General features: G+C 72.4%; 53 protein-coding genes and 2 pseudogenes (2 of these 55 cut by a window edge). 26 read left to right on the plus strand and 29 right to left on the minus strand.

The genetic code is table 11. The annotated features are described in order from the left end of the window. Positions 1–358, plus strand: partial view of a maleylpyruvate isomerase mycothiol-dependent enzyme family protein gene (locus AC067N_RS33805; protein ID WP_478682800.1) — the 3' portion only. 233 nt of this gene lie to the left of the window's left edge; only the last 358 of its 591 coding nucleotides appear in the window; the start codon falls outside the window, past its left edge; it ends in the stop codon at positions 356–358. A gap of 74 nt (positions 359–432) precedes the next feature. Here AC067N_RS33805 and AC067N_RS33810 read toward each other — a convergent pair whose 3' ends face one another. Further along, entirely contained in the window at positions 433–1,146 is a 714-nt protein-coding gene (locus tag AC067N_RS33810) for a TetR/AcrR family transcriptional regulator (protein ID WP_478682747.1), read from the minus strand. 177 nt (positions 1,147–1,323) lie between these two features. Here AC067N_RS33810 and AC067N_RS33815 point away from each other — a divergent pair, with 177 nt between their 5' ends. Next, complete coding sequence (locus AC067N_RS33815; RefSeq protein ID WP_478682748.1) at positions 1,324–1,773, plus strand: nitroreductase family deazaflavin-dependent oxidoreductase; 450 nt, start codon at positions 1,324–1,326, stop codon at positions 1,771–1,773. Between the two features lie 93 nt (positions 1,774–1,866). Here the strand turns inward: AC067N_RS33815 and AC067N_RS33820 are convergent, their stop codons facing one another. Continuing rightward, positions 1,867–3,072 (minus strand): geranylgeranyl reductase family protein, encoded by a 1,206-nt coding sequence (locus AC067N_RS33820; protein ID WP_478682749.1) that lies wholly within the window; start codon positions 3,070–3,072, stop codon positions 1,867–1,869. A gap of 182 nt (positions 3,073–3,254) precedes the next feature. Here AC067N_RS33820 and AC067N_RS33825 point away from each other — a divergent pair, with 182 nt between their 5' ends. Continuing rightward, positions 3,255–4,610, plus strand: coding sequence for a M20/M25/M40 family metallo-hydrolase (locus AC067N_RS33825; protein ID WP_478682750.1), 1,356 nt, complete (start codon positions 3,255–3,257; stop codon positions 4,608–4,610). A 248-nt stretch (positions 4,611–4,858) separates the two neighbouring features. Here AC067N_RS33825 and AC067N_RS33830 read toward each other — a convergent pair whose 3' ends face one another. The 3 genes from AC067N_RS33830 to AC067N_RS33840 all read right to left on the minus strand — a co-directional run bounded on the left by AC067N_RS33830 (position 4,859) and on the right by AC067N_RS33840 (position 7,454). Next, positions 4,859–5,896, minus strand: coding sequence for an NUDIX hydrolase (locus AC067N_RS33830; protein ID WP_478682751.1), 1,038 nt, complete (start codon positions 5,894–5,896; stop codon positions 4,859–4,861). Positions 5,897–6,063: 167 nt separating this feature from the next. Then, on the minus strand, positions 6,064–6,309 hold the full coding sequence (locus AC067N_RS33835; RefSeq protein ID WP_478682752.1) for a hypothetical protein: 246 nt from the start codon (positions 6,307–6,309) through the stop codon (positions 6,064–6,066). Positions 6,310–6,521: 212 nt separating this feature from the next. After that, positions 6,522–7,454: an ROK family protein gene (locus AC067N_RS33840; RefSeq protein ID WP_478682753.1), complete on the minus strand. Its 933-nt coding sequence runs from the start codon at positions 7,452–7,454 to the stop codon at positions 6,522–6,524. A 464-nt stretch (positions 7,455–7,918) separates the two neighbouring features. Here AC067N_RS33840 and AC067N_RS33845 point away from each other — a divergent pair, with 464 nt between their 5' ends. Together AC067N_RS33845 and AC067N_RS33850 are read left to right on the plus strand one after the other, a co-directional pair. Then, positions 7,919–8,968 carry a LacI family DNA-binding transcriptional regulator gene (locus AC067N_RS33845; protein ID WP_478682754.1) on the plus strand — a complete coding sequence of 350 codons (1,050 nt, stop codon included), beginning with the start codon at positions 7,919–7,921 and terminating at the stop codon, positions 8,966–8,968. Between the two features lie 3 nt (positions 8,969–8,971). Then, complete coding sequence (locus tag AC067N_RS33850; protein WP_478682755.1) at positions 8,972–9,808, plus strand: hypothetical protein; 837 nt, start codon at positions 8,972–8,974, stop codon at positions 9,806–9,808. Here AC067N_RS33850 and AC067N_RS33855 read toward each other — a convergent pair. From AC067N_RS33855 to AC067N_RS33865, 3 genes are all read right to left on the minus strand, one after another. Further along, a complete protein-coding gene (locus AC067N_RS33855) occupies positions 9,754–10,317 on the minus strand; it encodes a hypothetical protein (protein ID WP_478682756.1) in 564 nt (187 codons plus the stop codon). The two genes, AC067N_RS33850 and AC067N_RS33855, sit on opposite strands and share 55 nt — an antisense overlap. Further along, a complete protein-coding gene (locus AC067N_RS33860) occupies positions 10,244–10,402 on the minus strand; it encodes a hypothetical protein (RefSeq protein WP_478682757.1) in 159 nt (52 codons plus the stop codon). The genes AC067N_RS33855 and AC067N_RS33860 overlap by 74 nt, the downstream gene beginning before the upstream one ends. Before the next feature lie 110 nt (positions 10,403–10,512). Continuing rightward, complete coding sequence (locus AC067N_RS33865) at positions 10,513–11,817, minus strand: DUF6986 family protein (RefSeq protein ID WP_478682801.1); 1,305 nt, start codon at positions 11,815–11,817, stop codon at positions 10,513–10,515. A 188-nt stretch (positions 11,818–12,005) separates the two neighbouring features. Between AC067N_RS33865 and AC067N_RS33870 the strand changes: the two genes are divergently transcribed. Then, positions 12,006–12,911: an endonuclease/exonuclease/phosphatase family protein gene (locus tag AC067N_RS33870; RefSeq protein WP_478682758.1), complete on the plus strand. Its 906-nt coding sequence runs from the start codon at positions 12,006–12,008 to the stop codon at positions 12,909–12,911. Between the two features lie 56 nt (positions 12,912–12,967). Here AC067N_RS33870 and AC067N_RS33875 read toward each other — a convergent pair whose 3' ends face one another. The 4 genes from AC067N_RS33875 to AC067N_RS33890 all read right to left on the minus strand — a co-directional run bounded on the left by AC067N_RS33875 (position 12,968) and on the right by AC067N_RS33890 (position 16,181). Next, on the minus strand, positions 12,968–13,930 hold the full coding sequence (locus AC067N_RS33875; RefSeq protein WP_478682759.1) for an electron transfer flavoprotein subunit alpha/FixB family protein: 963 nt from the start codon (positions 13,928–13,930) through the stop codon (positions 12,968–12,970). Positions 13,931–14,026: 96 nt separating this feature from the next. After that, the gene (locus AC067N_RS33880; RefSeq protein WP_478682760.1) at positions 14,027–14,812 is read right to left on the minus strand and encodes an electron transfer flavoprotein subunit beta/FixA family protein; all 786 of its coding nucleotides are present in this window, start codon (positions 14,810–14,812) and stop codon (positions 14,027–14,029) included. A 242-nt stretch (positions 14,813–15,054) separates the two neighbouring features. Next, entirely contained in the window at positions 15,055–15,564 is a 510-nt protein-coding gene (locus AC067N_RS33885; protein ID WP_478682761.1) for a flavin reductase family protein, read from the minus strand. A gap of 203 nt (positions 15,565–15,767) precedes the next feature. Continuing rightward, positions 15,768–16,181 (minus strand): TlpA family protein disulfide reductase, encoded by a 414-nt coding sequence (locus AC067N_RS33890; protein ID WP_478682762.1) that lies wholly within the window; start codon positions 16,179–16,181, stop codon positions 15,768–15,770. A 75-nt stretch (positions 16,182–16,256) separates the two neighbouring features. On the opposite strand from AC067N_RS33890, the gene AC067N_RS33895 reads away from it, so the two are divergent. Both AC067N_RS33895 and AC067N_RS33900 read left to right on the plus strand, forming a co-directional pair. Next, on the plus strand, positions 16,257–16,673 hold the full coding sequence (locus AC067N_RS33895; protein ID WP_478682763.1) for a DUF4395 domain-containing protein: 417 nt from the start codon (positions 16,257–16,259) through the stop codon (positions 16,671–16,673). Between the two features lie 187 nt (positions 16,674–16,860). After that, on the plus strand, positions 16,861–17,589 hold the full coding sequence (locus tag AC067N_RS33900) for a lysophospholipid acyltransferase family protein (protein WP_478682764.1): 729 nt from the start codon (positions 16,861–16,863) through the stop codon (positions 17,587–17,589). 6 nt (positions 17,590–17,595) lie between these two features. Here AC067N_RS33900 and AC067N_RS33905 read toward each other — a convergent pair whose 3' ends face one another. From AC067N_RS33905 to AC067N_RS33920, 4 genes are all read right to left on the minus strand, one after another. Beyond that, entirely contained in the window at positions 17,596–18,189 is a 594-nt protein-coding gene (locus tag AC067N_RS33905; protein WP_478682765.1) for a transglutaminase-like domain-containing protein, read from the minus strand. Positions 18,190–18,285: 96 nt separating this feature from the next. Beyond that, a complete protein-coding gene (locus tag AC067N_RS33910; protein ID WP_478682766.1) occupies positions 18,286–19,356 on the minus strand; it encodes a threonine aldolase family protein in 1,071 nt (356 codons plus the stop codon). Then, positions 19,353–20,105 (minus strand): SDR family NAD(P)-dependent oxidoreductase, encoded by a 753-nt coding sequence (locus tag AC067N_RS33915; RefSeq protein ID WP_478682767.1) that lies wholly within the window; start codon positions 20,103–20,105, stop codon positions 19,353–19,355. The genes AC067N_RS33910 and AC067N_RS33915 overlap by 4 nt, the downstream gene beginning before the upstream one ends. Positions 20,106–20,152: 47 nt before the next feature. After that, positions 20,153–21,550 (minus strand): DUF6421 family protein, encoded by a 1,398-nt coding sequence (locus AC067N_RS33920; RefSeq protein WP_478682768.1) that lies wholly within the window; start codon positions 21,548–21,550, stop codon positions 20,153–20,155. 409 nt (positions 21,551–21,959) lie between these two features. On the opposite strand from AC067N_RS33920, the gene AC067N_RS33925 reads away from it, so the two are divergent. Next, complete coding sequence (locus AC067N_RS33925) at positions 21,960–22,643, plus strand: glycerophosphodiester phosphodiesterase (RefSeq protein WP_478682769.1); 684 nt, start codon at positions 21,960–21,962, stop codon at positions 22,641–22,643. Here AC067N_RS33925 and AC067N_RS33930 read toward each other — a convergent pair. Continuing rightward, entirely contained in the window at positions 22,633–23,184 is a 552-nt protein-coding gene (locus tag AC067N_RS33930) for a GNAT family N-acetyltransferase (RefSeq protein ID WP_478682770.1), read from the minus strand. The two genes, AC067N_RS33925 and AC067N_RS33930, sit on opposite strands and share 11 nt — an antisense overlap. A 74-nt stretch (positions 23,185–23,258) precedes the next feature. On the opposite strand from AC067N_RS33930, the gene AC067N_RS33935 reads away from it, so the two are divergent. Then, on the plus strand, positions 23,259–23,651 hold the full coding sequence (locus AC067N_RS33935; RefSeq protein WP_478682771.1) for a VOC family protein: 393 nt from the start codon (positions 23,259–23,261) through the stop codon (positions 23,649–23,651). Positions 23,652–23,762: 111 nt separating this feature from the next. Beyond that, on the plus strand, positions 23,763–24,527 hold the full coding sequence (locus AC067N_RS33940) for a VOC family protein (protein ID WP_478682772.1): 765 nt from the start codon (positions 23,763–23,765) through the stop codon (positions 24,525–24,527). A 41-nt stretch (positions 24,528–24,568) separates the two neighbouring features. On the opposite strand, the gene AC067N_RS33945 is transcribed toward AC067N_RS33940, so the two are convergent. Further along, the gene (locus AC067N_RS33945; protein WP_478682773.1) at positions 24,569–25,117 is read right to left on the minus strand and encodes a MarR family winged helix-turn-helix transcriptional regulator; all 549 of its coding nucleotides are present in this window, start codon (positions 25,115–25,117) and stop codon (positions 24,569–24,571) included. 270 nt (positions 25,118–25,387) lie between these two features. Here AC067N_RS33945 and AC067N_RS33950 point away from each other — a divergent pair, with 270 nt between their 5' ends. From AC067N_RS33950 to AC067N_RS33970, 5 genes are all read left to right on the plus strand, one after another. Further along, positions 25,388–25,936 carry a DUF5134 domain-containing protein gene (locus tag AC067N_RS33950; RefSeq protein ID WP_478682774.1) on the plus strand — a complete coding sequence of 183 codons (549 nt, stop codon included), beginning with the start codon at positions 25,388–25,390 and terminating at the stop codon, positions 25,934–25,936. A gap of 75 nt (positions 25,937–26,011) precedes the next feature. After that, positions 26,012–26,947, plus strand: coding sequence for a M56 family metallopeptidase (locus AC067N_RS33955; protein WP_478682775.1), 936 nt, complete (start codon positions 26,012–26,014; stop codon positions 26,945–26,947). Between the two features lie 140 nt (positions 26,948–27,087). Further along, positions 27,088–27,771 carry a phosphatase PAP2 family protein gene (locus AC067N_RS33960; protein ID WP_478682776.1) on the plus strand — a complete coding sequence of 228 codons (684 nt, stop codon included), beginning with the start codon at positions 27,088–27,090 and terminating at the stop codon, positions 27,769–27,771. Positions 27,772–27,802: 31 nt separating this feature from the next. Further along, positions 27,803–28,501, plus strand: coding sequence for an HAD family hydrolase (locus AC067N_RS33965; RefSeq protein WP_478682777.1), 699 nt, complete (start codon positions 27,803–27,805; stop codon positions 28,499–28,501). 191 nt (positions 28,502–28,692) lie between these two features. Then, positions 28,693–29,343 carry a TetR/AcrR family transcriptional regulator gene (locus AC067N_RS33970; RefSeq protein ID WP_478682778.1) on the plus strand — a complete coding sequence of 217 codons (651 nt, stop codon included), beginning with the start codon at positions 28,693–28,695 and terminating at the stop codon, positions 29,341–29,343. Between the two features lie 18 nt (positions 29,344–29,361). Here the strand turns inward: AC067N_RS33970 and AC067N_RS33975 are convergent, their stop codons facing one another. Further along, positions 29,362–30,873, minus strand: a complete 1,512-nt coding sequence (locus AC067N_RS33975; RefSeq protein WP_478682779.1) for an LVIVD repeat-containing protein — start codon at positions 30,871–30,873, stop codon at positions 29,362–29,364. Between the two features lie 193 nt (positions 30,874–31,066). Here AC067N_RS33975 and AC067N_RS33980 point away from each other — a divergent pair, with 193 nt between their 5' ends. Continuing rightward, positions 31,067–31,732 (plus strand): DUF305 domain-containing protein, encoded by a 666-nt coding sequence (locus tag AC067N_RS33980; protein WP_478682780.1) that lies wholly within the window; start codon positions 31,067–31,069, stop codon positions 31,730–31,732. An 81-nt stretch (positions 31,733–31,813) separates the two neighbouring features. Here the strand turns inward: AC067N_RS33980 and AC067N_RS33985 are convergent. Continuing rightward, positions 31,814–32,334, minus strand: a pseudogene (locus tag AC067N_RS33985) (DUF6214 family protein). Between the two features lie 123 nt (positions 32,335–32,457). On the opposite strand from AC067N_RS33985, the gene AC067N_RS33990 reads away from it, so the two are divergent. After that, a complete protein-coding gene (locus AC067N_RS33990) occupies positions 32,458–33,804 on the plus strand; it encodes an FAD-dependent oxidoreductase (protein ID WP_478682781.1) in 1,347 nt (448 codons plus the stop codon). Positions 33,805–33,860: 56 nt separating this feature from the next. On the opposite strand, the gene AC067N_RS33995 is transcribed toward AC067N_RS33990, so the two are convergent. Continuing rightward, positions 33,861–34,223, minus strand: a complete 363-nt coding sequence (locus AC067N_RS33995) for an ArsR/SmtB family transcription factor (RefSeq protein ID WP_478682782.1) — start codon at positions 34,221–34,223, stop codon at positions 33,861–33,863. 146 nt (positions 34,224–34,369) lie between these two features. On the opposite strand from AC067N_RS33995, the gene AC067N_RS34000 reads away from it, so the two are divergent. Then, complete coding sequence (locus AC067N_RS34000) at positions 34,370–35,449, plus strand: NADH:flavin oxidoreductase/NADH oxidase (RefSeq protein WP_478682783.1); 1,080 nt, start codon at positions 34,370–34,372, stop codon at positions 35,447–35,449. Positions 35,450–35,542: 93 nt separating this feature from the next. On the opposite strand, the gene AC067N_RS34005 is transcribed toward AC067N_RS34000, so the two are convergent. From AC067N_RS34005 to AC067N_RS34015, 3 genes and pseudogenes are all read right to left on the minus strand, one after another. Continuing rightward, positions 35,543–40,111: an HAD-IC family P-type ATPase gene (locus AC067N_RS34005; RefSeq protein ID WP_478682784.1), complete on the minus strand. Its 4,569-nt coding sequence runs from the start codon at positions 40,109–40,111 to the stop codon at positions 35,543–35,545. A 181-nt stretch (positions 40,112–40,292) separates the two neighbouring features. Continuing rightward, positions 40,293–41,633, minus strand: a complete 1,341-nt coding sequence (locus tag AC067N_RS34010) for an SGNH/GDSL hydrolase family protein (RefSeq protein WP_478682785.1) — start codon at positions 41,631–41,633, stop codon at positions 40,293–40,295. Between the two features lie 150 nt (positions 41,634–41,783). Beyond that, positions 41,784–43,045 (minus strand): annotated as a pseudogene (locus AC067N_RS34015) (extracellular catalytic domain type 1 short-chain-length polyhydroxyalkanoate depolymerase). Positions 43,046–43,462: 417 nt separating this feature from the next. Here AC067N_RS34015 and AC067N_RS34020 point away from each other — a divergent pair. Beyond that, complete coding sequence (locus AC067N_RS34020; protein WP_478682786.1) at positions 43,463–44,440, plus strand: pectate lyase family protein; 978 nt, start codon at positions 43,463–43,465, stop codon at positions 44,438–44,440. A gap of 36 nt (positions 44,441–44,476) precedes the next feature. Next, positions 44,477–45,259, plus strand: coding sequence for a pectate lyase (locus AC067N_RS34025; RefSeq protein ID WP_478682787.1), 783 nt, complete (start codon positions 44,477–44,479; stop codon positions 45,257–45,259). 119 nt (positions 45,260–45,378) lie between these two features. On the opposite strand, the gene AC067N_RS34030 is transcribed toward AC067N_RS34025, so the two are convergent. After that, positions 45,379–45,960 carry an Rv1733c family protein gene (locus AC067N_RS34030; protein ID WP_478682788.1) on the minus strand — a complete coding sequence of 194 codons (582 nt, stop codon included), beginning with the start codon at positions 45,958–45,960 and terminating at the stop codon, positions 45,379–45,381. A gap of 236 nt (positions 45,961–46,196) precedes the next feature. Here AC067N_RS34030 and AC067N_RS34035 point away from each other — a divergent pair, with 236 nt between their 5' ends. The 4 genes from AC067N_RS34035 to AC067N_RS34050 all read left to right on the plus strand — a co-directional run bounded on the left by AC067N_RS34035 (position 46,197) and on the right by AC067N_RS34050 (position 50,287). Continuing rightward, positions 46,197–47,282 carry a WD40/YVTN/BNR-like repeat-containing protein gene (locus tag AC067N_RS34035; RefSeq protein WP_478682789.1) on the plus strand — a complete coding sequence of 362 codons (1,086 nt, stop codon included), beginning with the start codon at positions 46,197–46,199 and terminating at the stop codon, positions 47,280–47,282. Positions 47,283–47,465: 183 nt separating this feature from the next. Then, positions 47,466–48,143, plus strand: a complete 678-nt coding sequence (locus AC067N_RS34040; RefSeq protein WP_478682790.1) for a uracil-DNA glycosylase — start codon at positions 47,466–47,468, stop codon at positions 48,141–48,143. Beyond that, positions 48,140–49,171 carry an N-acetylglucosamine kinase gene (locus AC067N_RS34045; protein ID WP_478682791.1) on the plus strand — a complete coding sequence of 344 codons (1,032 nt, stop codon included), beginning with the start codon at positions 48,140–48,142 and terminating at the stop codon, positions 49,169–49,171. The genes AC067N_RS34040 and AC067N_RS34045 overlap by 4 nt, the downstream gene beginning before the upstream one ends. Positions 49,172–49,363: 192 nt before the next feature. After that, positions 49,364–50,287, plus strand: coding sequence for a sirohydrochlorin chelatase (locus AC067N_RS34050; RefSeq protein WP_478682792.1), 924 nt, complete (start codon positions 49,364–49,366; stop codon positions 50,285–50,287). 111 nt (positions 50,288–50,398) lie between these two features. Here AC067N_RS34050 and AC067N_RS34055 read toward each other — a convergent pair whose 3' ends face one another. Together AC067N_RS34055 and AC067N_RS34060 are read right to left on the minus strand one after the other, a co-directional pair. Next, complete coding sequence (locus AC067N_RS34055; RefSeq protein WP_478682793.1) at positions 50,399–51,478, minus strand: lactonase family protein; 1,080 nt, start codon at positions 51,476–51,478, stop codon at positions 50,399–50,401. A 108-nt stretch (positions 51,479–51,586) separates the two neighbouring features. Beyond that, positions 51,587–53,092, minus strand: coding sequence for an FUSC family protein (locus tag AC067N_RS34060; RefSeq protein ID WP_478682794.1), 1,506 nt, complete (start codon positions 53,090–53,092; stop codon positions 51,587–51,589). 415 nt (positions 53,093–53,507) lie between these two features. Here AC067N_RS34060 and AC067N_RS34065 point away from each other — a divergent pair, with 415 nt between their 5' ends. Beyond that, positions 53,508–53,984 carry an Lrp/AsnC family transcriptional regulator gene (locus AC067N_RS34065; RefSeq protein ID WP_478682802.1) on the plus strand — a complete coding sequence of 159 codons (477 nt, stop codon included), beginning with the start codon at positions 53,508–53,510 and terminating at the stop codon, positions 53,982–53,984. Positions 53,985–54,049: 65 nt separating this feature from the next. On the opposite strand, the gene paaE is transcribed toward AC067N_RS34065, so the two are convergent. Both paaE and paaD read right to left on the minus strand, forming a co-directional pair. Next, positions 54,050–55,306: a 1,2-phenylacetyl-CoA epoxidase subunit PaaE gene (gene paaE, locus AC067N_RS34070; protein WP_478682795.1), complete on the minus strand. Its 1,257-nt coding sequence runs from the start codon at positions 55,304–55,306 to the stop codon at positions 54,050–54,052. A 102-nt stretch (positions 55,307–55,408) separates the two neighbouring features. Continuing rightward, positions 55,409–55,628: the final stretch of a 1,2-phenylacetyl-CoA epoxidase subunit PaaD gene (paaD, locus tag AC067N_RS34075; RefSeq protein ID WP_478682796.1), read on the minus strand. 287 nt of this gene lie beyond the right edge of the window; only the last 220 of its 507 coding nucleotides appear in the window; its start codon lies off the right edge, out of view; it ends in the stop codon at positions 55,409–55,411.

Consider the following 55,628-nt stretch of genomic DNA (forward strand, 5'->3'; position numbering starts at 1 on the left):
CGACGGGATCGACGAACTGCTGCTCGCCTTCCACGCCCGCGCCAAGAGCCGGGTGCGCACCGAGAAGCCCCGCGTCCTGCGCGTCCGGGCGACGGACAGGGACGTCCTCTGGACCGTGCGCCTGGCCCGGGAACCGCCCGTCACCACCCGCACCGAGACGTCCACCGCCGCGGACACGAACGCGGACACAGACCCGCACACGGAAGCGGACACAGGCCCGGACGCGGACTGCGAGATCGCGGACCCGGCGTCACAGCTGTACCTCTCCCTCTGGAACCGGCTGCCGTTCCCGTCCGTCACGGGCGATCCCTCACTCGCCGCACTGTGGCAGGAGAAGTCGGGCATCGTCATGGGCTGACGCCCCGACCGTGCCACCCACGGCGGCACGACATCAGTGCCGCCACCTCGGGTGGGCCCTGATCCTGGGGCGCCTCAGCGCTCCGTCGCGCCGGACTGCGGATACACGAGGCCCACGTGATGGGCAAGCTGGCCAGCCGCGTGGCGGAAGAACGTCCCCCGGTCGTCGACCACGCGATTGAACTGCCCGAACACCTCGAAGTTGACCAGTCCGAACAACTGCGCCCACGCCCCGATCAGGACCACGACCACCTCCGGCGGCAGATCGGGGGCGAGGTCCCGGGCCATGCGCCGCGCCTCGGGCTGCAGCTCGTCCGGCAGCTTCCACTGGGCGACACCCCTGTCCTGGTAGGCGTCACGCACGATCCCGATCAGCAGCAGCCCGACCCGCGCAGCGGCCGGCACCGTCGTGGCGGGAGCGGTGTAGCCGGGCACCGGCGAGCCGTAGATCAACGCGTATTCGTGCGGCCGCGCCAGCGCCCACTCCCGCACGCCCTCGCACACCGCGACCCACTGTCGCGCCGGGCTCTCGCCCCGCACCCTGGCGTACGCCGCCTCGGCGGCCTCACCGAGGGAGTCGTAGGCGTCGATGATCAACGCGGTCAGCAGTTCGTCACGGCTGGGGAAGTAGCGGTAGAGCGCCGAGGAGACCATGCCCAGTTCACGGGCGACGGCGCGGAGCGACAGCCTGGCCGCGCCCTCGGCGGCGAGCTGTCTGCGCGCCTCGTCCTTGATCGCGGCGGTGACTTCGGTCCGGGCTCGGGCGCGGGCTCCTTGTGTGGCGCTCATGCGCAGCAGTGTGCCACAACGCCAGAGCACCGCCCACAATCGAGAGCACTGCTCTTGCTTCGGAGCACGCATCTCGTGCACACTGCTCTAAAGCGAGAGCACCGCTCTCCGAATCGTTCTCCCATCGCCTGCCGCACGCCGACCCGGGCACCAGCCCGAATCCTCAGGAGGGGACCCATGTCATCGCCCCACTACATCAAGGTCAGCCCCGTCGACCGCGCCGTGAACAACGTCATCGGCTGGCTGGCCCGCCGGGGCGTCAGCCTCCTCGGGACGGCTGAACTCTCCGTGCGCGGCCGCAAGAGCGGCGAGTGGCGTCGACTGCCCGTCAACCCGCTGCCCTACGAGGGCGGGCCCTACCTCGTCTCGGCACGCGGCCACTCCGAGTGGGTCCGCAACATGCGTGCTGCGGGCGGGGGCCGACTCCAGGTGGGGCGCCGTGTGCGGGAGTTCACGGCGGTCGAGCTGCCCGACGAGGAGAAGCCGCCGATCCTGCGGACCTATCTCAAGAAGTGGGGCTGGGAGGTGGGCCGCTTCTTCGGAGATGTCACCGCCGACTCCACGGACGAGGAACTGCTCGCCGCCGCGCCGAAGCACCCCGTCTTCCGGATCACCGTCCGGAAGTGACCGACCGGGGTGCCGCGACCAGCACTCACCGAGCCGGCCCCTCCACGCCCGAGCCGGCCCCTCCACGCCCGCAGCACCAGCGGCGTCCGGCGTCTAACGGTCGAAGGCCGTCAGCGCGCGCTGGGCGATCGGGTGGGTGCGCACGATCTCACCCAGCGACGTCGAGCCGCGGGTGATGTCGACGAAGGCACGCCAGGCGGGCCGGAAGCCGGTGATTGCCGCGTGGAACAGGCCGGGCCTCCGCTCGAAGGCGATCAACAGCCGCTTGCCGACACTCATCTCGACACCGAGGCCGGCCTTCACGGCGAACGCGTAGTTCAGGGCCTGGCGGCGGGTGTCCACCGCGTCGTGCGCCTCGGCGATGCGGACCGCCCACTCCCCCGCGAGCCGCCCGGAACGCAGCGCGAACGAGATGCCCTCGCGGGTCCACGGCTCCAGCAGCCCCGCCGCGTCCCCGCACACCAGCACCCGCCCTCGGGACAGCGGCGAGTCGTCGGCGCGGCAGCGCGTCAAGTGCCCGGAGGAGATGCTGGGTTCGAAGCCGGCGAGGCCGAGCCGCCCGATGAAGTCCTCCAAGTACCGCTTGGTGGCGGCGCCTTCACCGCGCGCGGAGATGACGCCCACCGTCAGCGTGTCACCCTTGGGGAAGACCCATCCGTAACTGCCGGGCATGGGGCCCCAGTCGATGAGGACGCGTCCCTTCCAGTCCTCGGCGACGGTCTCCGGGACGGGGATCTCCGCCTCCAGGCCGAGGTCGACCTGGTCAAGCTTCACACCGACATGCGCCCCTATGCGGCTGGCGCTGCCGTCCGCGCCGACCACGGCCCGCGCCAGCAGTGTCTCGCCGCCCTGGAGGACGACGGCGACCGTACGGCGGTCCGGCACGGCCGAGCCGTGCTGCTCGACACGGGTGACCGTGACGCCCGTACGCAGTTCGGCACCGGCCTTCTGCGCGTGCTCGACGAGCTGCTGGTCGAACTCGGGCCGGTTGATCAGCCCGAAGAGCATCTGCTTGGACTTGCGCGTACGGGAGTAGCGGCCGTCGAGGGAGAAGGTGACCGCGTGCACGCGGTCCCTGAAGGGCAGTTCGAAGCCGGGCGGCAGCGCGTCGCGCGAGGGGCCGATGATCCCGCCGCCACAGGTCTTGTAGCGGGGCAGTTCGGCCTTCTCCAGCAACAGGACGCTGCGTCCCGCGACCGCCGCCGCGTAGGCGGCCGAAGCCCCCGCGGGGCCCGCGCCCACCACGACCACGTCCCACACCCGCTGCACGTCGTCCGCCGAAGAGTTCTCGCTGCTCACGATGGTCTACTGCTCCCGATCCAGCCGCCTGCCGCACCTGTCCCACGCATCCTACGGCGGTCGTCACCCAGGGTCGCTGTGGGAGGATCGGCAGCGCGTGCGCCCTACACCGATACACCGGGTCCGCGCGTACGCACGCACACCCACAGAAGCACAACGTCGCACCCACGAGGAGCGTGCCCATGTCGTCGAACCCGGTCGCCGAGACCGTCGCCTCGCTGATGCCCAGGGCGAAGGAGGAGCTCACCGAGTTGGTGGCCTTCAAGTCGGTGGCGGACTTCGACCAGTTCCCGAGGAGCGAGAGCGAGGGCGCCGCGAACTGGGTCGCGGACGCGCTGCGCGCCGAGGGCTTCCAGGACGTGGCCCTGCTCGACACCCCCGACGGCACCCAGTCCGTGTACGGCTGCCTGCCGGGGCCGGAGGGCGCGAAGACCGTCCTGCTCTACGCGCACTACGACGTGCAGCCGCCGCTGGACGAGGCCGCCTGGGTATCCCCGCCGTTCAAACTGACCGAGCGGGACGGGCGCTGGTACGGGCGCGGTGCCGCCGACTGCAAGGGCGGCGTGATCATGCATCTGCTGGCGCTGCGCGCGCTCAAGGCGAACGGCGGCGTCCCCGTCACCGTCAAGCTGATCGCCGAGGGCTCGGAGGAGATGGGCACCGGCGGTCTCCAGCAGTACGCGGAACAGCACCCCGAGCTGCTCGCGGCGGACACCGTGGTCATCGGCGACGCCGGCAACTTCCGTGCCGGGCTGCCGACGGTCACCGCGTCGCTGCGCGGCATGATCCTCATGCGGGTGCGGATCGACGCCCTGGAGGGCAACCTGCACTCCGGTCAGTTCGGCGGCGCGGCGCCCGACGCGCTGGCGGCGCTGATCCGCGTCCTGGACTCGCTGCGCGCCGCCGACGGCACCACGACCGTCGACGGGCTCGCGGGCGACGGCACCTGGGACGGTCTGCAGTACGACGACGAGCGGTTCCGTGAGGACGCCAAGGTGCTCGACGGTGTGGAGCTGGTCGGCTCCGGCACGGTCGCCGACCGGATCTGGGCGCGCCCCGCCGCCACGGTGCTCGGCATCGACGCCCCGCCGGTGGTCGGGGCGACCCCGTCGATCCAGGCGAGCGCCCGTGCGCTGGTCGGGCTGCGCGTCCCGCCGGGCGTGGACGTCCAGGAGGCGATGAAGCTGCTGGAGGCCCATCTCGTGGCGCACACCCCCTGGGGCGCCCGGGTGAGCTGCGAGCCGATCGGCCACGGCCAGGCGTTCCGCGCCGACACGTCCAGCCCCGCCTACGCTGCGATGGCCGCGGCCATGGCCGTCGCGTACCCGGGCCAGGAAATGCAGTACGCGGGCCACGGCGGCTCGATCCCGCTGTGCAACACCCTCGCCGCCCTCTACCCGCGGGCCGAGATCCTCCTCATCGGCCTCAGCGAGCCCGAGGCGCGGATCCACGCGGTCAACGAGAGCGTGTCCCCGGACGAGCTGGAGCGCATGGCGGTGACGGAGGCGCTGTTCCTCCGGAACTACGCGGCGGGCTGAGCGACCGGAGCGCCCCCGGTGCGGTAGGGCGCCCACCGGGGCCTTACCGCACCGGGACGGCGCCGCCGGGGGCGCGGCATCGTGGCGGCCCCCTCAAGGGCGGCTGGCCGCGGCAGCCACGTCAGGGACGCGGGAGTTGTCGGCCGCCGCTCCCCCGCAGCGAGGTCAGCCACCGCTCCGCCGTGCGGGCGTGACCGGCCCGTCCCGTCCCGAGGCGCTCCGCCGTCCCCGGGACGCGGCGGACGGCGTCAGACGGGCGCCCCCGCCTCCAGGTACAGCGCGGCGCCCCGCTCCCGGGCCCGCAGGGCCCAGCGCAGGCGTTCGTAGCGGACCGGCGGCAGCAGGTCCGCGGCCTCCTCCTCCGTGACGAAGCGCCAGTCGCGCAGCTCGGGGCCGGGCAGTACGGGCCGCTGGGACCCTGCCGCGTCGAGGCGGCCGCCGTCGAAGAGGAGGCGCAGTCCGCCGTATCCGGGGGGTGAGGGTGACTCCCAGTCGACGACGAGCAGCCGGGGTACGTCGTCGAGGCGTATGCCGGTCTCCTCGACGACCTCGCGCATGCCCGCGCGGGCCGGTGCCTCGCCGGGCTCCACGACACCGCCGGGGAACTCCCAGCCGGGCTTGTAGGTCGGGTCGACGAGCAGGACCCGGTCGTCGTCGTCGAACATCAGGACCCCCGCGGCCACGGTCTCCGCGGTCGGCTCCGGGGTCTGCACGATGTCGCACACGGGTACGTTCCCGTCGCGTACGGCGTCGGCGATGCGCCGTGCGGTCTCGTACGGGGTGAGGGCGCTCGTGTCGACGGGGTGGGCGTCGGCGGTGAGCCAGCCGCCGAGGGCGGCGCGGTAGGGCGCGATGTGGTCGTACGCCCATTGACGCATACGCATCTCGCCGTCGGGGAGGTCCGGCGGTATGTCCCGCCCTGCTATTCGCTCCCGCAGTATCGTTTCGGCCGGTGCCAGGAGCAGATGCCGCACGGGGATGCGGCGGGCGGCGAGGCCGCCGAAGATCTCGTCGCGGTACTCCTGGCGGAGCAGGGTCATGGGGACCACGAGGGTGCCGCCCAGCTCGGCGAGCAGCGCGGCCGCGGTGTCGACCACCAGCCGTCGCCAGCTCGGCAGGTCCTGGAAGTCGCCGACCTCGGCGAGGCGCTTGGCCGGCAACATGTGCGTCAGTGCGCCGCCGATGACCTCGGGGTCGAAGAGCGTGCTGTTCGGGATCAGGTCGATCAGTTCCCGTGCGGTGGTGGTCTTCCCCGCACCGAACGCACCGTTGATCCAGACGATCACGGTTCCCCCTCTTCTGTTGACCCCCTGAGGCTTGCCCTCCACTACGCCACGGAAACCAGCCGCTGATGAGGAGGCGAAATACATGGTGGCGGGTTCCCGGCGAAGGGGAACCCGCCACCATGCCGTATGAGGCGGAGGGGAGCAGCCGCCGATGTCGACGGCGGGCGTCAGCGTGTCTCGCCGGCCCCGCCCTGCGGGCCCGGGGTGCCGCCCAGGGCGTCCGCGCCGACCGCCGGGCCTTCGTCGGTGACCGTCCGGCCGACCGAGTCGAGAGTTCCCTCGACGTCCAGTTTACTCAGCCCGTCGGCCTTGCCGAGGGTGTCCGCGGCGTCGAGACCGTGCGACGGCGTGATGGCCGCGACGACGAAACCGGTGGCGAGGGAGGCGATGGCAAGCATGCTGCGCTTCTTCATGCCCCCCTCAACGGGGGAAGCCGGTGCCGGGTCACGGCCCGTTCGCGTTTCGCCTCACCGGACGCACGACCCGCCCTGGCACCCGCCGGATACTTCACCCCGGCCGTCGCCGTCGCCCGGCCGAACCCGGTGTGTCAAGGTACCGGCTCCCGTGCCGACGCCACCCCGGCCACCGGCGCCCCGGCCGGTCGCCGGCACCGCGGGGCCCCGCGTCACCGCCCCAGCGTCAGCGCCGCCGCGGCCGCTCCCACCAGGCCCGCGTCCGTACCCGTCTCGGCCGGTGCGACGGTCAGGTGCTGGACGAACGACAGGGTCGCGTAGTCCTTGAGGGCGGCGCGGAGAGGGGCGAACAGGACGTCGCCGGCGCCCGCGACGCCGCCGCCGATGACGGCGATGTCGATCTCGACGAGGGTGGCGGTGGCGGCGATACCGGCCGCGAGGGCCTGTGCGGCGCGGTCGAAGGAGGCCACGGCGACGGGGTCGCCCAGGCGGGCCGCGGCAGCGACCGCGGCGGCGGAGACGTCACCGTCGGGCCCCGGCCGCCAGCCGTTCTCCAGGGCTCGGCGCGCGATGTTGGGGCCGCTCGCCATCCGCTCGACACAGCCGCGGGCACCGCACGGGCAGGGGTCGCCGTCGAGATCCACGCTGATGTGCCCGATGTGACCGGCGTTGCCGGTGGGACCGGCGTGCAGTCGGCCGCCGAGGACGAGGCCGCCGCCGACCCCCGTCGACACCACCATGCACAGCGCGTTGTCATGGCCGCGTGCGGCGCCCTGCCAGTGCTCGGCGGCGGTGATGGCCACCCCGTCGCCGATCAGCTCCACGGGAAGCCCTCCGGTCGCCGTCCGCACCCGGTCGACCAGCGGGAACCCCCGCCAACCGGGGACGTTGACGGGGCTCACCGTGCCGGCGGAGGCGTCCACCGGGCCCGCGCTGCCGATCCCCACGACCGTGGCGGCGCCCCACTGCGGGGCTGCGCTCAGCTCACCGAGGACCTCCTCGACGGCCCGCATCACGGTGTCACCGTCCTCCTGCGCGGGCGTCGGGCGCTGCGCGCGCACCAGGATCCGGCCGTGGCCGTCCACCAGCGCCCCGGCGATCTTGGTGCCGCCTATGTCGAGCGCGGCCACGAGGTCGGTCTGCATCAGTGTCAGTTCTCCCGCTCCGAGTCTCCTCCCGGGCACCCGGATCCAGCTGCGCCCGGATCTCCGGCCGGAAATACGGGCGGTACGACGCTCGCCTGGTGGGGGGCGCCGGCCAGAGAATGCGATAGACAGTCTCCCCCGGCCGTGACAACGTTGTCCAGGCTCTATGCTCGACGCCACATCCTCAACAGCCGCACACAGCAGAGACGCACCGCCCATGACACCGCGGGCCCGACTCGGGTGAGCACCGACGAAAGCCGGGGACCGCGGGCTTGTGACCACCGACACCACCTCAGGACAGCACAGCCGGTGACCGACGCCGGGGCCGCGAGACGGGTGCCCACCGACCGGTGAGGACTCGCCCGGACCCGGGTACCACGGCACCCGTGGCCATGACGGCACGTGGACCACGGGACACGGCACCACCGGCCGCGCACGGGGACGACAGGACAGGACAGCGCAGAGTGCCCGAGACCGCCCGCAGCATCGCCCGTCGGCCGGAGAACCGCTACGGGAACCGCCCGACGATGAAGGACGTCGCCGCCCGGGCCGGGGTGGGTCTGAAGACCGTCTCCCGGGTGGTGAACGGCGAGCCGGGCGTCACCCCGGACACCGAGCGCCGGGTGCAGGAGGCGATCGACGCGCTCGGCTTCCGGCGCAACGACAGCGCGCGGGTGCTGCGCAAGGGCCGTACGGCGAGCATCGGCCTGGTCCTGGAGGACCTGGCCGACCCGTTCTACGGCCCGCTCAGCCGGGCGGTGGAGGAGGTCTCCCGCGCCCACGGCTCACTGCTCATCAACGGATCCAGCGCCGAGGACCCGGACCGGGAGCAGGAGCTGGCGCTGGCGCTGTGCGCGCGCCGTGTCGACGGGCTGGTGATCATCCCGGCCGGTGACGACCACCGCTATCTGGAGCCCGAGATCAGGGCGGGTGTCGCCACGGTGTTCGTGGACCGTCCGGCCGGGCGGATCGACGCCGACGTCGTGCTGGCGGACAGTTTCGGCGGCGCCCGTGACGGTGTCGCCCACCTCATCGCGCACGGGCACCGCCGGATCGGGTTCATCGGCGACATGCCCCGCATCCACACGGCCGCCGAGCGGCTGCGCGGTTACCGGGCGGCCATGGAGGACGCGGGCATACCGGTCGAGGACGGCTGGATGTCCCTGGGCGTCACCGACCCCGAACGGGTGCGCAGCGCGACCGAGGGGATGCTGTCCGGACCTGCCCCGGTGACGGCGCTCTTCGCGGGCAACAACCGGGTCACGGTGACGGTCGTACGGGTCCTCGCCCAGCACTCCCGGCGGGTCGCCCTCGTCGGGTTCGACGACTTCGAACTGGCCGATCTGCTCCAGCCGGGAATCACGGTGATCGCCCAGGACCCCGCCCGGATGGGCCGGACCGCCGCCGAACGGCTCTTCCAGCAGCTGGACGGCTCCCTCGTCGCCCCGGAGCGCATCGAGCTCCCGACCCGGTTGATCGCCCGCGGCTCGGGCGAACTGCCCCCCGCGGACTGAGCCGTGGCTTCCACCGACCCCCGCACCCTGGAGGCGCTCGGCCTCGACGTGGCGCCCCGCGAGGACCCGTTGAGCTATCCGGGCGCCTGGCCCGGGGAGTCCGCGCTCCTGGACGGCAACCGCTTGATCCCCCTGGACACGTTGCGCTTCGAGGACCGTGTCCCCGTGCTCTCGGTCGGCTCCAACGCCTCTCCCGCCCAACTGGTGCACAAGATGGCGGAGCACGGTGTGGAGTGCCGTGTGCCCATGGTCAAGGCCAGGGTGACGGGCATCGGGATCGGTGTCTCCGCCCATGTCAGCCTGCTCGGCTACCTGTCCGCGTCGCCGTTCCGCTCGCCCGGCTCCACCTGCGACCTGTTCGTCATCTGGCTCGACGAGGCACAACTCGCCGTGATCGACACCAGTGAGGGCGCCGACTCACCGACGGGGAACTTCCGCCGGGCCGCCCTGCCCGCCGCCGACTTCCGCGTCGAACTGGAGTCGGGCGAGTCCCTGGACACCGCGTGGATCTACGTCAACCGGTGGGGCGTCCTGCGGAACGGCGGTCCCGGACCGCGCCCCCATCCCGGCCGGCAGCGCCCGCTCATCACCGAACTCCTGCAGGCATCGGTCGAGTTGCGCGAGCTGTTCGGCACGACTCCCGACGAGTTCTGCGCGCGGGCGCGCGGCGACCGCGCCCTGTGCGCCCGGGGGCGGCAGGTGTTCGACGAGATGAGGTGGACGACGGTCTCCGGTCTGGAGCGGTACGTGCGGCCGCGTACCGGGGCGCGGTCGTGGCCGGAGTCTCAGCAGAGCGGGAGGCCGGGCACCGGGGCGTCGTTGTCGCCGCCCTTGATGTAGACGACGCTGACGAACACGTCGGTGTTGCCGCTGTCGTCGTCGGTCTTGGCCCACCAGACGTTGGTCCACCGGCCGGAGGTCTCGCGGCGGCCGAGGTCGCGCTGGCAGTAGAAGTAGTTGGTGCCCGCGTTGAGGACGCCGACCTCGGCGCCGGCGGCGGTGTGGGACTTGGCGGTGGCCCAGACGGTGCAGTTGTACCTGCCGCCGCCGATCGGGTGGCAGACCGGGTCCTCGGTCGCGTCGCCGCCGGTGGAACCACCCGCGGTGTCCGAGCTGTCCGTCGTACCGCCGCCGTTCTTCGACGGGGAGTCGGACGGCTCGCTCTCCTTGTCGTTTCCCGCCTCGGGTTTCTCGCTCGGATCCGCGGCCTTCTCGTCGTCCTTCTCCTTGCCCTCGGGGTCGTCGGAGAGGTCGACCGCGCCCCGGCCGGGGCTCTCAGCGCAGTTCCTTGAGGGCGACCTCGCGGTGGAGCACCTCGTCCACGGCCCGCCAGACGACGCCCATCCCACCGCGTCCGAGCTGCCGCACGATCCGGTACCGCCCGGCGAGCAGCCGTCCGGCACCGTCCCCCTGTTCGTTCGCCCCCGAAGACACCTGTGCCCCGTTCCTGTGAACGTGTCAATGGGCGTACAGCCTACGGTGCTTCGGCCCCGGCTCGGGCCTGCGGCGAAGGCTGTCGCAGGACCGTTGCGCCACCGGCCGGGTCAGTGGCCGGAAGTGGCGAGGTCCGCTCGGCGGGGCGCGGCGAAACCCTCCAGTTCGGCGCGGGTCAGCCCGGTCGCCCCGGACACCTCGTCGATGTCGAGGGCACCGCAGTCGAGACCGCGCAGCAGGTAACCGCTGAGGGCCTTGGCGGTGGCGGGTTCGTCCATGACGTCGCCGCCCACGCGGTGGGCGTAGCGGGACAGACGGGCGGCGGCCTGTTCGTACCCCTCGCGGTAGAAGGCGAAGACGGCCGCGTAGCGGGTCGGGATGTGGCCGGGGTGCATGTCCCAGCCCTGGTAGTAGGCGCGGGCCAGCGCGCGGCGGGTGAGGCCGTAGTGGAGGCGCCAGGCGTCGTGGACCTTCTCCGTCGTCCCGACCGGAAGGACGTTGGTGGAGCCGTCGCAGACGCGTACGCCGGTGCCGGCCGCGGCGACCTGCATGATCGCTTTGGCGTGGTCGGCCGCGGGGTGGTCGCTCGCCTGGTGGGCGGCGGAGACGCCGAGGCAGGCGCTGTAGTCGAAGGTGCCGTAGTGCAGTCCGGTGGCGCGGCCCTGGGCGGCGCCGATCATTCGGGCGACGGTGGCGGTGCCGTCGGCGGCGAGGATGGCCTGGCTGGTCTCGATCTGGATCTCGAACCCGATGCGGCCGGGCGGGAGGCCGCGCGCCTCCTCGAAGGCCTCCAGCAGGCGGACCATGGCGGTGACCTGCTCGGCGTACGTCACCTTGGGCAGGGTCAGGACCAGACCGTCGGGCAGGCCGCCGGCCTCCAGCAGGCCGGTGAGGAAGATGTCGAGGGTGCGGATGCCCCGGTCGCGCACCGGCGCCTCCATGCATTTCATGCGGATGCCCATGTACGGGGCGGCCGTGCCCTTCGCGCAGGCGTCCGCGACGAGCCGGGCGGCGCGGGCGGCGGCCTCGTCCTCCTCGGCGTCGGGGCGTGGTCCGTAGCCGTCCTCGAAGTCGACGCGGAGGTCCTCGATCGGCTCGCGCTCCAGCTTGGTGCGGACGCGGTCGTACACGGGCCCGGCGAGGTGGCCGGGCAGGCCGAGGACGGCGGCGAAGGAGGCGGCGTCCGGGGCGTGCTCGTCGAGGGCGGCGAGGGCCCGGTCGCCCCAGGTGCGGATGGTGTCGGCCGCGAACACGTCACCGGGGACGTAGACGGTGTGCACCGGCTGGCGGGTGCCGGGGTCGCCGGGGTAGCGGCGCTCCAGTTCCGCGTCGACGGGGGCGAGGAAGGCGCCGACCTCCTCGCTGACGGCGCCGCCGAGACTCGTCGCCGCGTCCTCCTGCCGGCCCTTCCCCATTCCGACCTCCACTTTCCGCTCCACGGAATCAGCAGTCCGCATGACGAACCTAACGATGGATCTTCGCCCCGGTCAACACCGTCCCGGAGTGGGATTCCCCATGCTTCTCCCTGGTCACCGTCATCCCACCGCCTTCTTCCGTATTCATCAGGCAAGCTTCATCCTGACTCCCAAGGGGAGGAGATCGCGTGCCGAACGAGGCCGGAGTGACACGCCGCCAGGGACTCAAGTCCGCGGCGGCGGCCGCCATCGCCGCACCTTTGCTCACCACGGCGGGCTCCACACAGCCCGCCTCCGCCGGCGAGTACGCGGGCGCGTTGAACGTCATGACGTTCAACGTGCGCTTCGCGACCGTAGTCGACCGGACGCCCCGCTGGTCGGTCCGCCGCCCGGTGATGCGTGAGCTGCTGCGCCGTGAGCGGCCCCACCTCATCGGCACCCAGGAGGGCCTCTACCAGCAGCTGCGCATGATCGAGAAGGATCTCGGCGGGCACTACGACTGGATAGGCACCGGTCGCGGGGGCGGCAGCAAGGACGAGTTCATGGCGATCTTCTATGACACCCGCCGACTCGAACCGATCGAGTTCGACCACTTCTGGCTGTCGGACACCCCCTACACCATCGCGTCCAACACCTGGGGCGCGGACTGGCTGCGCATGGTGACCTGGGTCCGCTTCGCCGATCTCGCCGACGGGGGGCGGGAGTTCTACGCCCTCAACACCCATCTGGACAGCGTCAGCCAGTACGCCCGCGAGCGGTCGGTCGGGCTCATCGGCAAGACGATCGCCGGGTGGGACCGGTCGTCGCCGGTCATCGTCACCGGCGACTTCAACGCGGCCGCCCACGACAACCGGGTGTACGACCGGATGCTGGACATCGGGCTCGTGGACGCCTGGGACGCGGCGGCCTCGCGCAGCGAGGCGTATGCCACCTACCACGGCTACCGGGGCCTCAGACCGGACGGCCGGCGGATCGACTGGATCCTCACCTCGCCCGGCGTGACCACCAACTGGGCCGCGATGAACACCTTCTCGGTGGACGGGCTGTACCCGAGCGACCATCTGCCGGTGCAGGCCTCGCTGACCCTGGGATGAGCAGAGGCCCCCGCGACCGTTCGCGCGGTCGCGGGGGCCTGTCAGCGCCGGGAGACTCAGCCCTTGCGGACCTTGATCTCCTCGGTGAGCTGCGGGACGACGTCGAAGAGGTCGCCGACCACGCCGTAGTCGACGAGGTCGAAGATCGGGGCCTCGGCGTCCTTGTTGATCGCGACGATGGTCTTCGAGGTCTGCATGCCGGCACGGTGCTGGATCGCGCCGGAGATGCCGGAGGCGATGTACAGCTGCGGCGAGACGGACTTGCCGGTCTGGCCGACCTGGTTGGTGTGCGGGTACCAGCCGGCGTCCACGGCGGCGCGCGAGGCGCCGACGGCCGCACCGAGGGAGTCGGCGAGGGCCTCGATCAGCGCGAAGTTCTCCGCGCCGTTGACGCCACGGCCACCGGAGACCACGATCGCGGCCTCGGTCAGCTCCGGACGGCCGGTCGACTCACGCGGGGTGCGGCCGGTGACCTTGGTGCCGGTGGCCTGCGCGGAGAAGGTGACGTCCAACGCCTCGACCGCACCGGCGGCCGGGGCGGCCTCCACCGCGGCCGAGTTCGGCTTGACGGTGATGACCGGCGTGCCCTTGGAGACACGGGACTTGGTGGTGAAGGACGCGGCGAACACCGACTGCGTCGCGACCGGGCCCTCGTCGCCGGCCTCCAGGTCGACGGCGTCGGTGATGATGCCGGAGCCGATGCGCAGCGCGAGGCGGGCGGCGATCTCCTTGCCCTCCGCGGAGGACGGCACCAGCACGGCGGCCGGGGAGACGGCGGCGACGGCGGCCTGGAGGGCGTCGACCTTCGGTACGACCAGGTAGTCGGCGTACTCGGCGGCGTCGTGCGTGAGGACCTTGACCGCGCCGTGCTCGGCGAGCGCGGCGGCGGTGTCGGCGGCACCGGCACCCAGGGCGACGGCGACGGGCTCGCCGATGCGGCGGGCCAGGGTCAGCAGCTCCAGGGTGGGCTTGCGGACGGCACCGTCCACGTGGTCGACGTAGACGAGAACTTCAGCCATGGGAATGGTTCTCCTAGCGGAATTACGAAGTCTGAGGGGGCGTAAGGGAGTTGGGCCTCGGCCGGGTCAACGGGCCCGGGCGGGGCCACGGGGGCCTTAGATGAACTTCTGGCCCGCGAGGAACTCAGCGAGCTGCTTGCCGCCCTCGCCCTCGTCCTTCACGATCGTGCCGGCGGTACGCGCGGGACGCTCGGCCGCGGAGTCGACGGCCGTCCAGGCGCCCTCCAGACCGACCTGCTCGGCCTCCAGGTCGAGGTCGGAGAGGTCCCAGGACTCCACCGGCTTCTTCTTGGCCGCCATGATGCCCTTGAACGACGGGTAACGCGCCTCGCCCGACTGGTCGGTCACGGAGACCACGGCCGGCAGGGACGCCTCCAGCTGCTCCGAGGCGGCGTCGCCGTCACGGCGGCCCTTGACCACGCCGTCCTCGACGGACACCTCGGACAGCAGGGTCACCTGCGGCACGCCCAGACGCTCGGCCAGCAGGGCCGGGACGACGCCCATGGTGCCGTCGGTGGAGGCCATACCGGAGATCACCAGGTCGTAGCCGGCCTTCTCGATCGCCTTGGCCAGCACCAGGGAGGTGCCGATGGCGTCGGTGCCGTGCAGGTCGTCGTCCTCGACGTGGATCGCCTTGTCCGCGCCCATCGACAGCGCCTTGCGCAGCGCGTCCTTGGCGTCCTCCGGGCCCACGGTCAGCACGGTGATCTCGGCGTCGTCGGCGTCCTCGGCGATCTGCAGCGCCTGCTCGACGGCGTACTCGTCCAGCTCGGAGAGCAGACCGTCCACGTCGTCACGGTCGACGGTCAGGTCATCGGCGAAGTGCCGGTCGCCAGTGGCGTCGGGCACGTACTTCACAGTGACAACGATCCTCAAGCTCACGCCGGCTCTCCTACTGCATCGTCATTTCTGGGCTGCCTGCTATGGAGGCAGCATAGGCGCCTGAAGCGGCCGATCCCGATCGGGGCGACCTGCGCTCCGGTCGGAATATTACTCGCCAGTACGACACCTACCGTCCCGCATCTCATCCCCGCTAAGCAAGCGCTTTGAACTGTGAGGTAGGCAACCCTGTGTAATCGGCCGGGAAGCGGGGCGCATCACGCGCCCCGGTTCGCTCGCGCGGATCAGTCGCGGAGGCCGCTGAAGCGTCCCTGGTGGTAGAGCAGCGGCCGCCCCGCCCCGGACGGGTCACCGAGGGCGACCTCGGCGAGGACGATCCGGTGGTCGCCCGCCGGGACGCGGCCCACCACCCGGCACACCAGCCAGGCGAGCACGTCGTCGAGGACGGGAACCCCCTCCGGGCCGCTACGCCATCCGGTGGGCGCCCCGAACCGGTCGGCGCCGCTGCGGGCGAAGGTGGCGGCCAGCTCCTGCTGGTGCTCGCCGAGTATGTGCACGCCCACGTACTCCGCCTCGGCGATCGCCGGCCAGCTGGAGGCGCCGGTGCCGATACCGAAGGAGAGCAGTGGAGGCTCGGCGGAGACCGAGGTGAGGGAGGTGGCGGTGAAACCGACGGGGCCCGTGACGCCCTGGGCGGTGATCACGGCGACACCCGCGGCGTGCCGCCGGAAGACGGAGCGCAGGAGGTCGGGAGAGGCGAGCTGGGGAAGACCGAGGCCGGAGGTGGCCGTCATGGGAGGTGTCCTTCGGATCGAGTCGACGAGCGGGTCCGTGGCTGCTCAGCAACCTGGACAGCGCGAACTCGCCGTGCGGACCAGGTCCACATGGACACGCTCGAAGAGAAGGAGTTCCCGGGGCATGCCGCCAGACTGGCGATATGTGACGCGTACAGTCAAGTGCGTCCCGTCATCCGGGAGGTGCGTCACAGGGACTCACCTCACACGGCTTCGCCGAGCGCGGCGATCACGTCCGCCTTGCGCGGCTGCCCCGCGGCCCGCCGCACGATCCGGCCGTCCGCGTCCAGGACGAGCACGGTCGGGGTCCTGAGGATGTCCAGTCGGCGCACCAGGTCGAGGTGTTGCTCGGCGTCGATCTCCACATGGGCGACGCCCGGGACCATCGCGGCGACCTCGGCCAGCACCGTGCGGGTGGCCCGGCAGGGGGCGCAGAAGGCGCTGGAGAACTGGACGAGCGTGGCCCGTTCACCGAGCCCCTCCCCCAACTCGGCGGCGTCGAGCCGCTTCCCGCCGTCCCGTACGCGCACGCCCACTCTCCCGCTCCGCCGCCGTTGCAGCACTCCGTAGGCGCTCGCCGCGGCAAGCACCAGTACGCACACCACCAGTCCGGTCACAGGGTGCTTCAGCGTTCATGAGACCGCAAAGATTCCCGGCTCCCCGAAGAGATTGGCTTGCGGAATGCTTGACCTATGGACATCGATGTGAGGGGCCCGCGCTTCGGCGCGGCCGTGACGGCGGCCGTACTGGCCGTCGTGCTGATCAGTGGCAGCGCCTGGCTGCTGGCCTGGCAGACGTTCGCCTTCGCGCTGGGCGCGGCGGGCGGGGTCGGCCGTTCGCCGTACGGCTGGGTCTTCCGCCGCCTCGTCCGGCCGCGGATCGGGCCGCCGGCCGACTTCGAGTCTCCGGAGCCCCCGCGCTTCGCGCAGACCGTCGGGCTGGTCTTCGCACTGGTGGGGCTGGCCGGTTTCACGCTGGGTCCCGAGTGGCTCGGGCTCGCGGCCACCGGCGCGGCGCTCGCGGCGGCCTTCCTCAACGCGGCGTTCGGGTACTGCCTGGGCTGCGAGATGTACCTGCTCGTCCGGCGGGTGACGGTGCGCGCCGGGTGAGGGCGCGATGAGCCCCCGGGAGTGGACCGCCCGGCCGACGTGACGAGAATCTCGCACTTCACCGGCATCAGGACTGGCTACTCGTGCGTTCTTGGGGCACGATCTGCCACATGCCGTAAACCTACGGCTGCGTAACTTTTCCGCCGGGAGCCCCTTTCCCAGGCAGAGAGAAGGGTCCACTCCGTCCATGGCAGAGCTTGTCTACCGTCCCGCGATCGGTCTCGCCCTCACCCTGTTCAAGGCATGGGACCTGAAGATCGACTGCAAGGGGTCGGAAAACATCCCGCGCTCGGGCGGCGCCGTGCTGGTGAGCAATCACATCAGCTACCTGGACTTCATCTTCGACGGACTGGCGGCCCTGCCGCAGAAGCGGCTGGTGCGCTTCATGGCCAAGGAGTCGGTGTTCCGGCACCGGATCTCCGGCCCGCTGATGCGCAACATGCGGCACATCCCGGTGGACCGCGCGCAGGGCGAGGCGGCCTACGCGCACGCGCTGGACTCGCTGCGCTCCGGGGAGATCGTGGGCGTCTTCCCCGAGGCCACGATCTCGCAGTCGTTCACCCTGAAGAGCTTCAAGTCGGGCGCCGCCCGGCTGGCCCAGGAGGCCGGCGTCCCGCTGATCCCGATGGCCGTGTGGGGCACGCAGCGACTGTGGACCAAGGGCCACCCGCGCAACTTCAGGCGCAGCCACATCCCGATCACCATCCGGGTCGGCGAGGCGATCGAGGCATCCAAGGACAAGTACGCCGGTGCGATCACCCGGCAACTGCGCGAGCGGGTCCAGGAGTTGCTGGAAGCCGCGCAGCGCGCCTACCCCGTGCGCCCCAAGGGCCCGGACGACACCTGGTGGATGCCCGCCCACCTCGGCGGTACGGCACCCACTCCGGAGCAGGTCCGCGAGGCCGAGGCCCGCTGACCCGGCCTACAGCGCCGCGGGGAGCGTCTCCCAGAGCCGCGTCCGGTCGGGCGCGGCTCTGAGGGCTGCGATGACGTCGGGGTGCGGCGCAGCATGGAGGACTGGGTAGTCGCACTCCCCTGCCGCCGGGTCGGGGACCCACGCCAGTCGCTCCCCGGCGAGGGAGAACCGGGCGTCGACGCCCGGTTTGTTGCCGCGGGGGTCCTGCCGGTGCCAGTTCCCGTTGAAGCGCACGGCGACCAGGCCGTGCACGGCGTGTCCACCGCCGTCGTCGTGCGCCAGCCGCTGGTAGCACAGGGCGGCCGGAATGTCCTCGGCCCGCAGCAGGGCGGTCAGCGCGTGCGCCTTGGCGTAGCAGATCCCGGTGCCCTGTTCCAGGACGTCAGAGGCCCGCCAGGTGACGCGCGGGTCGTCGGCGTCCGCGGAGTGCGGGATGGCGTCACGGACGAATTCGAAGGCGACTCGCGCATAGTCATACGAGTCGGCTGCCTGTCGGGCCAGCCGCGCGGCGGTCTCGCGCACCCTCGGGTGGTGATGGTCGATGACGTCGTCAGCGGCCAGGTAGGCGGAAAGTTCAGGGTTCTCCTGGATGAGCTCCATGCCCGCAGAGCATAGGAATACGATCACCCGGGAGTCAATTCATTTCCGGATGACCGTATAACTATGCAAACGGCTCGGTGGGCCCGTGGGGTGCCCTCAGCGGGCCATCTCCTCCTTGAGCGCCGCCACGAACCGGTCGACGTCGTCCTCCGTCGTGTCGAAGGAGCACATCCAGCGGACGTCCCCCGCGGCCTCGTCCCAGAAGTAGAAGCGGAACCTCTTCTGCAGACGCTCGCTCACCTCGTGCGGCAGCCGGGCGAAGACCGCGTTGGCCTGGACCGGATACAGCACCTCCACGCCGTGGACCGCGCGGACGCCCTCGGCGAGGCGCTGGGCCATCTCGTTGGAGTGACGGGCGTTGCGCAGCCACAGATCCCTGGCCAGCAGTGCCTCCAACTGCACCGAGACGAACCGCATCTTGGAGGCGAGCTGCATGGACAGCTTCCGCAGATGCTTCATCCGCCGGACGGCGTCCTGGTTGATGACGACGACGGCCTCGCCGAACATCGCGCCGTTCTTGGTGCCGCCCAGGGACAGGATGTCGACGCCGACGGCGTCGGTGAACGTCCGCATCGGCACGTCCAGGGAGGCGGCCGCGTTGGCTATCCGGGAGCCGTCCAGGTGCACCTTCATGCCGTGCGCGTGGGCGTGCTCGCAGATCGCGCGGATCTCCTCGGGCGTGTAGAGGGTGCCCAGTTCGGTGCTCTGGGTGATCGAGACGACCTGCGGCATCGCCCGGTGCTCGTCGTCCCAGCCGTACGCCTGCCGGTCGATCAGCTCAGGGGTGAGCTTGCCGTCCGGAGTGGGCACGGTGAGCAGCTTGAGTCCGCCGATCCGCTCCGGCGCACCGCACTCGTCGACGTGGATGTGGGCGCTCTCGGCGCAGATCACCGCGCCCCAGCGGTCGGTGACCGCCTGGAGCGCGACGACGTTGGCGCCGGTGCCGTTGAAGACGGGGAACGCCTCGGCGGTGGCGCCGAAGTGGCTGCGGATGATCCGCTGGAGGTTCTCGGTGTAGTCGTCCTCGCCGTACGCGACCTGGTGCCCGCCGTTGGCCAGGGCCAGGGCGGCGAGCACCTCGGGGTGGATGCCCGCGTAGTTGTCGCTGGCGAAGCCGCGGACCTCCGGGTCGTGATGGCGTCGTGCGTCGGTCCTGGGGGGATTCACGGCTTCTCGGTGAGCCACAGACGGTTCCCGTTCACTTCGGCGGCGGGCTTCTCCCAGACGTCGACGATGGCCTCGGCCAGCTCCTTGACGTCGGTGAACCCCGCGAACTTCGCGTTGGGGCGGTCAGCGCGCATCGCGTCGTGCACCAATGCCTTGACCACCAGGATGGCAGCCGCGGAGGTAAGTCCCTCCGGTCCCCCGGCCTTGCGGAAGTAGTCCGCCATGGCGAGCGTCCACGCCTCGGCGGCCGCCTTGGCGGCGGCGTACGCGGCGTTGCCCGCGGTGGGCTTGCTGGCGCCCGCCGCGCTGATGAGGAGGTACCGGCCGCGGTCACTGCGCTGGAGCGCCTCGTGGAAGGCGAGGGAGGTGTGCTGCACCGTGCGGATGAGCAGCATCTCCAGGAAGTCCCAGTCGTCGAGGCTGGTCCGGGTGAAGGTCTCGCTGCCGCGCCAGCCGCCGACGAGGTGGACGAGTCCGTCGACCCGGCCGAAGTCCTTCTCGACGCGCATGGCCCAGTCGCGGGTCGACTTCAGGTCCAGCAGATCGACCGTGTCGCCGACGACGGTGGCGCCGCCGTGCGCGTAGCGAGCCGCGTCCACCGCCTCGGAGAGGCGCTCAGGGTCGTTGTCGGAGCCGACGACGATCGCGCCGGCCTCGGCGAGCCGAAGCAGCGCCGCCCGGCCCGCGGGCCCGCCCGCGCCCGCCACAGCGATCACCGCGCCGCTCAGTGGTCCGTTGCCGTTCCCCATGGTCTTCGCCTCCTGAGCAGCCACTGTGACCTCTGCGGATCGGGCGCTCACGCGGCGGCCCGCTCGGCGTTCGCCGCGGTGATGCCCTTGGTTGAGGCGATCACGTTCTTGAGCTTCTTGGCGAGCGCCTCATAGAACATGCTGAGCGGAAACTCGTCCGGAAGCACGTCGTCGACGAGCTTGCGCGGCGGCTGCGTCAGATCCAGGGCGTCGGGGCCCTTGGCCCAGCGGGAGCCGGGGTGCGGGGCGAGGTAGGTGGAGACCAGCTCGTAGCCGGCGAACCAGTGGACCAGCTTCGGACGGTCGATGCCGTCGCGGTAGAGCTTCTCGATCTCGGCGCACAGCTCGTTGGTGACCTGCGGGGCGCGCTGCCAGTCGATGAACAGCTTGTTGTCGGTCCAGCGGACGACGTCGTGCTTGTGCAGGTAGGCGAAGAGGAGCTGGCCGCCGAGGCCGTCGTAGTTGCGTACCCGCTCGCCGGTGACCGGGAAGCGGAACATCCGGTCGAACAGCACGGCGTACTGCACGTCGCGGGCCTGCGGGACGCCGTCGGCCTCCAGCTTCACGGCCTCCTTGAAGGCGGTGAGGTCGCAGCGCAGCTCTTCGAGGCCGTACATCCAGAACGGCTGGCGCTGCTTGATCATGAAGGGGTCGAACGGCAGGTCGCCGTGGCTGTGGGTGCGGTCGTGGACCATGTCCCACAGGACGAAGGCCTCCTCGCAGCGCTTCTGGTCGTGGACCATCGCGGCGATGTCCTCGGGGAGCTCCAGGCCGAGGATGTCCACGGCGGCGTCGGTCACCCGGCGGAAGCGGGCGGCCTCGCGGTCGCAGAAGATGCCACCCCAGGAGAATCGTTCCGGCGCCTGGCGCACGGCGATCGTCTCGGGGAAGAGCACGGCGGAGTTGGTGTCGTAGCCGGAGGTGAAGTCCTCGAACTTGATGCCGCAGAACAGCGGGTTGTCGTAGCGGGTGCGCTCGAGTTCGGCCAGCCAGTCGGGCCAGACCATGCGCAGCACGACCGCTTCGAGGTTGCGGTCCGGGTTGCCGTTCTGCGTGTACATCGGGAAGACGACCAGGTGCTGGAGGCCGTCACGGCGGTCGGCGGCCGGCTGGAAGGCCAGCAGCGAGTCGAGGAAGTCGGGCACCCCGAAGCCGCCCTCGGCCCACCGGCGCAGGTCCTTGACGAGTGCCTGGTGGTACGCCTCGTCGTGCGGCAGCAGCGGGGAGAGCTCCTCCACGGCGCCGATGACGTCCTGGACGGCCCGCTCGGCGACCACGGAGCCCGGGGCGCCCTCGGCGTCGAAGTCGATCGAGCCGTCCTTGGACTGCCATGGCCGGATCCGCTCCACGGCATCCTTGAGCACGGGCCAGGCCGGGTGCTCCACCACCCTACCGACCGGAGGAACAACACCCTCCGCACCCACCTGCACAAGAATTTCCGTCATGACCCATCCTCCACGGGAGAACCTTTCGTAGGGACACCGTATGTAGGGAAGCTTGTCTCCCGCAAGGTCGATCAAGGCGACCGTGCCGGAAATCCTCCCGCCATCCCCTGTACCTAACCGCTGAATCTCCTGTCACACGCGTCCCAGGTCACAGTTTGTGCGAAGGCACCGTCCGCAGGGGTGGTCGGGGTCAACGCGCGCCGGACTCGCCCACTCAGGGATGACCCGTTTCGCGCGGACACGCGAGGAAACGGTCCTGTTCTCCGGCGTGACACGGCCTGAGATGGCTCGAAAGGGCTTGTGCACGTACGGATGCATCGCGGGGCCGGACGACTACGCTGCGGCCCAGCCGCGTGCCGTCCCCTCCCGGTCACGCGCCCGAGCCGCCGTCGACGGAAGCGAGTCCACCTTGAACTTCCTCACCATCGGTCACCGCGGAGTCATGGGTGTCGAACCCGAGAACACCCTGCGTTCCTTCGTCGCCGCCGATCGCGCGGGCCTCGACGTCATCGAACTCGATCTGCATCTGAGCAAGGACGGCGCACTCGTCGTCATGCACGACGCGGATGTGGACCGGACGACCGACGGCACGGGTCCGATCGCCGACAAGACCCTCGCCGAGCTGCGCGCCCTGGACGCGGGTCGCGGCGAGCGGATTCCCACCTTCGAGGAGGTGCTGGACGCGGTACGGGCGCCGTTGCAGGCCGAGATCAAGGACACGGCGGCGGCCCGCGCCCTCGCCGACGTCATGCACCGGCGCGACCTGGTGGGACGGGTGGAGGTGCTGTCCTTCCACGACGAGGCGGTCGCCGAGATCGCCCGGCTCGTCCCCGGGGTCCGCACGGCGCTGGTCGCCAGCCGCTACGGCCTGGACGTCGTGGACCGGGCGGTGGCGGTGGGCGCCTCCACCCTCGTCCTGAACATCCGGCGGCTGACCCTGGAGATCGTCGAGCACGCCCGCAAGGCGAATCTGCGCGTCATCGGCTGGGTGGTCAACACCCAGGACCATCTGCGGCTGGTCCGGGCGCTGCAGCTGGACGGCGCGACCACGGACTACCCGGACATCAAGCGCACCGGCCGCTTCACGGCGTGACCGGTCGCGCCAGCTCCTTCACCAGCAGCTCGAACCGCAGGTCGTCCCGCAGCGGGATACCGAAACGCTCGTCACCGTACGGGAAGGGGGTCATGCGTCCCGTACGGCGGTAGCCGCGCCGCTCGTACCAGGCGATGAGGTCGTCCCGTGCGGAGATCACGGTCATGTGCATCTCCGCGGCGCCCCAGACCTCGCGCGCGATCCGCTCGGCCTCGGCGATGACCGTCCTGCCGAGGCCGGCGCCCTGGAGCGCCGGGCTCACCGCGAACATCCCGAAGTAGACGTGGTCACCGCGGTGTTCGAGCTGGCAGCAGGCGACCACCGTGCCGTCCCGCTCCACCGTGAGCAGTCGGCTGTCGGGCGACTTGATGACCTCCAGGACCCCCTGGGGATCGGTGCGCTGCCCTTCGAGGATGTCCGCCTCCGTGGTCCAGCCCGCCCGGCTGGAGTCTCCCCGGTACGCCGACTCGATCAACGCGACGAGGACGTCCACGTCGGCGTCGGTGGCATCACGGAAGGTCAGGCCGTTGGCGGTGTCCATGGGCGCTCCTGGCGGATCTGGCTGCGGCGCGGGCACGCAAGAGCGTAGCCCTCCGCGCACTAGGCTCCGACGGCATGGTCCACGTACTGAGCAGCCGTACCCTTCTGCGTCCCACCGACCCGGAGCGCTCCCGGGCGTTCTACGGCGAGCAGCTGGGGCTTCCCGTGTACCGCGAGTTCGGTACGGGTGACCACCGGGGCGTCGTGTACTTCCTGGGCGGCGGTTTCCTGGAGGTCGCCGGACGCTCCGACACCCCGCCCTCGCCGGCGTTGAAGCTGTGGCTCCAGGTGGCCGACGTGACGGCGGCGCACGAGGAGCTGGTGGCGGCGGGCGTGGAGGTGCGACGGCCGCCGGTGAAGGAGCCCTGGGGGCTGATCGAGATGTGGATCGCCGACCCGGACGGAACGGAGATCGTGCTGGTGGAGATCCCCGCCGACCATCCGCTGCGGTACCGGCCCGGCATCTGACCCCGCCCGCGGGCCCGGTGCCCGCGGCCGCCCACCGGTACTCCCGGTGGCCCGGGGCCGGGGTACGGGCATAGCGTGCTGGTGGGGGCCTTCCCTTCCACGAGGAGCGCCATGAAGCTCGACAGGCCGGTGACCGGCGGGCCCTGCTGGACCGAGCTGGGGACCAGTGATCTGGAGGCGGCCAAGCGGTTCTACACCGACCTGTTCGGGTGGCGCCCGGAGACCGACCCGCGCCAGGAGGCCGGCGGGTACACGGTGGCGCACCTGGGCGACGCTGCCGTCGCCGCCCTCGCGCCGCTGTACCAGGAAGGGCAGCCGGTGGCCTGGAACGTGTCGTTCGCGGTGCGCGACGTGGACGCCGCGGTGGACTCGGTACGGGCGGCCGGCGGATCGATCGTGCTGGAGCCCGTGGACGTCTTCGACCTCGGACGGTTCGCGGTGGCGTTCGACCCGGGCGGCGCGGCCTTCCAGCTCTGGCAGGCCCGCGCCTTCCCCGGCGCCGGCCTGTTCAACGCCCCCGGCGCGCTCGGCTGGGTGGAACTGCTGACCCGCGCGCCGGAGGGTGCCGAGACCTTCTACACGACCGTGTTCGGCTGGAGCGCGCACGCCTCCGGGCACTACACGCAGTGGCGGCTCGGTGGTGCCGACTTCGGCGGAATGATCACCATGGACGAGAAGTTCCCGCACGAGGTGCCCTCGCACTGGCTGCCCTACTTCGCCGTCGAGGACGTGGACGGCACGGCCCGGGTCGCCGTCGACGCCGGGGGCACCGTCCTCATGGAGCCGACCACGGTGCCGGACGGCCCGCGCATCGCCGTGCTGCGCGACACCCAGGGCGCCATGTTCGGCGTGTACCCGGTGGACGAGGAGCGCTGAACCCACGGCCGGCGCCGACGGCCGGTTCTCGTACCCGCGTCTCAGGCACGGGACATGCCCAGCCGGTCCTCCAGCTGGATCAGCAACTCCCCCAGCAGCCCGGCCAGTTCGCGGCGGTCATCGGATCCGACCCCGGACAGCACGGTCGTCTCGTAGGCCAGTTGCTCCGGCAGGACGCTGTCCACGAGGTCACGGCCGGCATCGGTGAGGCGGACATGGGCGACGCGCCGGTCGCGGCTGTCGCCGCGTCGCTCGACCAGACCGCGCTCGCTGAGCAGTTTGAGGCGTTTGGTGACGGCGGCGCCGGAGGCGAACGTCTCGCGGGCGATCTCACTGGGCGTCAGCTCGTGGCCGGTGCGGCGCAGGGTGCCGAGGACGTCGAACTCGGGGCGGGTGAGCCCGGCCCGGCGCAGCGGGGCGTCCTCGGCCTGCTGGAGGAGCGCGGCGCAGCGGTTCACCCGGCCGATGATCTCCATCGGTCCGGTGTCCAGACCGGGGTGCACCGTCTGCCACTGACGCACCACCTTGGCGACCGTGTCCCCGAGAGTCGCGCCGCTCCCCGTCGCCGTCCGCCCGTTGCCTGCCGTCATGCCGGTGCGCCCTCCGAAGCGTGATCCGTGCTGTCGTGCCGTCGCCGTGAGCGTACGGCGTCCGGCCCGCCGGACGCCGTCACCGGCGCCGACGGCGGCGCGTGCCGCGCCCCTGCCCGGGACGACCTGGTCGCTGCGCAGTGCACCCCGCGCGCTCCCCCGCGTACACCTGTGCGCTCGTCTGCGCGCCACCGGGCAGGGGCATGCCCTGACCGACTGGCCGACCTCACGGTCGTCACTGTTCGACGCCGTCGAGCGTGGAGGTGCGCGGTGCACGGACCGGCTTCGCCCGGCTGGCTGCTCGTCGTGCTGTGCGCGATGACCGGCGGTTACTGCCTGCTGCGGATGCGCAGCACCGTCGAGGAGCAGCGCAGGGCCGCCGGCGGTGAGGCGCTCATGGGGTTCGGCATGGCCGCGATGGCCGTGCCCGCCGCCGCGGCGGCGCCCCCGCGCTGGGCCTGGTTCGCCTACGCCGTCGTGTTCGGCGGCGCGGCGTTGCGCGCGCTGTGGGCGGCCCGTACCAGTGCGCACCACCTGCACCATCTGGTGGGCGCCGTCGCGATGGTCTACATGGCGGTGATGATGGGGGCCTCCCCGGGCGGCCACGGCGGCACCGGGCCGCCGCTGCTGACCGGGGCGCTCCTGCTGTACTTCGCCGGCTATGTGCTGTGGTCGGGCGTACGGCTGATGCCGGTCACGGTGTCCGGAGGCGGGGGCGTGGCGCGGCGGGGCATACGCTGGGGTGACCGGCCCGAGGTGGCCCGGGCCTGTCGGCTGTCGATGGGCGTCGGCATGTTCGCCATGCTGCTCACGGTCTGATCCACGCCGTGGTCTGCGTCACTTGGGCCGCCCGGCCCATGTCGTCGTGCCCCGTACCGCTCGTAGGCTTCGCCCATGATGGTCCCCGCGGCACTGTTGCTGCTCGGCGCCCTGACCGCCGTCGTCGCTCCGCGACTGCTGGCCCGGGCGGACTGGCCGGACCGTGAACCTGTGGTCGCGTTGTGGGTGTGGCAGTGCGTCGTGGCGGCCGTCCTGCTGTGCTGTGCGCTGTCGATGGCGCTGAGCGCGGCCGCCGCCTGGACGGCGGTGCGCGGACCGCTGTTCGCGCCCGCGCCGAACGGGGTGGTCGAGGCGTACGGGCTGGGCACCGGTGGTTCATGGGCGGCGGTCACCGCGGTCGCGCTCGCCTGCGGCGGCGCGTGGACCGGGGCGATGCTCGTCGGCGAGGTCGTTCTGGCCCGGCGGCAGCGGCGGCGGCGGAAGGCGGAGATCCTGCGCCGCGCCCCGCTGTTGCCCGGTGAGGCGCCGGGGGCGGACCGGCTCATGGTGGTGGAGGGCGAGCGGCCGGACGCCTGGTGGCTGCCCGGCTCGGCGCCCCGACTGGTCATCACCACGGCCGCGTTGCGCCGGCTGAAGGGGCGGCAGGTGGACGCGGTGGTCGCCCACGAGCAGGAGCACGCGCGGGCCCGGCACGACTGGCTGCTGCACTGCTCGGCGGCGCTGGCGGGCGGTTTCCCGAGGGTCCCGGTGTTCGCCGCGTTCCGCGGCGAGATGCACCGCCTCGTCGAACTCGCCGCCGACGACACCGCCTCCCGCCGCCACGGACGCCTGACCACCGCCCTCGCACTGGTCGGGCTCAACGAGGACCGGGGCGTGTTCGGGCCCTGTTCGGCCCCCGAGGACCATGTGCCGCAGCGCGTCCACCGGTTGCTCGCTCCCCCGGACCGGCTCACGCCCGCGCGTCGGCTGCGGCTGACCGCGTGCGCGACCCTGTTCCCCGCACTGCCCGTTCTGGTGGCGTTCATACCGGGGTTGCGGGCACTCGGTTAACCGTGACCCGGCAAAGAACGGACCAAGGACAACCCAAGAACAACGCTCGACGCACGCCCTGCGCTCCGGTCGCGGCGCGTGACGGTGATCTCACACCCCGAGGTTGGCACGGAGCCCCACGGGTCGGCGAGGATCGCTCCATGCACACCCCCACCCTCGACGCGCCGCCCCACCGGCCGCCGACCACCCGCACCGCCCGCGTCGCCGCGGCCCTCGCGGCGCCCACCGTCCTGCTGATCGTCCTGGTCTCGCTCTCCTGGGCGCCGCTGATGTCCCTGGACGACGGCATCGCGGACACCACCCACGGATGGGCCGTCGCGGAGGCCGGGACCACCCACGCCTTCCGCATCCTGACGGACTGGGTGTGGGACCCGGTGACGATGCGCCTGCTCTGCGCGGTCGCCGCGGTCTGGTTGGTGTGGCGGTACCGGGAGTGGTGGCTCGCGATCTGGCTGGCCGTCACCAGTGCGGTCGGTACGGCGGTCCAGCAGGGTCTGAAGGCCGCGGTCGGCCGGGAGCGGCCCGCGTGGCCCGACCCCGTGGACTCGGCCCACTACGCCGCCTTTCCGTCGGGCCACGCCATGACGGCGACCGTGGTGTGCGGCCTGCTGTTGTGGCTCCTGCACCTGTACGGTGCCGGACGCGCCGTCATGCGGATCGCGCTGGCGGTGTCCGTGGTGTCGGTCCTGGGTGTGGGCCTGACCAGGATCTGGCTGGGCGTTCACTGGGCGTCGGACGTGGTGGGCGGCTGGCTGCTGGGGGCGCTCACGGTCGCGCTCGCCGTGCTCACGTACGAGCGGTGGCGGGCGCCGAGCCGCTCTTGACGGGCGGCCGTCCGGCCCGAAGGATCGCGTCATGACGATCAAGGGCGTGCTGTTCGACTTCTCCGGAACCCTCTGCCGTATCGAGTCCGCCGAGTCCTGGCTGCGCGCGGCGCTGACGGACAGAGGCATCGCCATGCCGGAGCCGCAGTTGCTCCGGGCCGCCGAGGCACTGGAGCGGGCGGGGGCGCTGCCCGGTGGGGCGGCCCCCGTGGAACTGCCGGCCGGCGAGCCGGCCGAGCTGTGGCCGGTCCGGGACCGGAGCGCAGAGGAGCACCGGGCCGCGTACACGGCTCTGTCCCGGCAGGTGTCCCTGCCCGATCCCGCGCTCCACGACGCGCTGTACGACCGCCATATGACGCCGTCCGCGTGGCGCCCGTACCCGGACGCCGCCGAGGTCCTCTCCGCCCTGAGGAAGCGCGGCGTGGCCGTCGGCGTGGTGAGCAACATCGGCTGGGACATCCGGCCGGTGTTCCGCGCGCACGGCCTCGATCCGTATGTGGACACCTATGTCCTGTCGTACGAGCACGGCGTCCAGAAGCCGGACCCGCGGCTGTTCGCGTTCGGCTGCGAGGCGCTCGGCGTCGACGCGCGGGACGTGCTGATGGTCGGCGACGACCGGCGGGCCGACGGCGGTGCGGCGGCTCTGGGGTGCTCGGTGCACTTCGTGGACCACCTGCCCGCCGCCAGTCGGCCGGACGGACTGCGGCCGGTACTGGATCTGGTGGACTGAGGCGCCGTCCGCTCGCGGATCCACCGGGCGGGCCCGGAGTCCGGGCCGCCGTGACCGGCCACCGGACGTCCGTCCCGGACCGTCCCCCGTGCGGTCCGGGACGGACAGCGGCCGGGAGGGAGTACTCACGGTCACCGCCCGGAAGCGTTGAGTATAGTTGGCTGGCAGCCAGTCAACGCAGGAGTTACAGGATGTCCCCGCGCAGCGCCTCGGTCAATGCGGAGTTGCGTCGGCGTTCCCGGGAGCGACTGCTGCAGGCCGCGGTCGAGTTGGTGGACGAGCGGGGCTACGAGGCCACGACGCTCGGGGACATCGCGGACCGCGCGGGGTCGGCGCGGGGCCTGGTGTCGTACTACTTCCCGGGCAAGCGCCAGTTGGTCCAGTCGGCGGTGCACCGCCTGATGCAACGGACGCTGGAGGAGGCACTGGAGGGCGAGCCGCGCAGTGAGGACGGGCGGGAGCGGATGGCGCGGGCGGTCGACGCGATCCTGCGGCTGGCCCGCGACCGGCCCGTGCTGATGCGCCAGCACATGGCGGGGTTGCTCCAGGCGCCCGAGGGGCTGGTGCAGTGCCCGGAGCAGCGGCGGCTGGGAGATCTGCTGCGGGACACGGTCACCCGGCACGGCTCCGCGGACCCGGACGCCGACTACCCGCTGCTGCGGGCCCTGTTGATGGGTGCCGTGTACGCGATGGTGCTGCCGAACGCGCCGTTGCCGTTCATCACCCTGCGGGCGGAGCTGTTCCGGCGCTACGGACTCGACTGGGAGTCGGGTGTCCCGCCGGCCCCCGAGGGGACCGGCGGGACGTGCGACAGGGATCTGTCGCGGTTCTTCGCCACCTGACGGTGTCGGCCCGGCGTCCTACCAGCCGAAGTCGAAGTAGTCCGGCTGCGTCTGCACGTTCAGCTCACGCTGATGCACCCACCGGGCGGGGTCCGTGCGCCGGTCGTCGATCTTCAGGACGTCGAATCCCTTGACCATGTCGTTCGAGTAGATGTGGCCGTTGTAGTAGTACGCCGACCAGGCACCGCCGCCGACGAGCGTGTCCGTGGAGATGGGACCGCGCTCGAAGTAGGCGATCTCCTTGGGGTTGGCGGAGTCGGTGAAGTCCCAGACGGACACACCGCCCTGGTACCAGGCCTGGACCATGATGTCCTTGCCCTTGACCGGGATCAGCGAGCCGTTGTGGGCGACGCAGTTCTCGGTGTTCGCCTGGTGGCGCGGGATCTTGTAGTAGCTCTTGAAGACGAGCTTGCGGTGGTCGCCCCTGCCGACGATGTCGTAGATGCCGTCGGCACCGCGGTTCGGGCCGATCTCCGCGTTGCAGGTGGCCGCGCCGCCGCCGCCCAGCTCGTCGGTGAAGACGACCTTGTTCGCCTTCTGGTTGAAGGTCGCCGAGTGCCAGAACGCGAAGTTCACGTTGTCCTGGACCCGGTCGATGATCTTCGGGTTCTCCGGGTCCTCGATGGAGAACAGGATGCCGTCACCCATGCAGGCGCCGGCCGCCAGGTCCTTCGACGGCAGCACGGTGATGTCGTGGCAGCCGGTCGTCTTGGAGACACCGGGGTTCGTCGGCGAACCCGGGTTGCCGCCGCCGTCCGGGCCCTCACCGGGGAAGAGGACGGGGAAGCCGACCACGGCCGCCTTCTCCGGGGCCCGGCGCGGCACCTTGATGACCGAGATGCCGTCGTGCGGCGGCTGGCAGTCGGGGAAGGCGGCGTTCGGCGAGTACGAGGAGACGTAGATGTAGACGTTCTTCCGCTTCGGCAGCAGCGTGTGGGTGTGCGAGCCGCAGGCGGTCTCGACGGCCGCGACGTACTTCGGGTTCGCCTTGTCGCTGATGTCGAAGATCTTCATGCCCTCCCACGACGACTTCTCGCTCGCGGGCTGCGTGGTGCTGTTGCAGGAACTGTCGCTGCGCGAGGAGTCCGTGGACAGGAAGAGCAGGTTCCCGGAGACGGAGATGTCGTTCTGGGAGCCCGGGCACAGTACCTGGGCGACCGTCCGGGGGGCCTTGGGGTTGCTGATGTCGAAGACGCGGAAGCCGTCGTAGTTGCCGGCGAAGGCGTACTTGCCCTGGAAGGCGAGGTCGGAGTTGGTGCCCGGCAGCGCCTCCTTCGGGATGTTGGTCAGGTGCTTGATGTTGGCGGAGTGGACGATCTCGTCCTTGCCGGGTATCTCACCGGCGGCGATCGCCTTCCGCGCCTCGGCCGCGTCACTCTTGGAGACCTTCTCCCGCACGGCGGGCGCGTCCCCCGGGTCGGGAGTCGCGGCCGCCGGACCGGCCGTGAGCAGCGCGGCCAGGAGCCCGGCCGCCGTCGCGGCCACCCCCAGCCGTCTGTGGCGCGTCCGAAGGTTGTTCAACAGGGTCACTGCGTCCTCCCTCGTAGCCGTTCGCAGTCGAACGGTGCAGGCACCTCCGAAGTATCGTCTTCATCATGCACAGAACAACAGATGGCAATGTAGTTGTAACGAACAAATTTGATCACCGGCGTCTGAATGCGTGTTAGGAAAGTTCGTCAACACTCGCAGGATGTAAGCCCGTTGCTCTGCCCAGGAGGTCACTGTGCTCGTTCGCCGCACATCCCGCGCGTCGCTGGTCACGGCCTCGCTGACGGCCGTTCTCCTCGCGCTCGCGGCCTGTGACTCGGGGTCGGACTCCGAACCCGACGGCGCCTCAGCCGAGTCCGGCGGACCCGCGGTGATCGCTCCCGGAAAACCCGGCGAGGCGGCCCGCACCCTGTCACCGGAGGACGCGGAAAAGCGGCGCGCCGAGGACGACTCGCCGAATTCCGCGGACTTCGCCTACGCCCGCATGATGATCAAGCACCATGGACAGGCCCTGAAGATGACCGAACTGGCCCCCGAGCACGCGAGGTCGACGCAGGTGAAGCGGATCGCCGAGCGCATCTCGGCCGCGCAGAAGCCGGAGATCGAGGCCATGGAGGGCTGGCTGAAGGCCAACGGCGGCGACGAGAAGGGCACATCGCACGACCACGGGGAGATGCCGGGCATGGCGACCGGGGCGCAACTGAAGGAACTCGGCACGCTCGACGGGGCGGCGTTCGACCGGTTCTTCCTGCAACTGATGATCACTCACCACGAGGGGGCGATCACCATGGCCACGGACGTGAAGACCCAGGGCAACAACATCCTGATCGAGGAGATGGCCGACGACGTGATCGCCCAGCAGACGACCGAGATCAGCAGGATGCGCGACCTCCTCACCTAGAGGCCGGGCGCCGCTGCGGCCCTGTGCGCGGCTTCGGTCCCACGACCCCGGTCTGCCGGGCCCCGGCCCCGCGGCTCGCCCTCAGCGCCGGGCGTGGCGGGGGGCCAGCAGGCCCGCGTCCCGCGCCCCGGCGATCAGCCGCAGCGACTTGCGGCGGCTGTGCCCGGTCGCGCACATCACCGCGAGTACCGGGTCGCAGCCGTCCCACTGCGCGGCGAGGTACTTCTCCGCCACCAGCCGCCGCCCCTCGCCACCCCGCGGCCAGGCGGGCCTGGCCCGGCGGGCGGATGCCTGCCGGGCGCCGTCCGCGACCTGGTCGGACGCGGGTCGCACGCGTCGAACAGCGGGCCCTCGATCCATTCCGCCAGTTCGGCCAGATCGTCCAGGGACAACGGTGGCTGGGCGTGGACGTCCTCGAGGGACAGCCGTCCGCCCGCCACCACGGCGAGAACCTCGACCCGGGCCCCGTCCGGGAAACTCAGCCGCGCGTCGAACCAGACCGTGACGCCCTCGCCTTCCCGCACCTGCCATGCGGGCCGCACCGAGACCGCGCCATCCTGCCAATGCCGATCAGAAAGGTTGAGAAAGGATGCTTCGAGCACACACGCAACGTAAGCGAGTGATCACAATCGTTCTGGGCAGCCACGCCGAGCGTCCCCTCCCCCGGCGGGCTCCGCGGTGCCATGCTGGAGGCATCAGCGATCTCCTCGGGTAAGGAGTTCCGCGTGCTGCACGTCGCCGTCGTGGGTTCGGGGCCGAGCGGGTGCTACACCGCCCAGAGCCTCGTCCAGCAGGATCCCGGGGTCCGGGTCGACGTCCTCGACCGCCTGCCGTGCCCGTACGGTCTGGTGCGCTACGGGGTGGCACCGGACCACGAGAAGATCAAATCGCTCCAGAACAACCTGCGCACCGTGCTGGAGGACGAGCGGGTGCGTTTCCTCGGCGGGGTCCAGGTGGGACCCCGGGGCGTGCCGGTGGCGCGGCTGCGGGAGCTGTACCACGCGGTGGTGTACTGCGTGGGTGCCGCGACCGACCGCCGGCTCGGCATCCCGGGCGAGGATCTGCGCGGCAGCTGGTCGGCGACCGAGTTCGTGTCCTGGTACAGCGCGCACCCGGACGCCGTGGCCGACGGTTTCCTCCCCGGCGCCCGCACGGCGGTGGTCATCGGCGTGGGGAACGTGGCCGTGGACGTCACCCGCATGCTGGCACGGGGTGCGGCCGAGCTGAGCCCGACGGACATGCCGCAGTCCGCGCTCGCCTCGCTCGCCGCCAGCGAGGTCTCCCGCATCCACATGGTGGGCCGGCGCGGTCCCTCCGTGGCGCGCTTCACCACCAAGGAGCTGCGCGAGCTTGGCAACCTCCCGGACACCCAGGTCACCGTCAACCCGGCGGAGCTGGAGATGGACCCGGACTACGTCGACCCGTCGGCCCTGCCCGCCGCGCAGCGCCGGAACATCGAGGTGCTGCGCGGCTGGGCCACCGCGCCGGCGCCGAGCGGCCGGCACCGCATCCGGCTGCGGTTCTTCCTGCGCCCGGTCGAGCTCCTCGCCGACGGCGACCGCGTCTGCGGCGTCCGGCTGGAGCGCACGCGGCCGGACGGCCGGGGCGACCTCGTCGGCACCGGCCGGTACGAGGAGATCGAGGCCCAGCTCGTCCTCCGCTCGGTCGGCTACCGCGGCGTACCGCTCGACGGGCTCCCCTTCGACCCCGAGCGCGGCACGGTCCCCCATCTCGCCGGCCGGGTCGTACGGGAGGGTGTCGCCACCCCCGGCGAGTACGTGGCCGGGTGGATCAAGCGGGGCCCGACCGGAGTGATCGGCAGCAACCGCCCCTGCGCCAAGGAGACGGTGACCTCCCTGCTGGAGGACGCCCCGGCGCTCGTGCGGCGCGCGGTCCCGGCCGATCCGCTGGCGGCTCTGCGGGCGGAGGGCGTCCGTCCCGTGGAGTGGTCGGGCTGGCAGGCGATCGAACGGGCCGAGGCGGAGCTGGGAGCGTCCCTGGGGCGAGGTGTGGTGAAGCTGCCGGACTGGGAGTCGCTCCTGGCGGCCGCTCAGAGCGGCGCACCGGATTAGACACCTGGAGACCGGTACACATCCCGCCCTTCAACCGCCCTCCGCCGCAGCCCCGTTCAGGCGTCGTCGGGGCCCCCGACGCGGGCGGCCTGCCGGTCGGCGGCGTCCAGGAGCGCGTCCAGCAGCCCCGGGAAGAGACCTTCCAGGTCGTCCCGGCGCAGGCCGTTCATCTTGGCGGTGCCCCGGTACACCTGCCGGATCACACCGCTCTCGCGCAGCACCCGGAAGTGGTGCGTGGTCGTGGACTTGGTGACCGGCAGGTCGAAGTACGAACAGGAGAGCTCGTCGCCGTCGGCGGCGAGCTCTCGCACGATGCGCAGCCGCATGGGGTCGGAGAGCGCGTGCAGCACGGCCTCCAGCCGAATCTCCGCGGGCTCCGGGTGCGGGAGGTCGCGGCTGCTGACGGCGGGCGAGGTCACGGCGGCTCCACTGCGTCGGCCTTCGGGGAGATTTCATTGTACGAGATTCCTCGTAGTTTGACATTCGCCGTACTACGATGGCTATCGTACGAGGCGTCGAGCCGTACGCCGTCCTGTGACGGCATCCCTCACGATTGGAGTCCGCCGTGAGCGCTCTCTTCGAGCCCTACCGCCTGCGTGAACTGACCATCCCGAACCGGGTGTGGATGCCTCCGATGTGCCAGTACTCGGCCGCGCCGGAAGGCCCGGAGGCAGGTGCACCCAACGACTGGCACTTCGCCCACTACGCGGCACGCGCCGCCGGCGGGACGGGCCTGATCGTCGTCGAGGCGACCGCCGTGGCCCCCGAGGGCCGGATCTCCCCGTACGACCTCGGCCTCTGGAACGACACGCAGGTGGAGGCGTTCCGCCGGATCACCGGTTTCCTCAAGCAGCAGGGGACGGTGCCGGCGGTGCAGCTGGCCCATGCGGGGCGCAAGGCCTCGACCGACCGGCCCTGGCGGGGCGGAGCCCCGGTGGGCCCGGACGCGCACGGCTGGCAGCCGGTCGCGCCCAGCGCGGTGCCGTTCGACGAGAGGCACCCGGTGCCGGACGAGCTGACGGTCGAGCAGATCGGGGCGCTCGTGGGGAAGTTCGCCGAGGGTGCCCGCCGCGCGCTCGCCGCCGGTTTCGAGGTCGTCGAGATCCACGGCGCGCACGGCTACCTGATCAACGAGTTCCTGTCCCCGCACTCCAACCGGCGTACCGACGCCTACGGCGGCTCGTACGAGAACCGGATCCGCTTCGCCCTCGAAGTGGTGGACGCCGTGCGGGAGGTGTGGCCGCAGGACAAGCCCCTGTTCTTCCGGGTCTCCGCGACCGAGTGGCTGGAGGAGGGCGGCTGGACCGCGGACGACACCGTCCGGCTCGCGGTCGAGCTGAAGGCCCACGGAGTGGATCTCCTCGACGTGTCCAGCGGCGGCAACGCCTCCGGTGCCCGCATCCCCGTCGGCCCCGGCTACCAGGTGCCCTTCGCCGCCCGCGTCCGCGACGAGACGACGATGCCCGTCGCGGCGGTGGGTCTGATCACCGAGGCGGAGCAGGCCGGGAAGATCCTCGCCAACGGAGAGGCCGACGCCGTGCTGCTGGGCCGTGAACTGCTGCGCAACCCTTCATGGGCCCGGCAGGCCGCCCGGGAACTCGGGGGCGAGGTGCACGTCCCCGAGCAGTACCACCGGTCGGTCTAGTGTGATGCGCCAGAGATACTGAGGGTTGATTGGTGCCTTCTTTTCGTGGCGCATCACACCAGCCTCGCCCCGGGCGCGCTCCGCGCGGCGGCCTCAGGCCGGGCCCGGCTCGGCCGGGGTGCGGGTCCGCACCAGCCGCCGGACCGTCTTCTCCAGGTCGGGCAGGGTCCGCTGGCCGGCCACCGCGAGGGCGATCGCCGCGGCGATGCCCGCCCAGGCGAACGGGCCGAGCGGGGTGCAGCCGAAGAAGTGGCTGACGGCCGGGATCTGGACGAGGACGACGAGGGCCGCGGCGGAGCCGAGGGCCGTGGTGCGGACCAGGGGGCTGTGCCGGCGGTCGGCGAGGGTCTGGGCCAGCTGGGTTCCGACCACACCGCAAAGGGCCATCGTCGTGGAGCGCCGCGCGGTGCCCGGTGTGAAGCGGCCGATCAGCCAGGCGAGGGTGGCGCCCAGACAGGTGGTCAGGGCGCGATGGCGGATCTGCCGCATCAGGGGCGCGCCGAGGAGTTCGGTGCCCAGGGGCTCCGTGCCCGGGGCGGCGCCCTCCGGGTCGTCGCCGTTCCCGCCGTCCGGCTCCTCCTTGGGGGTCACCGCCACCGCCATCGCCGGGAACAGGTCAGTGAACAGGTTCACCAGCAGCATCTGGCGGGTGGAGAGCGGGGCCCGTCCGGCGAGCAGCGTGCCGAGGATGCCGAAGCCGATCTCGCCCGCGTTGCCGCCGATCAGGATGGCGATGGCGTCGGTGACGCTGTGCCACAGGGAGCGGCCTTCGGTGACCGCCTCGATCAGTACGGACAGGTCCTCGTCGGTCAGGACCAGGTCGGCCGCGTTCCGGGCGGCCGCGGAGCCGCGGGCCTGGATGCCCACGCCGATGTCGGCGGCGCGGATGGCCGCGGCGTCGTTGGCGCCGTCGCCGACCATCCCGACCACCCGGCCCGCGTCCCGCAGCGCCTCCACGACCTGAAGCTTCTGCTCGGGTGCGACCCGCGCCACGACCCCCGCGTCCCGCAGCATCCGGGAGCGTACGGACCGGTCGGCGGAGGCCAGTTCGTCGCCCGTGACGACGGTCGTGTCCTCGGGCCAGCCCAGTTCGGCGGCGATCGCCCGGGCGGTCTGCGGGTGGTCGCCGGTCAGCATGACCGGTCGTACACCTGCCTCGCGCAGCCCCCGCACGAGGTGGGTGGAGGTCTCGCGCGGTACGTCGGCCAGGGCGAGCAGGCCGGTGAACTCCAGTCCGTCCAGCGGCTCTTCGAGGGCGGCGGACGGCTCCTCGCCCGCGCGCAGCGGGCGTTCGGCGACCGCGAGGACGCGCAGCCCGTCGCGGGCGAGCGACTGGGCGGTCCCGGACGCGTGGTCCGGAAGGCCGGGGCAGGCGGGCAGGACCGTCTCCGGTGCGCCCTTGACCACCAGTACGGGGCCGCCGTCCCCGCCCGTGCCGACGGCGGCGGCATAGCCGCGGGCCGCCTCGAAGGGCCGGCCCTCGGTCTGCTCCCACTCCGGGTCGGTACCGGCCGCGTCCAGCACCGCCTCGTCCGTGGCGTGCACCGGGCGGTGGGAGCCGCCGTTCAGCCGGGGACAGGCGCGGGCTGCGACGCGCAGGGTGCGGGCCGGGTCGTCGCCGGCCGTGTCCTTGGGCCTGCGGGCCGTGCCGTCGGCCTCGGTGACGCGGACCAGATGGAGGCGGTTCTCGGTGAGGGTGCCCGTCTTGTCGAAGCAGACGGTGTCCATGCGGCCCAGCGCCTCCAGGGTGCGCGGGGTGCGGACGAGGACGCCGCGGCGGCTCAGCCGGCGGGCGGCCGAGAGCTGTGCCACCGTGGCGACCAGGGGCAGTCCCTCGGGGACGGCGGCCACGGCGACCGCGACGCCGCCGCTCACCGCCTCCTTGACGGGGGTGCCGCGCAGCAGTGCGAGACCTGTCACCGCCGCACCACCGGCCAGGGTCAACGGCAGCGCCCTGCGGGTGAGTTCGTGAATCTTGGCCTGGACTCCGGCGGACGGGGGCGTACGGGCGGCGAGTGCGACGGCGCGGGCGGCCTCGGTGCGGTCCCCGGTTCCGACGACGACGGCCCTGGCCTGGCCCGCGACCACGGTGGTGCCCTCGAAGACCATGCAGCTCCGGTCTGCCACGGGAACGCGGGGGGTCGGCGCCGTCTGCTTGTCCACCGGGAGGGACTCACCGGTGAGCGCCGACTCGTCCACCTCAAGGCCGTCCTCCCACAGCAGCCGGGCGTCGGCGGGGACGACGTCGTCGCCCTTCAGTTCGATGATGTCGCCGGGACCGAGCACGGCCGCGTCCACGGTCTCGGCCGGCGAGTCCTCGGCCGACGGGTCCTCGGCGGGCGGGCTCGTCGGCTCGTCCGTCTCCCGCGGCGCGACACGGGCCTTCTGCTGCTGCTCGGCGAGCAGCCCGGACAGCGCCCGTTCGGCACGCAGCCGTTGCAGACCGCCGACGAGGGCGTTCAGATCCAGCGCGCCGAAGACGAGGAGGGCGTCCACGACCGAGCCGAGGATCGCGGAGGCGGCCGAGCCGACCGCCAGGACCGGGGTGAGCGGATCGTCCAGTTCGCCCCGCACGGCCCGCGCCAGCTCCATGGTCCAGCGCACCGGGGTGCCGACCGGAGTGTGCCCGACCGCGTCGGCGACCTCGTGCAGCCGGCCGGTCGCCTGCTCGACCACTGTGGGGTCGCTCTCCTCGTCGGCTGTGTGTTCGAGCCGGTCGAGGACGTCGTCCGGTGGGAGCGCGTGCCAGGCCGTGCGCGGCTGGGGGTGCGGCGCTCGGGCCAGCGCCACACCGAGGGCGCTGCGCACGCCGCTGAGCAGGGCCGTCGCGGCGCCGACGTCGACGGGGACATGACGCAGGCCGGGCAGCGGCGACGGGCGGCGCGACCCGTCGGACTCTCCGATGGCCACCAGCAGCCCGGAGAGGGCGGCTCCGGACCGGGCGAGGGTCTGCGACCTGCGGCCCACCGCTCGGGCAGCGGGTACGGCGGTGAGCAGCCGCCATACGTCGGCGAGGCCGTTGAGGGCGAGGACGTCCGCGCCCCAGGCGACGGCGGAGTCCCGGTCCGCGAGGGCGACGGCCACATCACCGCCGAGCAGGCCGTCCAGGACTTCCATGCCGTCGCGCGCCGGGGTGGCGTCGGGCCGTGGCCCCGTGTCCTGGTCCCGGAGTCGAGGGCCGTCGTCCCGCACGCGCGTGGCGTCGTCGCGTACGTGGGTGTCCTCGGCTCCCTCCTCGGGATCGGCCGAGGGGAAGCGGGCGACCGTCAGGACGGTGGCGCCCTCGTCGCGCAGGTCCCGCACCACCTCGCGCAGCGGCCGGTCGCCGGTCACGACCTGGTCGGCGAGGCTCGTGAAGTCGCGCAGCGCCGGGTCGTCCACCATGACGACGGCGAGCCCGGCGCGGCGGGCCGCGTCGAGCACGGTCTCGGCCCAGGGGTCAGCGCCCGAGCCGGGGCTCCGCAGCGCGCTGGGGTGCAGGACGACGGTGTCGACCGTCTCCAGGTGCCGAAGCCGCTCGGTGTCGCGGACCAGGACTCCGGTCCGGGCGAGGCCCGCGCCGAGCACGTAGTGGAAGGCGGCGGGGCCGTAGCGGGCGGCCTTGGGCGAGCCCGCGAGGACCGCCTCCGCGGCCTCCTTGCCGTCGTGCTTGACGAGCAGGGTCGCCGCGGCGCCCAGCACGCTGCCGGTGGAGGCGTGGGCGGCGTAGTCCTGTGCGGGGGTGGACCGCAGCGGCGGTCGTACGGAGGGACGCGGGGGCAGGCCGATCCGCCGCGGGGTGCACACCCGGTCGTGGACGGTGTCGAAGGCGGTCGCGCGGGCCAGGGTGTCCCCCAGCTGGCAGACGCGCAGCGCTCCGTCGAGCAGCAGGGCGATCGGGGTCTGGCCCGCGGCGTGGACGGCGGCGTTGGCGGCGGCCAGCAGTACGTCCATGCGGGACGGGCCGAGCCGGTCGCGCAGGAAGGCGCGGAAGCGGGGGTTCTCGCGCAGCAGCGTCGCCACCGCCGTGACCGTTCGCGGTGCGGGTGGCAGCCGCAGGAAGGAGCCGGCCAGGGCCATGCCGGTGCCGAGTACGTCGGCGGCGAGAGCCGTCGCGGCCGCCCGTATCCCCGCCGGGTCTCCGGGGTGGGCATACCCCTCGACGTCCTCGTCGGCCGGCGACAGCCCGTGCCGGGCGGCGAGGTCGATCGCCGCGTCGACCACCTTGTCACCGAGGGCCTCCTCGGCGGTGGACACCACCAGCCGTGCCAGTCCCCGGTCCCAGTAGGCGAGCGCCACGTCCGGCCGCTCGGCCAGTGCCACGGCCACCTTGCGGGCCGCGTGTTCCGTGCCGCCCTCGCGGTGAACCCGTTCGGGTGTCTCGGGGCGCAGTGCGAGATGGGCCCGGGCGCCGGAGCGCCAGGGGCCGGTTCTGCCCGGCAGCGCGTTGCGGGCGACGCGCGACACCCGCGCCGCGCCGTCCGCACCCCGTACGGTCGCCCGCGCCGTTCCGGCCACCGCTCCCGCGGCCATGCCCACGGCGGGCCCGGCGCCCCGGGCGAGCAGCCCGGGCCCGGTCAGCGCGAAGCCGGCGGCGGCGTTCGCCGGTCGTGTCAGCAGTCCGAGCCCCCCGGTGCGCGCCCGCTCAGCCGTTGCGCCACCCCACCGGCCACCTCGTGCCATGGCTCTTCCTCACCTCACGCCTGATGCCCTTCCGGGGGAGCCGGGTTCCCGGGAATCGGCACGTCATCCACGCGTGTGTGGTCGATGGGGCGAGTTCGGCGCCTGTGATCGCCGAGGCGGCCGGACCCAGGGAGGCCCCCTCGCGGCCTACGGGCGCCCTCAAGGGTGCCCGTAGGCCGCATCACCTCTGCCGGAGCAGGCGGGCCGGAACCGCTTCGGCGAGGACCCGGTAGCCCTCCGGGTTGAGGTGGAGCCAGTCGCCGTCGTGGAGGGTGGGGAGGAGACGGGCCGGGTTCTGCGGGTCGCGGACGGCGCGGTCGAAGTCGAGGACGGCGTCGAAGCGGCCGCTGGTGCGGATCCAGGTGTTGACCGCCTGCCGTGCGTCCTCGCGGTGCCCCGCGGCGTCGTCGTACGGCGTGTTGCCGTCGAACGGCAGCAGGGTCGCGCCGTAGACGCGGATGCCCTGGGCGTGGGCACGGACGATGATCTGGTCGTAGGCGGCGATGAGGTCGGCGGTGACGCGCCGCTGGGCGGCGGGGGTGGCCTCGGCCGTCCCGATGTCGTTGACACCCTCGAAGACGATCAGCTGTTCGACGGCGCTGTGGGCCAGGATGTCGCGGTCCAGTCGGGCGAGCGCGTTGGGGCCGAGGCCGTCGTTGAGGACGCGGTTGCCGCCGGCCGCCTGGTTCACCACGGCGATGCCCCGGGTGGCCGGCTTCTGCTGCAGGCGGTCGAAGAGCTGGTCGGGCCAGCGGTTGTTGCCGTTGGTGGTGGAGCCCCGGCCGTCGGTGAGCGAGTCGCCGAGGACGGCGACGGCGGTGGTGGCGGGCCGGGAGAGGACCTCGACGTCGCTGAGCAGGTACCAGTGGTTGGTGGGGGTGGCCCCGGGGAGGTCCTCGTCGCGGGTGCGGTCGCCGTGCTGGAGGTACGAGGTCGTGCGGGAGCCGGGGTGGGAGGTGAGGGCGAGGGACGCCTGCCCCTCGGCCAGATACGTGGTCACGGTGAGGTTGGAGCCCGGCTTCACGGTGAAGTCCAGCGGGTCGGAGACGACCTGGGCGCCGATCGGCACGGTCGTGTCCCGCCGCCCGCCGAACGTCACCGTCCGGGTGGTGCCCGGCTCGATCGCGCCGACCCCGGCCTGCCCGCCCCGCGGGAGGGCGACGGTGACCGCCGTCAGCGGCAGTGCGGTGCCGCCGAAGGCATTGGAGAAGCGCAGTCGGACGCGGTCACCGCCGGTGGTGACACGCACGGTCTGCCGCAGGGTGGTGTCGACGAGCACGGCCCGGTCGCCGGTGAACGGTGCCGGCGGCATGTTGTGGGGCTCGGTGAGCTGCGGCATCGCCGACCAGGTGTTGACCCAGTGCCGGGCGGAGGTGACCGCGTCACCGTCGCCGGCGGTCGGCTGCGGGCTCCTGACGAGCGCCACCACGGCGGAGGACGTCACGACGAGGGCCAGCGCGAGGACACAGGCGGCGACGAGGCGGGCGAGCGACACTCCGCTCGACGGCTTGGACGACTGCACGGGCGATGCCTTTCTCCGGGAACGGGCTTGGCCGAAAGGGGCCTGGCGTGAGGGGACTCGACGCCAAGGCGCGCGAAGGCGCGCGGTGTCAGGGCGCGCGCCCGGTCGGCGCGCGCCCGGCGGTGGGCGAAGGCGAGACGGGCCGGCGGCTCAGGTGCCGCCCGTCCCGTGGCGGGTCCGGGCGGTGGGCGCGGCGCCGTCGCCGGAGTGGTCGGCCTGGTGACCGGCGCCCGGCGCGATCCCGCGGTCGCGGGGGACGCCGGTCGCGATCACGGCACCGTGCGCGGGGCCGTTCGTGGCGCCCCGGTTGGTGACGGGCCGCCGGTCACCTCTCGCCCTCCGAGGTCTGCCGGGGATTGGGGCACGATTCACTGGCCGGTGATGCCGAAGAAGGTGAGGACGCGCTGGCCCATGCCCCAGGCGTACACGTTGTGGCCTACGCCCTGGAGGCTGACGGCCTCGACGGGTGCCCGGTCACCGGTGCCGCCGTAGCGGGTGCGGGTCCAGCCGTTCTGGGGTGAGTCGGTGGCGCTCGGCGTCTGGCCGACGCCGCGGACGTTGGTCCACTGCTTGATCTCCTCCCCGAAGTTCGGGTACCGCAGCACGTCGTCCTGGGTGCCGTGCCACAGCTGCATCCGCGGCCGGGGGCCGGTGTAGCCGGGGTAGGCGCCGCGGACGAGGTCACCCCACGCCTGCGGGGTGCGGATGATCCTTCCGTTGGCGCAGTCGCTGTTCCACTCGGAGCCGTTGGTGGTGGCGAAGCAGGCGAAGGGGACACCCGCGAAGGCGGCGCCCGCGGCGAACACGTCCGGGTAGACGCCGAGCAGGACGTTGGTCATCATCGCGCCGGAGGAGATGCCGGTGGCGAAGACCCTGCCGGTGTCGGCGTTGTAGGTGCGGACCGTCCAGTCGACCATCGACTTGATGCCCACGGGGTCGCTGCCGCCGCCCCGGCGCAGCGCCTGCGGCGAGGCGACGTCGAAGCACTTGCTGCTGCGGGTGACGGACGGGTACACCACGATGAAGCCGTAGCGGTCGGCGAGCGAGGCGTACTCGGTGCCGCTGTACATGGCGGGCCCGGAACCGGTGCAGTAGTGCACGGCCACGACGATCGCCGGTTTCCTGGCGACGTTGTTCGGCACGTACAGGTACATCTGGAGGTTGCTCGGGTTCTGCCCGAAGTTGGTGACCTGGGTGAGCGCCGCGCGGGGCGCCGCCTCGGCCTTCGCGTGCCGCGCGGCGCCCGCGTCCGGCGCGGCCTGCGCGAGCGACGACGGCTTCGGGGGCGGCGCGGCCGAGGCCGCCGGCGCGGTGAGGAACGCGGCCGCGAGTAACGGCACCAGGGCTCCGAGCAGCGCGACGAGGGCTTTTCGGAGCGGTCGGCGTGCGGTGCGGTGGGGGGTTCGGGGCACGTCGTTGTCCCTTCAGCGGGCCGGGAGGGAAGCGTCCGCCGAGCATCGTGGCATGCACATGGCCACCCTGGAAGCGCTCCCACACGTCGAAAGAATTCGCTTCCGGCACGCCACCGGAGCGCATGCGCCGGACCGGCCGGCCGAGACGCCCGCCCCATCCGGGGCGTCCCATGGTCTTTTGCGCGAGGCGTTGACTAGAAAGCGCTTGCCCTCTACGTTCCGTTCAGCAGTGTGAACCAGCGCCATCGCCACTCCGGGGGTGGAAGAGGGGCACCTGAGTCCCATCTTCCTGCAATCAAGCACCTTCCTGGGAGTCGAGTCCCCCAGCTCGATCACCCGACCTGCTCTCGGCGGTCAACATGGCGCACAAGGTTCACGTACATGGCCCGTCAGTTCTAGCTGAAGGGACGCACCCGCATGCGTACCATCCCCCCACGCACACAGGCGCAGAGAACATCCCTGGTCGCCGCGGCGACCGCTCTCGCGGCAGCCGCGGTGCTCGCCCTGCCGCAGTCCGCGGGGGCTGCCGAGACCTCTCCGATCGGCTACGGCGCCGGCACCACCGGAGGTGGCGGCACGTCCCCGGTCACCGTCTCGACCCTGGCGGCCTTCAGGAGCGCCGTCACCGGTGACGCGGCCAAGGTCGTCCGCGTCAGCGGCCTGATAACACTGAGCGGCCAGGTCGACATCGGCTCCAACACCACGGTGCTGGGCGTGGGCTCCTCCTCCGGATTCACCGGGGGCGGCCTGCGGATCAAGGAGGAGACCAACGTCGTCGTCCGCAACCTGAACATCAGCAAGCCGGTCGCGCCCGCGGACGGGATCACGGTCCAGGAGTCGACGAGGGTGTGGATCGACCACAACTCCTTCTCCGCCGACCGCGATCACGACAAGGACCACTACGACGGCCTTCTGGACGTCAACCACGGCTCGGACAACGTGACGGTGTCCTGGAACACCTTCAAGAACCACTTCAAGGGCTCACTCGTCGGCCACAGCGACAACAACGCCTCCGAGGACACCGGCCACCTGAAGGTGACGTACCACCACAACCACTTCAGCGACGTCTACTCGCGCATCCCCAGCCTGCGCTTCGGCACCGGGCACTTCTACAACAACTACGTGGACGGCGCCGACACCGCCTGCCACTCGCGCATGGGCGCCCAGATGCTCGTGGAGAACAACGTCTTCCGGAACACGAAGGTCGCTGTCACCACGAACCGCAGCAGTGACGTGGACGGCCACGCCAATCTGCGCGGCAACGACCTCGGTGGGGCCGCCACCGAGATCTCCCGGACGGGGACGTTCACCTCCCCGCCCTACGGCTACACCGCGGAGCCCGCCTCCTCCGTCGTCGCGTCGGTGACGTCGGGCGCGGGCGCCGGAAAGCTCTGACCCCCCCATCCGCTCGGAGACAGAAGGAATCGGGACATGACTTCTGCGGCACGTACGCGCGCCCGGACGCGCGCGCTGACCGGGACGATGGCCGCGTTCGGCCTTTCGTTTGGCATGATCATGACGAGTGGCGCCACTCCGGCGAGCGCCGCCACCTGGCCGTCGGCCTCCGGCAGCCAGCCGGTTTCCTCCACCATCTCGGTGTCCGGCGTCCGGGACGGCGGCATGGTGCGCTACTACGGCAGCGGCGGGCTGGCCGGCGACGGTCAGGAGGAGGGCCAGGACCCGATCTTCAAGCTCGCGGCCGGCGCGACGCTCAAGAACGTCATCATCGGCGCGCCCGGCGCCGACGGCATCCACTGCGAGGGCAACTGCACCCTGCAGAACGTGTGGTGGGAGGACGTCGGCGAGGACGCCGCGACCTTCCGCGGCGGCTCCACCTACACGGTGACCGGCGGCGGCGCCAGGAAGGCCGCGGACAAGGTCTTCCAGCACAACGGGCCGGGGACCCTGAACATCTCCAACTTCGCCGTCAGCGAGTTCAAGACGCTGTACCGCTCGTGCGGCGACTGCTCCACGCAGTACACCCGCAAGGTGAACCTCAACAACATCGAGGTCACCGGAACGGGTTCCACCGCCCGGCTCGTCGGCATCAACGTCAACCGGGGCGACGTGGCGACACTGCGCAGGATCACGATCCTGAACGACAGCGGCCGCAAGGTCGTCCCCTGCCAGAAGTACAACAACACCACGGCCGTCGGAACGGGTCCCGACAGCACCAACTGCCTGTACTCCAGCTCGGACATCACCTACAGGTGAGGCTGCTCGTCACCCACCGGTGAGTCCGCTCCCCACGGCCGGACGGAGCCCTCCCCCACGGGCCTCGTCCGGCCCCCGGTCGTCGGCCGCCGGGGCGTCGGCGTGCGACCGGGGCGCGCTCACCAGATCTTGCGCCCCCACAGGGGGGCGACGCGCTCCCACGCCTCGTCCCACTCGTCCATCCTCCGCCGCTCCAGCCGGCCGCGGACGAGCCTGCCCCCGGCGTAGGGCACGGCCGCCACGAAGAGCCCCGCCAGACCGCCTACCAGGGTGGCCCGCAGCCGGGCCTGGGACTCACCTGCGGGCCTGGTCACCAACCGGCCCCCGGCGTCCGTCCAGACGGTGACCGGGGTGCCCATGACCTCTGCCGGGTCGACCCGGGCCTGGCCCTCGCGCACGGAGCCGTCCGGCGCCGCCCAGCGCACCTTCGCCCACACCCTCTCGGCCCCCGCTCCGTCGGGGGCTCCCGGCTCCGGCGCGTCCTCGACGAGCCGCGCCTCGACGGGACGCCACTCCTCGCGCTGGCGGGCGAGACCGGACTCGACGGAGTGCGCGGACAGCAGCCCGGCGACCACCCCGCCGCCCACGGTGAGGAGCCAGGCGACGAGCAGGACCCAGGACTCCAGCCGGTCACCGCGCCGTTTGAGCGGGTTCCGCCGCCAGCGCCACAGCCACACCTTCGGACCACGGAATGCCACCATCGGGGGCACCCTCCCTCACGCACACAGGACAGCCGGACCGCTCTCCCATACGGCGGCGGCCCCGGCGCTGCTCATGCGACATGGGTCACCCGCCGCCCCTTGGCTCGATCCCGCTTCCCGCACCCCCTTGCCACATGCCGTCCGACCTGCGGCAACACCGTTCCGAGGGGTGACTGTCAGTGGCTGGGTGCAGACTGGCCCGTGACTGAGACGACGATGTCCAGGAGGTGGCCGGGATGGCCGAGGTACTGCTCACCGTAGGCACGCGCAAGGGCCTGTTCATCGGGCGGCGGCGAGGCGGCGCCTGGGAGTTCGACGCCGGCCCGTACTTCAACGCGCAGGCCGTCTACTCGGTCGCGATCGACACCCGCGCGGCCACACCACGCCTCCTCGTCGGGGGCGACAGCGCCCACTGGGGACCCTCCGTGTTCCACTCCGACGACCTCGGGCGCACCTGGACCGAACCGGCCCGCCCGGCCGTGAAGTTCCCCAAGGACACGGGCGCCTCCCTGGAGCGGGTGTGGCAGCTGCACCCGTCGGCCGCCGAACCGGACGTGGTGTACGCGGGCACGGAGCCGGCCGCGCTGTACCGCTCCGCGGACCGCGGCGAGACCTTCGAGCTGGTACGGCCCCTGTGGGAGCACCCGACCCGCGACAAGTGGCAGCCGGGCGGTGGCGGCGAGGGACTGCACACCATCCTCACCGACCGGCGCGACCCGCGCGCGGTGACCGTCGCCGTGTCCGCCGCCGGGGTGTTCCGCACCGAGGACGGCGGCGCGAGCTGGACGCCGTCCAACTCCGGGGTCTCCGCGGTGTTCCTGCCGGACCCCGACCCGGAGTTCGGCCAGTGCGTGCACAAGGTCACCCGGGACGCGGCGACCCCCGACCGGCTGTATCTGCAGAACCACTGGGGCGTCTACCGCAGCGACGACGGCGGAGCGCACTGGACGGACATCGGCGAGGGGCTGCCCTCCACCTTCGGGTTCGCCGCGGCGGCCCACCCGCACCGCGGGGACACCGCCTATGTGTTCCCCATCAACGCGGACGCGGACCGTGTCCCCGCCGACCACCGCTGCCGGGTGTTCCGCACGGCGGACGCGGGCGGGAGCTGGGAGCCGCTGTCCACCGGCCTGCCCGCGGAGGACCACTACGGCACGGTGCTGCGCGACGCGATGTGCACGGACGACGCGGACCCGGCGGGCGTCTACTTCGGCAACCGCAACGGCGAGGTGTACGCGTCGGCGGACGACGGGGACACCTGGCGGCAGTTGGCGTCCCACCTGCCGGACGTGCTGTGCGTAAGGGCGGCGGTGGTCGGCTGACGGCGAGGGTGGACGGGGGAGGCGGGCCCATGTCGTTCATTGCCCGGTCCCTGCCGACCACGCACGCGCTCCGACCGCCGAGTCGGCCCGGATCGCGTGGGTTTCGGCACCGAAACGGTCGGCCTCGGTCACGGCGCGGCCGGTGGTTGATCGTCATCGCCGCCGCGGCAGTAGGGTGACGCCGTGGCACCACGACCGTTGCATGAAATCGTCGAAGCGGGCTGGGCGAAGGCGCTGGAGCCCGTGGCCGGACAGATCGCCCGGATGGGCGACTTCCTGCGCGCGGAGATCGCCGCGGGACGCACCTATCTCCCGGCGGGACCGAATGTCCTCCGCGCCTTCCAGCAGCCCTTCGACGACGTCCGCGTCCTCATCGTCGGCCAGGACCCGTATCCGACGCCGGGTCACGCGGTGGGGCTGTCCTTCTCGGTGGCCCCGGAGGTACGGCCCCTCCCGGGCAGTCTGATCAACATCTACCGGGAGCTCGGCAACGACCTGGGGCTGCCACCGCCGGCCAACGGCGATCTGACGCCCTGGACCCGGCAGGGCGTCCTGCTGCTCAACAGGGCGCTCACCACGGCCCCGCGCAGACCGGCGGCACACCGGGGGAAGGGCTGGGAGGAGGTCACCGAGCAGGCGATACGAGCGCTGGCCGCGCGCGGGCGCCCCCTGGTGTCGATCCTCTGGGGCCGCGACGCCCGCAACCTCCGCCCTCTGCTGGGCGATCTGCCGTCCATCGAGTCCGCGCACCCCTCCCCCATGTCGGCCGACCGCGGCTTCTTCGGCTCCCGCCCCTTCAGCCGCGCCAACGACCTGCTGACCCGTCAGGGCGGCACACCCGTGGACTGGCGTCTGCCATGACGACGGCCGGGGCACCGTCCGAGGAGCGGCCGGGACCGGTGCCCGCCTCGACGCGCGGCGGAGAAGGCCCCGTCGTGCTCGCGGTGGACTCCGGCGGGTCCGGGTTGCGGGTGGCGCTGGCCGTCGGTGGCACGGTGGTCGGGGAGGCGCCGGCTTCCGGATCGCCGGTGCGCACCGGCGACCGGGGCATCGACGCCGGGCATCTGCTGGAACTGGTGCTCCCCGGGGCCCGGCAGCTTCTCGAGGCCGCCGGACGGGAGCGTCCCGCAGCGGTCGCCGTCGGGGCGGCCGGGTTCGCCACGCTCGGGGAGCGGCTGCGCGCCGAGCTGCCGTCCGCGTTCGCCCGTGAACTGGGAGTCCGGCGGATCGCACTGGCGGCCGACGCCGTCACCGCGTACACCGGCGCGCTGGGCACGCGGCCCGGTGCCGTGATCGCCGCCGGTACGGGGCTGATCGCGGTCGGCACCGATCTACGGGCCTGGCGCCGGGCGGACGGCTGGGGCCATCTGCTCGGGGACTGCGGGGGCGGGGCGTGGATCGGGCGGGCGGGGCTGGAGGCGGCGCTGCGGGCCCACGACGGACGCAGTGGCGGCTCGGACCCGCTCCTGGCGCGCGCGGAGAGGGTGTTCGGCCCGCCGGACGGACTGCCCGGGCGGCTGTACCCCCGGCCGGACCGCCCGGCGGTGCTGGCCTCCTTCGCACCCGAGGTGGCCGCCTGCGCGGGCGGCGATCCGGTGTCGGCGGACATCCTGCGCGCCGCGGCCCGGCACATGGCCGACGCCGCGGCCGCCGTCTGCCCGGCGTCGGACGCGCCCCTGGTGGCCCTCACCGGTGGCCTGTTCAAGCTGGGGGCACCCCTTCTCGTACCGCTGGAGGCGGAGTTGGCCGAGCGGCTGCCGCATGCGCGAAGGGTGCCCGCGGAGGGCGATCCGCTGCACGGTGCCGTACGGATCGCGACCGGTCTGGCCACCGGTGACCTCCGATTGCCGTACGACGAGCGGCTGTTGTATACGGTGGCCGAAAAGTAGTACCTGAAATACGGACCAAAGCACCCTGTCGGACAAGCACCACTGTGGCCTGCCAAGAGCGCTGCTCGGCAGACAAATGCGGTATCGATCACCCCGATCGACACGTAACTCATCAGACAAATCCGGACGGATACCGCTCACCTGCACCCTCCCCGAACAGGGGAACCCCGGAAACAAGTAACATGCGGCGCCATGAGCTCCCCCACTGGGCCCGCGTCCGGCCTGCCAGTACGAATGCCGCGACCCCGCCAGCCCGGCCGGCACCGCCGACCGGAACCCCTGGCGGCTCCCGAGGGCGCGCCCGCGCTGCTCCTCGCGGTGCCGGGCACGCCCAGCGCCGCCACGCGCAGCCTCGCCGAGGAGGTCGTGAGCATCGCGCGCTCCGAGCTGCCCGGCCTCGACGCCCGCATCGGTTACGTCGACGGCGGCGGCGACGAGTTCCCCACGCTGCAGTCGGTGCTCACGGGCGCCGCCGAGGAGCGCACCGCCCGCTACGAGCAGGCGCGCGCCGCCGGTCTGGACGTCAAGGAGCCGGACGGCCCCGTCGCCGTCGTCGTGCCCCTGCTGGCCGGCCCGGACAGCGCGACGCTCCGCCAGGTCCGCCAGGCCGTCATGGAGAGCCGGATCGCGGCCGAGCTGACCGATGTCCTCGGCCCGCACCCGCTGCTCGCCGAGGCCCTGCACGTGCGGTTGTCCGAGGCGGGTCTGGCGCGTGCCGACCGTGCCCGGCTGTTCACCGTCGCGACCGCCGCGGACGGCATCATCCTCGCCTCCGTGGGCGGCGACGAGGCCGTGCAGGCGGCCGGCATCACGGGCATGCTGCTGGCCGCGCGGCTCGCGGTGCCGGTGATGGCCGCCGCGCTCGACCAGGAGGGTTCGATCAGCTCCGTGGCCGAGCAGCTGCGCTCCTCCGGGTCCCAGCAGCTCGCGCTCGCCCCGTACCTGATCGGGCCGGAGATCGACGCCGCCCTGGTCGAGGACGCCGCGTCGGAGGCGGGGTGCTCCGCGGCCGAGGCCCTCGGGGCCTACCCGGCGATCGGCAAGCTGGCGCTCGGCAAGTACACGACGGCGCTCGGCATCGCCCCGCCGCAGCAGCAGGGCATGCCGGTCCGCTGACCCCGGCCGCGTCCGGTCCGCATCGACCCGTACGGCCGAGGGCCCGCTCCTCTCGCAGGAGCGGGCCCTCGGCCGTGTGCGTGCCCCGACCGCGCTCTGCCCCCGCAGTCGTCAGACGTCCAGGACCACGCACGAGGCGGCGGGCACCTCGATCGAGCCGGCGCGGACCGGGACGCCCGTGTCCGGGTCGACCGTGAACCAGGTGACGTCCCCGGAGTGCTGGTTGGCGACGTACAGCGTGCCCGCCGCATAGGTGAGGTCCCTGGGCCAGCGGCCGCCGCAGGGGACGGTGGTGACCAGGCGCAGGGCGGGCCCCTCGACGGCGAGCACGGAGAGGACGTCCGTGCCGCGGGTCGCCGTCCACACGAAGCGGCCGTCGGGCGACACGACGATGCCCGAGGGATACGCGTCGCCGTCCGGGGCGGCCGGAAGCACCGGGGTCTCCTCCAGGGGCTCCAGAAGGCCGTCCGAGGCGTTCCAGCGGCACACGGTGACGGTCGGGGCCAGTTCGTTCAGCACATGGACGCAGGAGCCGTCCGGGGCGGCCCCGGGGGACGTCGGGTCCGTCCCGGGCGGCGGGGCGAAGGCGAGGTGGCGCGGACCGGAGCCCGGCCGCAGCCGGGTCCCGCCGCGCACGACGGGCACGCCGTCGTCCAGGGCGCAGACCCGCACCGTGTCGGTGCCCAGGTCGACGGAGAGGAACCGGTCGCCGGCCGGGACGGGCACCACCTGGTGGGCGTGGGGACTCCGCTGGTGATCCGGATGCGGTCCCGACCCGGTGTGGCGCAGGACGCCGGACGCGGCGGGCGCGAGGGTGCCGTCGGGACGCAGGGGCACGGCGGTGACGCCGCCGGCGGCGTGGTCGGCGGTCAGCAGATGGCCGTCGAACACGCACAGGTGGGTGGGGCCGGCGCCGACCGGCACGGGCGGGCCGGTCAGTGCGGGCCTGTCGTCCGTCACCCGGTAGGCGGCGACCGCGCCGTCGACGGTCTCACTGACCGCGTAGAGCGTCTCGCCGTCCGCGGAGAGGGCGAGGTACGACGGGTCGGGGATGTCGTTCGCGGCGCCTCCGCCGAGGCTCAGGGCGCCGCTGCCCTCTTCCACGTCGGCGACGAGGACGCCGGCGCCTCCCGCCGCCGTGAACGAGCCGATGTACGCGCGGCGCCCCCGGTTCCCGTGTACTGCTGCCACTGACGTCCCCTCCCGGTGGTGTTCGGTGCGGGCGAGAGTAGCAGCAGGTCTAGACCAAAAGGGAGGCGCCTGCCGGTCCCGTCCGGCGGGGCGGCGGACCGCCGACGGTCAGGAGCCGGCCAGCCGGGAGCCCGAGGTCCTGCCGAGGGGCATGGCCAGGTCCACCAGGGTCCGTTCCAGGTTGTGGAGGTGGACCAGGGGGGTGCCGGGTTCCGGCTGATGCGGGGCTTCCTGGCCGGTGAGGTGCTGCGGCCAGGCCGGGGCCCGGGTCTCGTGGACGGTCAGGGCCTCCACCGCGGCCTTCACACGCCAGCAGGCGGCCACGAGGGACGCCTCGTGCGAGGCGGGCGGCTCGGCGGTGGCCGATACCAGGGCGTGGACCTCGCTGACGCAGTCGTCGAGCAGGCGCAGGGCCTGACGGGCGCGCGCCTTGCGGGTGCGGAACGGGTTCAGCGGATGCACCAGCGGGGCGAGGGCGACGCGGGCCCGGCCGAACAGCGCCTTCAGCTCGGCGGCGTGTGGGGCCGGGTCGGCGTCGGGGTCGCCTTCGAGCCGGGCGGCCGTCTCGGTCGCGGCGGCGTGCACACAGTGCAGGGCCCGCTGGATCCACGCGTCGTTCGTCGCGTGGGTGGTGACCGGCAGGACGAGGAACACGGCCAGCACCGCGCACCCGGCGCCCACGCCGGTCTCGACGAGCCGGAGCGCGAGCAGCCGGGCGTCGAGGACGCCCAGCAGGCCGTAGAGGAGGCTGGCCATGACGGTGACGGCCAGCATCATCCAGGAGTACGAGACGGCCGCGGTGTAGAAGATCCCGAACACGCAGAGCGCGACGAGCGCGGCCGACGCCAGGGGTGCCCCGTCCAGCGGGACGGCCACGAGAAGGCCGACGGCGACGCCGAGCACGGTCCCGAGGACGCGACGGAATCCGCGGACCAGGGTCTCGCCCCGGGATGTGGTGTTGACGAAGATCCACCAGGCGGTGCCGACGGCCCAGTACCAGCGCTCCTCGGAGAACCCCTGGCCGGCCACGAGCGCGACCGCGCACGCGGCCGCGGCCTGGAAGGCCTGCCGGGTGGTGGGGCGGTCCAGGCCCGTCCGGGGCGTCTCGGCGGGGGCAGCGACCGGCGGGGTACCGCGTTCGATGGGCCACAGGACGAAGCGCACCGCCCCGGCGACCAGCAGGGCGAGTGCCATGGCGGCGTAGAGCCCGGGCAGTTGCGCGGGGACCGCGTGGAGGAACTGCGTGACGAAGAAGCTCATGAAGGCGAAGATGCCGAGCGCCTGGCCGCGTGCTCCCCAGCGGCGGGCGTAGACCCCGCAGAAGACCGTGACGACGAAGGCGGCATCGCGGGCGGCCGTGAGGTCGTGCAGGGTGGTGGCGAACGCCAGGACCGGGAATCCGGCCAGGGGAAGCAGGGCGGTGGTGATCCGCTGGGCGCGGACCGTGCCGTCGGTGACGGTGAAGAGGGCGAGGAGCGCGGCGAGACCCCCGGTGATCGACGCGGGGAGCGGGAAACCGCACAGCTCGGAGAGAGCCACCGCGGCGCCCACACCGATGACGGCACGGACGGAGGTCCGCAGCCTCAGACGCCCCGGATCAGGCGCTGTGAACATCCTCTTCATGGCCGTGTACCGCCCCCTTGCACTGGTGCGTGCCGCGTCCGCCGCGGTCTGGGTCCCAGTGGGCGGCGGGCACAGCGAAGGGCGCCGCGCTCCGGATCGGCCTCGTCGCCGTCCGGCCCTGCGCGGCGCCGAAACTACGTGGATAGGACAAGAGATAAGCATCTTTGTCCCATTGGCTCAACCCGAGGGTGTGAAGGTGGGCCATTGGCCCATGCGAGGGGCGACTGGCCCGGCATCCGGTGGGCCAACGGACCAGCTCCGGGCCGGATCGCCTCCTGGGCACGCCGCGGGCCGCCTTCGACGGCAGGCGGTCGGCAGGCCGTCATGACGCGCCACAGGTGGCGGCCGATTGGGCCATTGGTACCGTTTCCATGATCGTCGAATGGCGCAGGGAGGTCGGCGGATCATGGCCGTGGACGAGCTCGACACCCGGATCCTGCGGCTGCTCCTGGAGCAGCCGAGGACGAGTGTGCGGGAGTACGCCCGGGTGCTCGGTGTCGCCAGGGGGACGTTGCAGGCGCGGCTCGACCGGTTGGAGCGGGACGGTGTGATCACCGGGTCGGCACCGTCGCTCTCCCCCGCCGCGCTCGGGCATCCGGTGCTGGCCTTCGTCCACATCGAGGTCACTCAGGGGCACCTGGACGACGTGGGGGACGCGCTGGCGACCGTACCGGAGATCGTCGAAGCGTTCTCCATCACGGGCGGCGGTGATCTGCTGACCCGGGTGGTGGCCCGGGACAACGCGCATCTGGAGGATGTGATCCAGGCGCTGATCAGCCTGCCCGGTGTGGTACGCACCCGTACGGAGATCGCGCTGCGGGAGCGGGTGCCGTACCGGCTGCTGCCGTTGGTGGAGTCGGTCGGCCGGTCGGCCGGGAGCTGATCGTCGAGCGGGCGGTGACCGCTCGGGACTGCGGCCCGCCCTCCCCGCCCACCCGCAGCCTCGCGTCACGTGTCGTAGTCGACCGTCAGGGTCTCCGAGACGGGGTACGTCTGGCAGGTCAGGACGTAGCCCGCGGCCACCTCCGCCGGTTCCAGCGCGTAGTTGCGGCGCATGTCCGCCTTGCCGTCGGGGACGAGCGCGCGGCAGGTGCCGCAGACGCCGCCCTTGCAGGCGAAGGGGAGGTCGGGGCGGGTGCGCTGGGCGGCGTCGAGGATCGTGCGGTCGCGGGGCAGCGGCGCGGTGGTGGTGCGGCCGTCGAGGGTGATGGTGACCTCGCTGACCGGGCCCTCGGCTGCGGCCTCCTCGTGGCGCACCTCGCGGACGGGCTCGTCGTCGGCGTAGAAGAGTTCCTGGTGGACGCGGTCGGCGGGGACACCGAGGCCGGTGAGGACCCGTTGGGCGTCGCGGACCATGCCGTGGGGGCCGCACAGCCACCAGTGGTCCGCCGTGTCGACGTCGACGAGGGAGCCGATGAGGGCGGAGAGGCGGTCGGCGTCCAGGCGGCCCGAGAGCAGCTCCGCCTCGCGCGGCTCACGGGACAGCACGTGGGCCAGCTGGAAACGCGCCGGGTACAGGTCCTTCAGGTCGGCGAGTTCGTCGGCGAACATCACGGTGCCCGTGCGTCGGTTGCCGTAGAAGAGGGTCACCGTGGATCGGGGGTCGGCGGCCAGGACGGACTCGGCGATGGAGATCATCGGGGTGATGCCGGAGCCCGCCGCGATCAGCACATGATGGCCGGGGGCGGTGAGGTCCGGGGTGAAGAAACCGGTGGGGGGCATCACCTCGACGGTGTCGCCGGGGTGTACGTCGTTCACTAGCCAGGAGGAGAACAGGCCGCCCGGTACGACCCGGACGCCGATGCGCGGTGCCGAACCCGCCGGTGAGCAGATCGAGTACGAGCGGCGTTCGTCCCGCCCGTCGATCTCGCGCCGCAGCGTGAGCGACTGGCCCGGCGCGAACGCGAACTCCTCGGCGAGTTCCTCCGGGATCTCGAACCCGACCGCCACCGCGTCCTCGCACAGCGGCCGCACTTCGGCGACGCGCAGGGCGTGGAAGACGGGACGGCGTCGGACGCGCGGGCGTACGGTCGGCGCGCCGCCGTCCTCCCTGCCCGGCCCGGGCAGGGAGGAGACGGCCGAACCGGCAGCCTCACCCGAGGTGTCCGCCTCGGCGCCCCGCGGGCCCTGGAGCGGCTCGCGCCGCAGCCCGGCAGACGGCTGCTCGTCCGCCCCTCCCGGGGCCTCGTTCACCAGTCCCGCCATCGGTTTCCCCTGTGTGCCCCCGGCGCCGGCCGGCTCGTCCCGCGGCCCCGCCACCGGTCCCCCGCGAAGGCCTCCCGTCGGCCCTTCGGTGAAGCCCTTCATTCAGATCTCCTTGACGTGCTCGAACGGCTCGCGGCAGCTGTGGCAGCGCCACAGGGACTTGCAGGAGGTGGCGGCGAACCGGGAGGTCTCCCGGGTGTCCTGGGAGCCGCAGCGGGGGCACGGGACCGTGCGCCGGGTGGGGGACAGCTGGAGGGGGACCGGGCCTCGGGGAGCGGCCCCCGGCGGGGCGATGCCGTGTTCGGCCAGCTTGCGACGGCCC

The organism is Streptomyces sp. NPDC042364 (assembly GCF_056437585.1).

What these genes read in the sequence shown, in the direction of transcription:
- AC067N_RS34050 (WP_478682792.1), top strand. Translation starts at nt 49,364, where the DNA reads ATGAGCTCCCCCACTGGGCCCGCGTCCGGCCTGCCAGTACGAATGCCG.
- AC067N_RS33965 (WP_478682777.1), top strand. Translation starts at nt 27,803, where the DNA reads ATGACGATCAAGGGCGTGCTGTTCGACTTCTCCGGAACCCTCTGCCGT.
- AC067N_RS34030 (WP_478682788.1), bottom strand. Translation starts at nt 45,960, where the DNA reads ATGGTGGCATTCCGTGGTCCGAAGGTGTGGCTGTGGCGCTGGCGGCGG.
- AC067N_RS33900 (WP_478682764.1), top strand. Translation starts at nt 16,861, where the DNA reads ATGGCAGAGCTTGTCTACCGTCCCGCGATCGGTCTCGCCCTCACCCTG.
- AC067N_RS33930 (WP_478682770.1), bottom strand. Translation starts at nt 23,184, where the DNA reads ATGGACACCGCCAACGGCCTGACCTTCCGTGATGCCACCGACGCCGAC.
- paaE (WP_478682795.1), bottom strand. Translation starts at nt 55,306, where the DNA reads ATGGCGGGACTGGTGAACGAGGCCCCGGGAGGGGCGGACGAGCAGCCG.
- AC067N_RS33940 (WP_478682772.1), top strand. Translation starts at nt 23,763, where the DNA reads ATGAAGCTCGACAGGCCGGTGACCGGCGGGCCCTGCTGGACCGAGCTG.
- AC067N_RS33835 (WP_478682752.1), bottom strand. Translation starts at nt 6,309, where the DNA reads ATGAAGAAGCGCAGCATGCTTGCCATCGCCTCCCTCGCCACCGGTTTC.
- AC067N_RS33885 (WP_478682761.1), bottom strand. Translation starts at nt 15,564, where the DNA reads ATGACGGCCACCTCCGGCCTCGGTCTTCCCCAGCTCGCCTCTCCCGAC.
- AC067N_RS33920 (WP_478682768.1), bottom strand. Translation starts at nt 21,550, where the DNA reads ATGACGGAAATTCTTGTGCAGGTGGGTGCGGAGGGTGTTGTTCCTCCG.
- AC067N_RS33970 (WP_478682778.1), top strand. Translation starts at nt 28,693, where the DNA reads ATGTCCCCGCGCAGCGCCTCGGTCAATGCGGAGTTGCGTCGGCGTTCC.
- AC067N_RS34045 (WP_478682791.1), top strand. Translation starts at nt 48,140, where the DNA reads ATGACGACGGCCGGGGCACCGTCCGAGGAGCGGCCGGGACCGGTGCCC.
- AC067N_RS33825 (WP_478682750.1), top strand. Translation starts at nt 3,255, where the DNA reads ATGTCGTCGAACCCGGTCGCCGAGACCGTCGCCTCGCTGATGCCCAGG.
- AC067N_RS34060 (WP_478682794.1), bottom strand. Translation starts at nt 53,092, where the DNA reads ATGTTCACAGCGCCTGATCCGGGGCGTCTGAGGCTGCGGACCTCCGTC.
- AC067N_RS33955 (WP_478682775.1), top strand. Translation starts at nt 26,012, where the DNA reads ATGATGGTCCCCGCGGCACTGTTGCTGCTCGGCGCCCTGACCGCCGTC.
- AC067N_RS34035 (WP_478682789.1), top strand. Translation starts at nt 46,197, where the DNA reads ATGGCCGAGGTACTGCTCACCGTAGGCACGCGCAAGGGCCTGTTCATC.
- AC067N_RS34065 (WP_478682802.1), top strand. Translation starts at nt 53,508, where the DNA reads ATGGCCGTGGACGAGCTCGACACCCGGATCCTGCGGCTGCTCCTGGAG.
- AC067N_RS33960 (WP_478682776.1), top strand. Translation starts at nt 27,088, where the DNA reads ATGCACACCCCCACCCTCGACGCGCCGCCCCACCGGCCGCCGACCACC.
- AC067N_RS33810 (WP_478682747.1), bottom strand. Translation starts at nt 1,146, where the DNA reads ATGAGCGCCACACAAGGAGCCCGCGCCCGAGCCCGGACCGAAGTCACC.
- AC067N_RS34020 (WP_478682786.1), top strand. Translation starts at nt 43,463, where the DNA reads ATGCGTACCATCCCCCCACGCACACAGGCGCAGAGAACATCCCTGGTC.
- AC067N_RS33915 (WP_478682767.1), bottom strand. Translation starts at nt 20,105, where the DNA reads ATGGGGAACGGCAACGGACCACTGAGCGGCGCGGTGATCGCTGTGGCG.
- AC067N_RS33875 (WP_478682759.1), bottom strand. Translation starts at nt 13,930, where the DNA reads ATGGCTGAAGTTCTCGTCTACGTCGACCACGTGGACGGTGCCGTCCGC.
- AC067N_RS34005 (WP_478682784.1), bottom strand. Translation starts at nt 40,111, where the DNA reads ATGGCACGAGGTGGCCGGTGGGGTGGCGCAACGGCTGAGCGGGCGCGC.
- AC067N_RS33815 (WP_478682748.1), top strand. Translation starts at nt 1,324, where the DNA reads ATGTCATCGCCCCACTACATCAAGGTCAGCCCCGTCGACCGCGCCGTG.
- AC067N_RS33895 (WP_478682763.1), top strand. Translation starts at nt 16,257, where the DNA reads ATGGACATCGATGTGAGGGGCCCGCGCTTCGGCGCGGCCGTGACGGCG.
- AC067N_RS33840 (WP_478682753.1), bottom strand. Translation starts at nt 7,454, where the DNA reads ATGCAGACCGACCTCGTGGCCGCGCTCGACATAGGCGGCACCAAGATC.
- AC067N_RS33945 (WP_478682773.1), bottom strand. Translation starts at nt 25,117, where the DNA reads ATGACGGCAGGCAACGGGCGGACGGCGACGGGGAGCGGCGCGACTCTC.
- AC067N_RS33935 (WP_478682771.1), top strand. Translation starts at nt 23,259, where the DNA reads ATGGTCCACGTACTGAGCAGCCGTACCCTTCTGCGTCCCACCGACCCG.
- AC067N_RS34025 (WP_478682787.1), top strand. Translation starts at nt 44,477, where the DNA reads ATGACTTCTGCGGCACGTACGCGCGCCCGGACGCGCGCGCTGACCGGG.
- AC067N_RS33865 (WP_478682801.1), bottom strand. Translation starts at nt 11,817, where the DNA reads ATGGGGAAGGGCCGGCAGGAGGACGCGGCGACGAGTCTCGGCGGCGCC.
- AC067N_RS33905 (WP_478682765.1), bottom strand. Translation starts at nt 18,189, where the DNA reads ATGGAGCTCATCCAGGAGAACCCTGAACTTTCCGCCTACCTGGCCGCT.